The sequence below is a fragment of the Streptomyces herbicida genome (genome assembly GCF_032656585.1).
GTDB lineage: Bacteria > Actinomycetota > Actinomycetes > Streptomycetales > Streptomycetaceae > Streptomyces > Streptomyces herbicida.
The window spans coordinates 1-56368 of the sequence record NZ_JAUYWJ010000041.1; the positions used below are offsets into that span (position 1 = coordinate 1).

Here is a 56368-nt window from a genome sequence, read left to right on the forward strand (position 1 = left end):
GGCTGGCCGCTCAAACGCGCCGCCCACCGCGTCGCAGACCGCCCATGTGTTCCGGCCGTCACCATCGTTGGCGCCACCAAACCCAAACGGGTCAAGCGGACACCAAAGCCCTAAGTTACCGGTATTGAGGTTAACTTGCGCGTAAACACGGTGGCATCGCGCGGACCTGGCCGTATGCAGGCGTCAGTACAGCAGGGCTTCCGCAGACGTGGCGTACCAGGTGCTTACCTGGGGATCATTGATGACCAGCGGGTTGCCTGCGATCTGAACCGCGGTCGGCTGCGCGTCGGCAGTCAGGGCAATGTTGACGTTCTGGACGGTCTTGCCGCCCTCCTGGTCGGCCCGGGACAGCATCAACGCGGCATAGGCGGACTTGCCGACCTCCAACGCGGTCTCGGAACTCGTTGCCTTGCCCATGAGGTCGGCCTGTCCGTCAAGTTCGTCGAACGTGACCACCGGCTGATTGCGCGGGATACGGCATGCGGAGTGGCTGGCGTTGGTGGCGGTGATCAATGCGTGATTGACCGGGCGTGAGACCGGGGTGACGGTGAGCTTCAGCTGGTTCGAACGACACGTCGGGACGTCGCCCTCGGAAGGGGCCTGTCCGCCTGTGGAGCCCTCCCCCGAGCCCTCCGAGGTCGAAGAACGGGTCGGGGTTGCCGAGGCGGTCCCGCCGGTGGACGCCGAGCCGCTCTGCTTCGGCGCCGACGCGCCTACCGTGGTCGTCTTTTCCGGGGCGGCGGCGTCGGCACTGCCGGGGTCGCATGCGGTGAGCGCGAGCATACTCAGCGAGAAGGAGGTCAGCGCCGTCGCAGCGCGGCGGATGGTGGTGCTCATAGCAGTGTCCCCCAGTTAAGGATCGGTGATGGCGCAGACGGGCCGCAGATCGCAACGGCCCGGCCGTGAGCCACCATCGTGAGACTCTCGGGCCTCGTGGACCATCGTGGTCGGCCACGAGATCCACGAGCAGAACTGTGACGAAAACAGGAGAACCGTCCGGCAGGTCGGTGTGCTCACATGGTCGACGACACTCAAGGAGGGACGGCACATGCCACGGATCGGCCTGCGCGGGCGCGAGCAGATGCTTGTACGCATCCGGGAACTACTGCAGCGGGCCACTACGGGGTGCGGACGACTGCTGGTACTGCGCGGGCCCACCGGATCGGGGCGTAGCACGGTGCTGCGGGCCGTCGCCGACGAAGCACGCCTCCGTGGGATGTGTGTACGGCAAGCCCGTTGTTCCGCCGAGGAATCACAAACTCCGCTGGGCGTAGTGCGACAACTGATCGGCGACGGAGGGGGCTCGGGCTTCGGGGGCCAGGCTTTGCCGGTGGGCGCCTGGGACGAGTTGCGCGCTGCGGTGGGTCAAGGGCCTCTGCTGGTCGCGGTCGACGACGTCGATCTGGCCGACGAGGCCTCGCGGCGCTGGCTCGCCCACCTCGGCCGGCGGGTGGACCTGCTGCCGGTGCTGCTGGTGGTGACCGAGCGGCACCACTACGACGTGGAAGGCCCCATGCCGCCGGGAGCGGCTAGGGGGCTGGCGCCGGAGCTGGTCGTGACCGAGTGGCTGGAGCCGCTGCCGCCTGAGGCGGTGGCTGCGCTGGTCCAGGACCGATTGGGGGCAGTGGAGGCGGTTTCGGACGTAACCCCGGAGGCGGCCATGGAGCTCTGTACGAGCGCCGGATGCGGAAACCCCATGCTGGTGCACGCTCTGCTGGACGATCTGTGCGGGCCTGCGGCCCGTGAGAGCTTCACCGAGGCTGTGGACTGGTGGCTGGAGGCTGCTGGAGCGCTGACCGCGCACGTGGCGCGTGTGGTCGCCGAACTGGACGGCGAGGACTACGTCACGGCCGAGCTCCTGGCCGAGGTGGCCCAGGCCGACACGACCCGGGTCAGCGGATGGCTGGCCGCTATGCGCAAGGAGGGGTTCCTCGCCAAGGCATGCGAGCCGAGCGGCCATCCCGCACCGCGCTTCGCCGATCCCCTGCTGCGCGAGGCAGTACTGGCGAGGTGGCCCGCGCGGCGCCGAGCCCTGGTGCACCTGCGGACCGCCGAGGTGCTGTTTCGCCAGAACGCACCCGTGGACGTGGTCGCTCGCCACCTGCTGAGGGCTCCGGCGGCCGGCGAGGAGTGGGCGGTGGAGACACTCGTCGATGCCTCAAGCCAGGCCTCGCGCGAGGGCCGCCAGCCCGAGGCGATTGCGCTGCTACGCAGGTCGCTCGCCGAGAATCTCACCGATTCCCGGCGGGGTGAGGTACTCACCTCGCTCGGCTGTCTGGAGGTCAGGACGGACCGCAACTCCGGCGTACGGCATCTGACCGAGGCCTTGCGGCTCCAAAGCGGTGCTCACGGAAGGCTTCGGGTGGCCAACGCACTCGGCGCCGCGCTCGCCGCGCACGGCGAGGTCCCCGCCGCCCTCGACGTGCTGCGCCGGCTGGCGGAGGGTTTCGGTGAACGCGAGGACCTCGCCGACGTCGTTCATGCCGCCCAGGCCGCCACGGCGCTCATCGCCAGCCACGAGCTGTCGGGCTGGCGCAACCTGCTGCCGCACGTCAAGCACCGCGCCCGGCAGGCACCGCCGTGCACCGACCCGATGGCACACTCACTGCTCACCGAACACGAGGCCACTGCTGGTCTGATCAGTGCGGAAGAGACCATGCAGCGCGTCCGCTCGATCCTGGCCGCGCCGACCGACCCAGGTCTGCAGCTGTATCTGCTGGCCTCGCTGGCGACCCTGGCACAGTGGGCCGACGAGCTGGACTACGCCGATGTACTGGTCGAGCGCGGACTGCTTCTGCACCAAGACCATCCGCTGCACCCTGCTCAGCAGTGCCTGCTGAGCGTACGGACGGAAACCGCTGTCATGCGCGGCCGCTATACGCAAGTCGCCGAGGCGGCGACCGGTCCCGACGGCCACAGCGCCAACACCCACGTACGCGCACAGGGTGTGATCGCTCTCGTTGAGCTCGACCGGCTGGCCGATGCCAGGCGGCTCGCGTCGATGATCGAGGCACAGGGGAGCCGCGACTCGTGGGAGTGGATCGAATTCCGTTACGCGCAAGGCCTGCTGCATTGGGCCGAAGACGACCCCTCGGGCGCACTACGGCACCTGACCGCGTGCGGCGACCTCCAACAGGCGCGGCAGACCCAAAGTCCGGTGGCCACGCCTTGGCGTTCCGCGGCCGCCCACTGCCTGCTTCGCCTGGGTCGTGCGGCCGAGGCGCTCCCCCTCGCAGAAGAGGAACTGCGCCTGGCCCGCATCTGGGGCACCTCCCGCCTCGTCGGACGGGCCCTGCGCGCCGTCGGAGAGGCCCGAGGCGGGCAACACGGGCTCGCCCTGCTGCAGGACGCGGTCACGCTGCACCGCCAAAGCCCCGCTCCCCCGGAACTGGCAGCGACCATGCTAGTGCACGGCCGCGCCCTCTTCGCAGCTGGCCAACCCGGCCGCGCCCGCGAGGTGCTGCGCGAGGCCGCAGCCCTGGCCGAACGCCTGGGCACGATCCGCCTGAAGCGCTTGGCCGATACTGCCGTGCGCACCGTCGGCGGACGCCAACTCCGAATCCACCACACGGGCGTTGCCTCCCTCACCACCAGCGAACGCCATGTTGCCTCACTGGCGGCAGCGGGCAACGGCAACGCGGAGATCGCCGCCTTGCTCCATCTCGCCCGCCGCACCGTTGAAACGCACCTGACGAACACCTACCGCAAGCTCGGCATCCGAGGCCGCCCCCAACTCAGCTCCGCACTCAATGAGGCAAGCCATCCGGAAAGGCATCCGTGATGTCAGCGGTAGTACGGCTGTGCTGATGGTCCAGCGCCGGTATGTTGGTGGTGGGAGTTATTCCAGCGGGAGACGCCCACGGCGACCGTGACCGTACCGGTCGGCAAGTCAACAGCCTCAGACAGTCCCGAAACGTCGCGGCTGGGCCTCGGTAGGGGACGCGGAAGGTGCCGCCGGCTCCTTGGTAGGCCTTGTCGGCCCAGCAGCGGATGCCCGCCCGGGTCAAGGCGGCGGGGATGTCGTGGGTGCGGGCGGCCTTGATGTCGTGGGACGGCTCCGGGCAGCGCCGGAGACGCCCAGAGCAGGTGGCCGAAGGGGTCGGTGATGACCTGGATGTTCATGCCGTGCCTCTTGTGCTTGCCGGAGTAGAAGGCGCGGTCGGCGGCGATGCGGTCGATCGGCAGCAGTGTGCCGTTCAGGACCACGTACGCCTTCTGGGCAGCGGTGCTGACGGCCTCTTCGAGGGTGGGTGCCAGGGCGGCCAGGACGTCGACGGCCTCGCGGATGTAGCGGTAGACGGTGGCGATGCCGATGTTGAACGCCGCGGCGAGCCGGCCGTAGGTGCCGCCGCACCGCAGGTGCCCGAGCGTGAGCCGGGCCCGGCGGCCTACGGACAGGCGTCGCCATCGACTGCCGATCTCACGACGTCGCCGGCCCAGGTGACGCGCGAGGAGCCGCAGAGTCGAACTGGACAGGTCGATCCCGGACGGGTAGACAAGCACGGAAGCTCCTGGTGGACAACGGGTGATCCTGGTTGTGAACCCGTCTACCAGGAGCTTCACTTCGTTGTACCGCCCTCCGCGACCAACCCGGCGCCCACATCACGAGGTTGGAAAAGGCTCACGGTCTACTTCAGCCCCCTCTCGTTCGAGCGAATTGTTTCGAATCACCCGTCGCTGACAAACGGAACTCTCAACATGCCGCGGTAGTACGTCAACCTCAAGTCGAAGGCGGGTCATTGAAACGGCGGGTCAATGAGCGGCAGCTCTCGGTGTTGCAGTGGGTGGGAGCCGGGTGCCCTGCCGGCGTCTGGGAGACCAGCTCCTACAAGACCACTTGCCAGGCACTGCAGAACCGGGGCCTGGTCACGATCTCCCGGAAGGGCGGGCAGTGGAGTGTCGCCCTGACAAGCGTCGGCCATCACTATCTGGCGCACGGCACGTATCCTCCCCGCGGTTCACGCTCGCAGAAGACCCAGGCCGCCACTCCGCAACCCCCGTCTAACCGCGCGCAGGAACTCCGGCCTCCGTGCGAAAGCCAAGCTCTCCCCCGCAGCCTCGCGTGACGTTCACGGAGCAGCTGCTGCAAGAGCTCGCGGAGGCGAGCGGCCGGATCGTGAAGAACGGAAGCGGACCGGATTCCGCAAACTGGCCGTCCCGTATCGCCGCTGCACGCAGGTCCGGAAGGATCCCAGACGAAGGAGCTGTACGGGGGCTGGTGCTGTGGCGGGTACGAGATCAAGCTCGTCGACATCCCCGCCTGGCGTCTTGCCGTCCTCGAACCGCGGGGACAGACCGTGGGGTTCCTCGTCCTCCAGGAGCAGGACCGGACGGAGCACGTCGCCACCGAGAAGGAACTCACCGAGGCGAAGAAGTACTCCTGGGTCAGGATCCCCCGCTTCGACTACACCCCGTCCGAGCGTCTCTGCTTCGTCCTTTGCGGTGGCCAACCGCACCGGGCGAGCGAATGGGCAGACACTCTCGGACGCTCCCTCGAAGAGCAGCTCGCCGCGATCGCGCAGGAGGTCGCCCTCCGCGGCGAAGCCGCAGAACGCAGACGTCTCGACGAGATCGAAGCGGCGCGCCAGAAGCGCGTCCGCTGGGAAGCTGCCATGGAGGGGGCTCGCGTCCGGTACGCGGAGGCGTACCGCGTAAGGCACCTCGAAGCCCAGGAAGCGGCATGGCGCCACGCCACCCGACTGACCGAATATGTGAGCGCCGTGCGCACGCGAATCGAGGCCATGCCGCCGGGGAAGGCGAGAACCGAAGCCGAAGCATGGATCAGCTGGGCAGCGGACACCGTGGAGCGTCTCGACCCCCTGGAAGCTCCGCCCCAGTTGTCCTCGGGCACTGGAGCCCCTACGGCCCCTGACACGCCACCCGCCCGACGGCCCGCCCAGCGTCACAGCCAATTGCAGCGCGAGGCGTTCAGCAACGGCTACTTCACATCACCGTGAGACCAGGCACATAGCTGGACCCACGGTGACCGCACCACAGTTCATCAGGGCCGGCAGGACGGCCGGACGCTGAGCAGCTCGGTCCGCAGCACGGGCATGCCGTCGACAGGCGCCGGGTCCTGCGAAGTTGGCTCGATACCGCCAGCAGCGATCTTGTCGAGCGTCTTCAGGCCGGCGGCACCGACAGTGCCGAACACCGTGTAGTCCGGTCGCAGCGCGGAGTTGCCGTAGACGACGAAGAACTGCGAACCGTTCGTGTTCGGCCCGGCGTTGGCCATCGCCAGCAAACCGCGCCCGTAAAGGCGACGGACGCCGGTCGGATCGCTCGGTGCCGGCGGCAGGTCCACCGGCAGCTCGTCCTTGTACTCGTACCCCGGCCCACCCTCGCCAGTGCCGGTCGGGTCGCCACACTGCAGGACCTTCAGCGTCGGATACGCCGTCAGCCGATGGCACACCGTACGGTCGTAGAACCGGTGCCGCGCCAGGTGCACGAAGCTCTGGACCGTGCACGGCGCCTTCGCCCGGTCCAGACTCAGCGGGAGCGGGCCCTGGCTGGTCCGGACAGCCATACCGACCGTGCCGTGACTGGGGGTGTGCCGCGGGTCGGGCGGCAGGGGAACCCGCCGCGCCGCCGGCTCGTCCGGGGTCTGGGTGTACTGGCAAGGACCGTGTGTGGTTCGAGGCGGGGCATCGTAAGCGGAGGCGGTGGTGCTGCCCCCGGACACGACCAACGCTGCTGCCGCCAATACGGTCATGAGAGCTCGGTTCATCCTGCACACCCTCCAAAAGATCGCCAGATTTCGGAGCGGTCGCAGCCTAAAGCGCGGCCCGGCGGGCGAGAAGCCGCCCGCAAGCCACATCCGCCTCCCAGCATTCGGCCCGCGGCCGCAGGCCACTTCGTTCGGATGCGGCACAGTGTCGCTGGCCGATCAGGGCGTCCACCCGGTGCACGACGGATGCTCCCCGAACCCGGTCGAGCGGCCTCCCCAGTCCACGCAGAGGCCCCCACCGAACGCTGCCGTGCGCATGAGGTGATCTCACCGGGGTGCCGCTGTGGAGACTGACGGTGCCGCTGCCGTCATCTCGGGTCACTCCGCGGGAAGTCGCCGGTCGGCCAGCGTTCCGGCAGACCGAGAGCGGTGTGGACGGAGCGAATCGTGGGCTGGCGCTCGACCTGGATCCCAGCCAGTTGCGCTGTTGCCCAGGTAGGGAAGATGGGGGCAGGAAGCGAGGCGGGATCCGGGCTTTGCCAGAGAACGGGAGTGTTTTTCGTCCAGGTCCAGGGTGCTGGGTTGTTCACGACGAGCACGCCGCTGACACGGCTGTGGGCATGGTCGTAGGTGGCAGTCCAGTAGCCATCGGGCTTTCGGCTGAAGGTCGATCCGCTGTCGTAGGCGTACTCAACCGTACTCCCGTACAGCGCTCTCTCGATGTCCTCATCTTCGGGGAAGTCGGCTGCATGGCCTACCGCCACGATGAATGGCAGCTCCAGGTCACCATACTTCCCACCCTTGTGTGTGACGGCGTCGAGCACTCGCTCCGACCCGTCCTCGACCGCCCATGCCGAGGGGTAGACGCCGATTGTCCTGCTGGATGGATTGCCACGTTTGCCTGGGCTCCGGCGGCCCACTCGCTAGCACCACGTACCACTCATCAAGATCCGGACCAGGTGCGGACCGACTCAGCCTGGCACTCGACGTTTCCACTCTTTGTCGCAGGTCAGGAGCGAGGTCAGGCGTGTACCACCAGCAGACGAAGAACATTCTTTGTTCCTACAGCCCTCAGAAACTTGGCTTCTTCTAGAGCCTGAAGTCGGTTGCCTGGCGGCATTGTTGCGTTCCAGCCAACCCGACACGGTAGCCACGTTCCGCGATCACCCCGACACCTTGCGCCACTTTACGGACTCCAAGTGAATCCCTCCCGGGCCAACCGCGGGTCAAACGGCGTTCCTGTGTGTCCGGCGCAGTCCCGGAAGAAGTCTCGAACCCACTCGCAGCGGATTCCCCTTCCAACGCACTCTCGGCCGGGGAAAGACGTTCCGGCCGCGCGAAGCCGACACCGAAAAATTCGGCCCCGATCGTCCCCGCCGCCTCGCCTTCCTGAGACCGCCTCCAGGTCCAGTGGCTGCTCGCCCCCCCCTCCCCCGACCGTCGCGTCGTCAACTGCTCCCACAGACGACCCGCTGCGAGCCGGCGGACCCCACCCACTCCCACCCCATCAGGCGACAACAGGACCGGTCGAATACGCACCAAAAGCGGCCTCAATCCTGTAGAGGCAGGCCTGGTAGGGCGTCATGAGCCCACGGGGCGAGATTGGTCGGCAGCCTGGCGATGAGGGCGGTGAGCCGTCCGATCGCACGGACAGCATCGAGGTCGTAATCGGCCGACTGATCCCCGGTTCCGCCGTCCTGTGTGTCGGTCGGCTGATCCCTGAGCACGGTGAGGACGTCCCGTCCCTGGATCGACCACTCCATCGTCTCCGCGGCCAGCATCGCCTCAATGGTCTCCTCGGTGACCAGTGCCTCGGCGAAGTCAGGCCGCAGGGTTTCGACTTCAAGGGTGTAACGAGTGCGTCGGCCGCGCAGCGCGACCCGAATGGACGGGAAGGCGGTGTCCAGGTGCACGGCACAGACGGTCACATGGTGCTGCTGCCACGCCCGGAAGGGCGCGAAAGGTTCGGGCTCGAAGGCGTCCGCGATCGTGAATCTCACGCCTCCGTGAGTGCCGGACATCACGGCGAAGGGGTCGCGGAGTCCGGCCTGGGGCGGGCTGTTCAAGACCTCAGCCGGGGTTGCGGACAATCGTTGCAGCGGGCCGGGCTTCCAGCGCCCGGCGAGAGCCGGCAGGCGGTCTCGGAAGGCCCAGACACGGGCTCGCGCGAACGTGCCGCGCTCGGCGACGGTGATGGCTTTGGCCGGCCGTCGCCGGAACTCCGGCAGGGCGAAGTAGACGGCGGTCAGAGCGCCGTACTCCGCCACGGCGACCAGCCAGTGCACCCATTGCAGCGTCCAGCCGGCGCAGAAGAGACCGGCCGCCGCCAAGAAGTACGGTGAGAAGCACTGCAGAGGTGTTCCGCCTGCCCGATGCCGCGAGGTCCACACGGTGTCGTCGCCTCCCGGCAATTGGCCCGGAGCCGGTGCGCGGTTGAGGGACACGGCCACCGCCAGGTTGACCAGACCGAGCACCAGGGCGATCGGAACGGCGGCGAGGCAGGCGGTCGCCCAGTCGCCCCCTCGCGCGTCGATGATGCGGAACCAGATGACCAACAAGGCGCCCAGCAGCACGATGGGCAGACACCCCAGACGCGAGTACGCAAGCATCGTCTTCCCCCCCTCAGGCCGGATGTGCGGGACACGGGCGTGGTGATCGACCGGAATCGCCCGCTCGGTTCTCCGCTACGGCTGTTGCTCGCTACGACCGCTGTTTGCGCCGTGCCGACATCAGACCGATCACTCCGGTGATCGCGAGAGGTGCCGCTACGAGGGTGATGACCGGTGCCCCGCCGATGAGGCCGACGGCGTTACCGAGGGCCCCGATGAGGACCAGTGCCCTCCATCCGGCGAGGTTGCCGCCTGTCTGTTCCTGCGCCATGTCGCTGCCTCCGTCTTAGCGGATCCGATGGAGCGGCAACGTACTTCGCCACCGATCCGTCGCTCTGCGCTCAGACCTCCCACAGGTGACATCAGGGCAGGTCGGACCGGGCGGGAGAACGGTACGAGAAGTCCCCGGACCGGGCCGGACCGGGGGCACGGAACCGGTTCCCCAAATCCGGGCGTTCCGCCTAGAGTTCCTGAGATGGAAGAACCGGAGCCACAGGAGTCGCCGAGAGCGGCGTTCGCTGCTGCGCTGACGCGACTTCGGCGCCAAGTGCCGGATCTGTCGGACGAGGTGCTGGCCCGGCGAGCGAGCCGGACGGCGCTGCCGTCCGGGCACCGCGTCAGCGTCAACGCCCGCCGCCTCGGTGAGTGGCTGAGCGGGCGGTCGGCGCCCCGTGACTTCCATGCCGTGGTCGCCCTCGTGCGCGCCGTCGAGTCGCTGGCAGGCCCCGCTGATCCGCGGTCATCGATCGCCGGTTGGGAGCGGCTGTGGCGCGCGGCGTACGAGGATCGCGCCCCTGCGGTGCCCGCGCCCCGGATTGCCGCCGACCGGGCCGGAGGCACTGCGGACGAGGTGGTCATCGGTCGGCCGCCGAGCGACGCGGCCTCGTTGCGGGAGCGGGCGGCCCTGTCGGATGCGATCGACGTGGCGCTGCGGGACGACGCAGTCCGGGAGGTCGTCCTCACGGGAGCGGGCGGAGTGGGGAAGTCTCAACTCGCCGCAGCCGCCTTCCACCGGTTCCGCCAGCCCGGCGGGGTACGGGTGTGGGTGCCCGCCTCGTCCCGCCAGTCCGTGTTCACGGCGTACGCACGTGCGTGGCGGGTGGTCGCGGGCGGGGAAGGCGGAAGCGGGTGGGACGACGAGACCCAGGCCGACCTCTTCGTGGCCTGGCTGCGTACGACGACGCGGCCATGGCTTGTAGTACTGGACGACGTCGACGAACCGGCGGACCTGCGGGGCATCCGGCCGGTCGGGGAACACGGCAAGAGCATGGTGACGACCCGGCGGCGGGACGCGGCGGTGATTCGTTCGTCCTCCCGGATCGTGCAGGTCGGAACCTTCGCGCCCAAGGAGGCCGTCGATTACCTCCGCTCACGGCTCGCGGCCGACGAAGGCGGGGACGACGACGGGGAGCTGCACGCGCTGGCTGACACGCTCGGCCACTTCCCGCTCGCGCTGTCCCAGGCTGCGGCGTTCCTCATCGACACCGGCATGCCCCTGACCACGTACCGTCAACTCCTGGAGGACCAACGGCAGACGCTCTCCGATCTGCTGCCGGCAACCTCCCCGGCCGATGAACACGGCGACACCGTGGCCACCGCCTGGCAGCTCGCCCTGGACCGGGCGGAGATTCTCGCGCCCGCCGGAAGCGCCAGGGCCACCCTGGGACTCCTGTCGATGCTCGCACCGGACGGCATCACGGAGGCGGTGTTGCACACGACGGCGGCCCGCCGGTGGATCGTGCAAGGCGCGGACGACCACAGCGACACAGGCCGCGGCCCGGCACAGCCCGGCGAACGGGCCGTGCTCCTCTCGCTGCGCGCCCTGCACCGGCTCAGCCTCGTGACGCACGACCCGTCCCGCACGCCTGCCTCGGTCGAGGTACACGCCCTCGTGCAGCGCGCGGCGCGCGAGAGCGTGCCGGAGCAGGTCCGGCCGCGCCTCGCCGTGGCAGCCGCCGACGCGGTCGAGGAGCTCTGGTCGTCCACGGCGGAGTGCGCATACGAGCCTGAGACGGAGGCAGCCCTGTACAGCAGCGTCGAAGTCCTGCGCCGGACGACGGGCGGTGACCTGCTGTGGGACGGGCGCATGCACCCTGTCCTGCGCCGGATAGGCCCCTATCTGGCCGGCCTCGGCCGCGACGCGGCGGCACGGGGCGTCTGCCAGGAGCTGCTGGAGCTGGCGCGGACCCGCCTCGGGGACGAGCACCGCGATGTCCTGTACCTGCGCTGCCAGGTCGCCCTGGCCGCCGGCGAGCTGGGGGACGCAGCGTCGGCACGCATATCGCTGGAGCACATCCGGCGGGAAGCCGAGCGGATCCTGGGCCCGAGGGACCCGGACACTCTGACGATACGGCAGCACGAGGCCCGCTTCCGAATGGAAGAGGGTGCGGTCGCCGCCGCCCTGCGCGACTTCACCGAACTCGCCGACCAGGCAGCCGACGGACTCGGCACGAGCCATGCCCTGGTGATCGACGCGCGAAGCCACGCCGCTCTCTGCCGTGGTCTGGCCGGCGACGCCGTCGGCGCGCGGGACGCCTGCGCCGCCCTTGTCGAGATGCTGGAACAGCAGCACGGCCCCGGACATCGGCTCACACTGAGCGTCCTCGCCGATCTGGGCAGGTGGACAGGCGAGGCGGGCGACTCGCATGCGGCGGTCGACATCTACCTCCGGGCGGTGACACAACTGGAGTCCGCCGTCGGCCGCCTCCATCGGGACACCCTCATCGCCCGGCACAACCTCGCGTACTGGCGAGGACTGGCGGGCGAACGTGAGCTCGCGGTCGAGGAGTTCACCGCCGCGGCCGAGGACGCGGAGCTCGCGCTCGGCGCCGACCATCCGACCACTCTCACCTACCGCGTCAACCTGAGCTTCTGGCGCGGCCTCGCCGGCGAGCCGGCCACGGCGCTCGCGGAGTTGGCCGAACTCCAGCCCGCCGTCGACAGCGTGCTCGGTGCCGACCACCCACGTGCGCTGCGGACCCGTCAGCAACGCGCCGAGCTCCTGGAACTCTCGGGCGACAGCGGCAGGGCAGCCGCCCTGCTCACCTCGCTGCTGGCCGACATGATCCGTGTCCAGGGCAGCGACCACCCGCGTACACGCGAGGCCGCGGAGGCGCTGGTCCGCTGCGGCAAGCGCGAGGCCCGGTGAGGTTCGTCGGTCTCCGTCAAGTCCTCGCATCCGCCCCGCGGAGGCGGCCGCCGGGCCGCACACGAAGCCTGTGACCGGCGAGCTCTGCTGGTGCCGTCCCCCGCCGGCCTCCGAAACCAGATCGAGGGACCACCTTGCACCCCGGCTGACCGCTCTGGAGACCGTTCAGTCAACGGCGCCGCGCGGCAGATCCCGCATTTCCAGTGCCGCCGACAGAGGGGCAGCAGGCAGCGCCACATGGACGGTCCGGCGCAGGGCCGAGTCGGTGAGGCGGCACAGGACGAGTTCGTCGGGGACGGCCCGTGCGGCCAGCGAGGGAACCAGTGCCACTCCCAACCCGGCGGCCGCGTAGCCGAACTTCGCCGTCCACTCCGCGATCCGGATGATCTTCCTGGGCGTGAAGCCCGCCCGCGCGCAGGCGTCGGCGAGCACATCGCCGGCCTCGGAGCCTCGTCGGATGCCGACGGCGGCCCCCACTCCGTTCTGGGCCTCGCGACCGTCACGCCCACCCTGCTGTCGGCCGGCACTGTCCGCAGCACGGTGCCCGCGCTGGCACGAGTGTCGGTGGACGTGCGCGTGCCGACGACGGCGGCGCAGGACCGGGTCGACGAGCTCATGCGGGGGCTCACCGCCTGGACGCCCGGAGCCCGGCTCGAGCTGGGCGGCAGCAACGGTCACCCATGACACCGGAATCGTCCGCCGAACTGTTCGCCCTCGTCTCCCGGCTCGCCACGGAGTCGGGCCAGGAACCGCTGCGGGGGATCGCCGTCGGCGGCGCCTCGGACGGCAACTACACCGCGGCGGTGGGCTGTCCGACGCTGGACGGCCTGGGTGGCGTGGGCGCAGGCGCGCACGCGGACAGCGAGTACGTCGAGGTTGCGCGGATGGTCCCCCGCGCCCGTCTGCTCGCTCGACTCATCGAGCACACGGCCAATTCAACACACGACCAGCTGAAGCGGCCTCGACGAGGTCGCTCCGATACGAAACCGAGAGCCCTCATATGAGCGAGCCGGATTCCCCGTCCCCTGAAGTCGCCAGACTGGCTTCCCGCAAGAACTTCGGCCGACTCGAACGCACCTACCTGCCGAGGAAGGAGGTCGACGTGCAGGAGAAGCACAGCGGACTGTTCATCGCCGCTTCCCTGGCCGCCATCGCCTGCCTGGCGACCGGGGGCATCCTGTGGTGGGTCTTCGTGGACCGGGTGCTCCCGCTTGTTCCCCCTGCTCGTCGCCGTAGGCAGCGGTGCCCTGTACGACGGCCCGCACTTCCGTAAGAAACCGGGCGGCCAGTGCCTGTACCTCTTCGAAAAGGGTCTGCTCGTGGACCTGGGCGCCGGGCAGGGCGCCGAAACTCCGCGGCAGCTCCGGTGTCGACAGGATCGGAACGAGCACATCCGGCGGTGTCTTGAGGAGGTCGAAGCCGAGGAAGCCGCGCGCGGGCAGGATGAGCAGTCGATCGCAGCCCGAGCCCGGGCCCGGGTGGAACGGGCGAGGCAGGGCCGCAGCGGAGGTGGTCCGCTACCGGCCGGGGCGGATCGGGTGACCGTGGCCACCGCCCGAGTTGAGGCTGCCCGGCAGCATCTGCACGAGGCACAGGCCCGTAAGCGGGAGCGGATCGCGGAGGTCCGCGAGCAGGTCCGGCTGGCCGAGTCCGGCCGGGGTCCCAAGCCGAACCTCGGCCTGTTCAGCTTCGACGAGACCGAGGGCGAAGAGGTCTCGCGCGCCCGGCAGCGACTGGCCAGGGCGGATCAGGCCCTGACCGCCGCAGAGGCCGCGGCCTGTGAGAAAGACCTGCCGACGAAACGAGGCCGTGGCGGCAGCAAGGAACCGTGCAGCGTCCGTCGTCAGGTGCGACGCAACGTGACTGACCCGGACAGCAGGCTGATGTCCACAGCCGACGGCGGGGCAGTCCAGGGATACAACGCCCAGCTCGTGGTCGCGAGCGACGGACTGGTCCTGGTTCCGGAACTGGTGCAGGACGCTCACGACCTGCACCAGGTCCAGCCGATGAGTGGTCCAAGCGGCCCTTCTGGTCCACCAGGCTCGTTGCGATGAACAATGCCCCTCCCCAGGAGGCTGCTGCATCACATCCGCCGCCTCGCCCGCAGAAGGCCGCGGCGAAAAGGCACCTACCCGTGGTTGCGGGCAGTCCGCATGTCCCTGCGTGCAGGACTGGATCGGCGTACTGCTGCTCGACAACGGCTACTGCACCAACGAGAACCTCACCGCACCCGGTCCGGACCGGCTCATCGCAACCGGCGACTGCCGTGACCTGCCGCGGCTGGGGGAAGACCTGGGTATGCTGCCTTCGGACGCAGGCGCCCGCACCCGCATGACCCATCGCCTGGTCGCGGCTCGGCCGGAACCGCCAGTGCGTCTGTGACAACGCCTCCGGTACCAACACGCCGGAGTCGCCCTTCCGGGCAGCTGCACGTGAGAGTGAGCCGATCCACGATCCGTGCTGCTGCGGCTGGTGTGGCTCGCGCTCTTCCCGAGCATCGCATCAACTACGGTCCGCCCGGTCGAACAGGCCCAAGGCATCCTCGCCGAGCGCTGGCAGGCTTCACCGAGCCCCATCCGGCAGCGAGTGACGCAGGACGCGGCCCCACATGGACGCGTACTGGCGCCACAGCGGCCCGCTCTCATACGTGATCCCGTGCCGGGCGCAGATCTCGCGCACCCGTGGCGCGAGTTCGGCGTAGCGGTTGCTGGGCAGGTCGGGGAAGACGTGGTGTTCGATCTGGTGGCTCAGGTTGCCGGTGAGGACGTGGAGGAGGAAACCGCCCTCGATGTTCGCCGAACCCTGGATCTGGCGCAGGTACCACTGGCCGCGGGTCTCGCCGTCCAGCTGCTCCTCCTCGTACGAGAAGGTCTGGACGTCGCCGGGGAAGTGGCCGCAGAAGATCACGGTGTGCGCCCAGATGTTGCGAAGCCCGTTCGCGGTGGCGTTGCCGACCAGGCAGGGCAGCGCGGACGCGCCTGCGAGCAGGGGGAAAAGGACGTAGTCCTTGGCCGCCTGACGCGCGGCCTTCCGGGCCAGGCTGGCCAGGTCGCCCAGGAAAGCCCGCACGCTCTTGCGGCCGGACGGCACGGAGTCCGCCTCCAGGTCGTAGAGAGCGATTCCCCACTCGAACACGGGGGCGAGCAGAGCGGTGTACAGCGGCTGGAGGAGGTGGCCCGGATGCCAGCGCTGGTCCGGGCTCATGCGCAGGATCGTGTACCCGAGATCCCGGTCGAGGCCGACGACGTTGGTGTAGGTGTGGTGCAGGTGGTTGTGGGTGTGTTTCCAGGCGTCGGCGGGGGTGACGAAGTCCCACTCCCAGGTGCTCGAGTGGATCGCCGGGTCTCCCATCCAGTCCCACTGGCCGTGCAGGATGTTGTGGCCCAGCTCCATGTTCTCCAGGATCTTGGCAGTGGTCAGCATCGCGGTGCCCGCGAACCAGGCGGGCGGAAAGAGAGATACGGCGAGGACGGCGCGGCCGCAGGTCTCCAGGCCGCGCTGGGCGGCGATCACCGTGCGAATGTAGCGGGCGTCTTGGGCTCCGCGCGACGCGACGACCTCGGCGCGGATCCGATCAAGCTCCTCGCCGAGCAGCTCCGTGTGGTCTGCGAGCGACTCAAAGGGTGTTACAGGTACGACAGTTGCGGACATCGCAGGCTCCTTGAGGGGGCCTAGAGAGCGAGGGCGAGCGGGCCTGCGGCACCATTGACGCAGGTCTGGATCAACTCGCCTGGTTCACCGTGCAGTTCACCGGTTCGCAGATCGCGGACACGGCCGTGGACCAGTGGGACGAGGCAGCCGAAGCAGATCCCCCGGCGGCAGCCGTACGGCAGCGCCAAATCCGCCGCTTCGCCGGTCTCCAAGAGGGGGACGCCCGCGGCCGAGTCGGCCTCGACGCCACTGGGCTCGAACCGGACCCGGCCGCCGGCCGTGCCGGCGGCCGGCGACAGCATGGGGACTGGCCGGAAACGCTCCACGCGCAGCCGCTCACCGACGCCGGCCGCCGCCCAGTGCCGCTCCATCGCGTCGAGCATCCCGTCCGGACCGCAGGCCCAGGTCTCCCGGTCGTACCAGTCCCGGCAGAGCACGCCCATGTACTCCGGGACCAGTCGGCCTGCGGTACGGGTGTACTGCGCGTGGACGCTCAGCCAGGGCAACCGGGCTGCCAGGCCCGCCAGTTCGGCACGGAAGAGGAACTCGTCCGGGCCGGGTGCACTGTGCAGGAGGACGACGTCGGGGGCGGGCCCGGAGAAGCGGCGACCCGCAAGAGCGCGCAGCATCCCCGCCACCGGGGTGATGCCGCTGCCCGCTGTCACCATCAGTATCCGTGGCGGCAGCGGATCCGCTGGCAGCGTGAACTCGCCCTGTGCCGGACGGAGTCGGAGCACCGCACCGGGACGCGTCCGGTGCACGAGGTGCGGGGAGACCTGGCCGCCGGGATCCTCCTTGACCGTGATCGTCAGTGTCCGGCCTGGTGCCTCGGGGGGTGAGGTGATCGAGTACGTACGCCAGTGCCGTACGCCGTCGATCTCCACCCCCAGCGGCAGGTACTGCCCGGCACGGTGCCCCGCCCAGCCGCGCCCGGGACGGATCTCCAGCGTGGCGGCCCCGGCGCACTCCTGCCGCACGGCGACCACCCGGCCCGCGGGATAACGGGCGGACAACAGCGGGTCGATCAGGGCCAGGTAGTCGTCCGGGGCGAGGGGACTTACCAGAGCGCCCACGAGAGTACTGGTGATCCGGCCCGCTACCGTCGGCACACGGCCGCCGCCCCACTCGGCGAGCCTGTCGGCAAGACCAACAAGAGCGGCGAACAGGCCGGCCGACGTACCGGAGACGGCCGACGGCATCGACGGGGTCGGTGTACGCGGAACTGGCATGGGATGAAACCCCTCTCTCACCACAGGGCACACGCAGGGCCGGGCGCGTCAGGCACGTCATCTCGCCGGCTCGTCGGCTCGTCGGCTCGTCGGGCGCATCACCGCATCACGTACTCGGGACCGTCTCGGCCACGTGCATCGGCCCCCGGGGGTGGCGGGCAGCCGGCATGCCGCCAGAAAACCACAACGACACGACGCTCGGCGGACACGGAACCAGATTCCGCCACCCCTCACGCCCCTCCACCCACTCCTGTCGGCAGCGAGCTACCAGGGGCCCATGACCCCGCCCAGCCGGCACCCAAGTGGCTGGCTGGGGCGGTCCGTGCGCCGTCGCGGGCGCCGTTACCAGCTGCCCGCCCTGGTCACCGCAGCCGCCGCGAGTGTGCTGGCCGGCGCCCGGTCGCTCACCGCGATCACCGAGTGGATCAGCGACGCCCCTGCCTGGGCCGGCAGGGTCCTCGGCTTCCCCCTGGACCCGCTGAGCGGGACGGGGTCCGTCCCACACCCCCATACCCTGCGCCGTCTCCTCGTTCAGTTGGACGGCGACGCCCTGGACCAGGCAATCGGAGCCTTCCTGGCCGCCCGTACCACGCCGACTGGCCCCGGACTGCGGGCGATCGCCGTGGACGGCAAGGCACTGCGCGGCTCGCGCACCACCGCCGCCCCATATATGTCACCCTGCTCGCCGCGATGGACCACGCCTGTCACGTCCTGGCCCAGCGCCAGGTCGCCGACAAGAGCAACGAGATCCCCGCCTTCCAGCCCCTGCTGGACAGCATCGACCTGACCGGCGCGGTCGTCACCACCGACGCCCTGCACACCCAGCACGCCCACGGCACCTACCTCCGCGCCCGTGGCGCCCACTACATCGCCCAGGTCAAGGCGAACCATCCCGGCCTGTTCGACCGCGCCCGCCGCCTGCCCTGGCGCGAGATCACGCTCGACCACCACGACCGCACCCGAGCTCACCACCGCCTGGAGATCCGGCGGCTGAAGACCGTCGCCTTCGCCCACCTCGACTACCCCGACGCACGCCAGGTTCTACAAGTCGTGCGCTGGAGGAAGGACTTCACCAGCGGCAAGCTCACCATCGAGCGCGTCTACCTGATCACCGGCCTGCCGCCCGGCACGGCGACCGGCCCCCAGCTCGCAGCCTGGATCTGAGGAAACTGGCACATCGAAAATCTCCTGCACCACGTCCGCGACCGCACTTTCCGCGAGGACGACTTCAAGATCCGTGTCGGCCGCCTCCCGCGCGTCATGGCCGGCCTGCGCAACCTCGCCATCGGCGTCCACCGTCAGGACGGTCGCACCAACATCGCCGCCGCCCTCCGCTACACCGCCCGCGACTGCCGCAGACCCCTGACCGCCCTCGGCCTCACCGGATGAATCCGAACAGACCTCGATCACGCAAGGGACCTGCCTCCAGACCGGCTGATCTCCGTCACCGAACGTGTTGAGGTACCGAGATGCGAGCATCTGACTACGGGCCGACGTGGTGCAGCAGTGAATGCAGGAGCCCCTTCATCCCTTCCTGGGAGACGAACCGCAAGGTCGGGTCCTGGCCGTCCGGTTCCTGCGCCCACCACCGGGGCAACTCGACGTCGAGCAGGTTGTCGGCGTACCAACGACCATAATCGTCACCGTCGAGCAGAAGAGTGGCCCAGGGCAGCAGCCGATAGCCGAGCGAGGTTTCCGCCTCTGGATGTGCGGGCCGGCTCGGATGCCGGAGACTGTCTTGCAGCGCGAGGAGACGTCGTTGCTCGGCGGCACCGGCCTTGCTGATATGAACCTTCCGGAGCGACCACGTGCCCAGCAAGGCCGCTGCCACGCACAGCAGGAGAGCCGTGGAAGTGTTCCCCCTCCACATCAGGAACCCACCGGACAGTACGGCAATCACCATGCTGAACAGCACGTAATACGGTCGGGCCAGGTAACCGCGCTCACGGGCAGCCTTGGTAACGCTCTCCTGAATCTGCGCGAGGCTGATCCTGGTACCGCGGAGTGAGGCCGGCGGACCGGGTTCGCGCCGGAGCCGCAGCTCACCTTCCCTGCCAAGAATCGCGTCCAGCAGGGCGGCCCGGTCCGGGGGAAGCCCGGCCGCGGACCGGGTGCCGGGAAGTATCACGTAGCCGTCTTCGTACGCCGTCACTCGCAGATAGCCGTCCTCGGCAAGTGCCACAGTTTCGCTCATCACGACCTGCATCGGATTCTTGCGCCCGACCAGCCAGCTGCCGACCAGACAGCTCGACTCAGGCATCCCCGCCTCCGTGGCTGCACCTTTCACCCGTCCCCCTCATGATCGCACCGACGTTGGGACGGTACCGAAACCCCGCGGAGCGCCAACTCGGAACGCTGAAAGACGGGCCGACCTGTCCGGGCAGTGGCACCCTTCGGCGTGGGTGGAACGGATGGTGGCGGCGCCACGGCACCGAATGCCCCAAGATCCACGTCGGCCGCCTCCCGCGCGTCATGGCCGGCCTGCGTAACCTCGCCATCGGCGTCCACCGTCAGGACGGTCGCACCAACATCGCCGCTGCCCTCCGCTACACCGCCCGCGACTGCCGCAGATCCCTGACCGCCCTCGGCCTCACCGGATGAATCCGGGCAGGCTTTGTTCACGAGTTGCGTCGTCAGATGTTCACGGGTTTGGGAGGCACCCAGATCCACGGTCGGGTGATGTTCACGAGTTTTGACGGCACTTGGGTCCTTGCCACGGGAGCATCGGGGTGTTCCTGGTGAAAGGCCCTGGTCATGCCGCAGAAGGCCGGCCAGGCCGACGTCATCCGAGCGGGACAGGCCCTGCAACCCGGGGACCAGCGTTCAGATGAGCTGCGATGCGCGTAATCGTCCGGGCGTTGTCCTGGAACAGATGCGCCTGCATGCCCGCCGCCTGGGCAGCCTCAACATTTACTGGGAAATCGTCGATGAACAGACAGCTCTCCGGCCGCACCTCCAGGCTGGCGCATGCGGCCTCGAAGGCACGCGGGTCCGGCTTCTCGATGCCGATCTCGTGCGAGTACACGATTTGCTCGACCAGTTCGTCGAAGTGGTACAGCGCCGTCTCCCGCTCCCGGGCGCCAACGAAGCTGTTGCTCAGGATGCCCAGCCTGCAGCTTCCTCGCAGCCCTTGCACATAAGCGATGAGTTCCTCGTTCGGCTTTCCCAGGTATTCCGCCCAGAGATCAGCCATGAAGCCTTCAACCTGGGGCGCGTCGAGCCCCAAGCGTGCTGCCACCTGCTCGTGAACCTCTCGTTCACTGATACTCCCGACGCTCCCGGCTTGCCACACGTCGCGCATCCGCTCATGCACAGTGCCGAACGGCAACCCCAGCCGCTCTTCCCACCGCTGCACACACCCCGTTTCCGGCGTGATCTCCAGCACGCCACCGATATCGAGAATGACGCAGGTCGCCGTCACTCGAACTCCCCCTCTTCGTCCTGCCCTGCTGGCGAGCGCACACCGCTCGCTCGTGTGATCTACGGAGACACTGTCGCCCTTCACTCTGGGGCAAGGTCAAGCGATCTTGAAACCTTGTGGCAGCCCTGTTGCGAGCCGCCGACACGACTCGGCTACATCGGCAGGTGCCTTCAAAACTCGTGACGAACCGCGGAGTCCTCGACCGGACGATGACGTCAGAACTCGTCAACAAACGCTGCCGCAAGAAGTGATCGAAGCCACCGGGCAGACCTCGATCATGCAAGGGACCCTGCCGGACGCGCCGATCGGGAACGGACGAGGTCCCGTAGGACTGAAGGGTTACGACACGGCCGGAACCGCAGCGGCTGGCCCCATGGCCAGGCCGCACGCCTTCGCCGAGCAGACGGGCTCTAGCAGCATTTACCCTGCCCCGTGGGGTGGGGTCTCTGCTGTCTCTCTGTCCCCCTAGGCGGGTTGACCTGCGTGAACACGTTGGCGATGTCCACCGTCCCACCGCGCCTGCCTGAGAGGTGCCCAGCGGCAGCAGCGGCACTCTCGTGGAAGTGCTCTTCCTTCCCTACCGCAACCTCGACGCGGCCCGGCTACGTTGCCGGATCCTCCTACGCGCGCCGAACCGCCTTTTTCTCGGCCTGCGCTGAGAGGCGAAATCGCGAACTCGGCCTTGAGCATTGAGCGAGCAGCAAACAGAACCAGAGCCACGATGAGGCGCCGTTAGTGCAGGATGCTGACAGCGCGCGCGATCACGAGGAGCGAGGTCACCAGCGCGGAGACACTCTGGATGCTCATCATGATCTTGGCACGGGTAGACAGCGGCATGGTGTCAGTCGGGCTGAAAGCAGTGGAATTGGTGACGGACACATACAGGTAGTCCATCAGCGTGGGGACCCAGTCGGAGCTGCCGCTGGCGCCATCGGCGACCTCCTGGACGGCGTCGTCGTTCTCGTCCTGCGAGAATCGAAAGTCCGCCAGAGGCAACGCGGCACGGGACGCCTGGGTGCGGGTTACGGGGCCGCCCCTGTCCAGCTCCCAGTACGCCAGACCGAAGACGATGATGTTGGTGAGCCAGACCTGCAATGCGGCCACCAGCAGCGAACGGCCGTCCTTCACCCCGGCGTACACCAGCTCATGGACCAGAATTCCGAGGGCCACGAGATTGCTTGCCGCGATGACGGCAACGAGCGTCAGGGACAGTACACGGAAGACTCTGGTCTGTCGGGTGAGGCGCTTCGGGTTGATCGCAACGATCGGTACGAGCAGAAGACATTCCAGGGCCGGCAGCACATACCGGGGAGCGATCAGCAGCCGCTGCGGCAGACCCAGATACAAGATGATCGCGGCAAGTGTCGCGATCACCCCGGGCAGCCGCGCTTCCCCTCTCCGTTCATGACGAGGATGCCTGGTGCGGGCCTCTTCGCGCGGACGCGCCATGTCCCCCCTCCACTCACACCTGCCGATCATCCGGGGCACCGGAGTGTACCCACGGCAGCTTCACACCAGGCTTGTAGCCACGCCTGGCAGAGCCGACGAGTGTTCTACCGCGTGGACGCCGGATACTCCTGGGTGACCGTGCCGCTACACCACACGATCGGCGCCGCCCTCGGCGCCTCGCCCTCAACGTGGCCCACCCCGCCGCTTCCCACGCGGTCATCGACTGCTTCCAGTACAAGTACGGCGACCCGCTCCACCGGAGTCCGGACAGCTGGAAGACCCGGACGCCCAGACGTGCATCAACATCCCCGAGATCGAGGGCAAGCTGCCGGGCCAGCGGTGAGTGCTTGGGCAGCCAGATGAAGGAGAGCGGCGGAACAGAGGAGTGGGCCCGAACTCGTCGAGTCCGGGCCCACACACCCACGGAGGTCAGACGGAGCGGCCGTCGAAGGGGGCGTCCGGGCCGTAATAGGTGCCCAGTTCCTCGCGGTAGCCGGCGTCACCGAGGTGCTTGTCGCGGTGGAACTCGGGGGCGTTCTTGATCTGTTCCTTGGTGCGGTCGACCAAGATCTTCTTGTCCTCCGGGTCGATCCGGATCACGGTGCTCGCCGGAAGGAGGACCTCCTTGCCGAAGATCCAGACCCCGGTGTCCACGACCAGGTAGGCGTCACCGACCTCGTCGGAGTGCTTGTCGACCTTGCCGATGCTGCCATCGGCCGCCTCGACCTTGTAGCCGGTCAGATCGGCACCGGCCAGGTGGCCCGAGGTCGACCTGTAACTCCACACATGCTCAGTCACGCGAAAGCAACTCCTCCGGTAAACAGAAGACAGCGAGAATTTTCCTGCCTTTTTCCGCATGTGGTGCGGGGCGGTTTTCGTCTTCTGGCCCACTCCGATTGCCCCGCGTCGGCCGCTTCATTCGTCCGGCGCACGATCGGAATTCAGCCAGAACCGGATCCGCTACCAGCGGTACCAGCGGCCGCTACCGGACTTGGGCCGGGCGACGAAGCCGATCAGCCACAGCAGCAGTACGGCGATCGCGACCCACCAAAGGATCTTCAGCGCAAAACCCGCACCGAAGAGAATCAGAACCAGCAGAAGAACAAGCAGCAGGGGGACCATGATCATCAACCTCCGAAAAGTCGCGTGCCCAGACTTTTCCCGCTCACACATGCGGATCTTAAAACCGCCTGCATGCCGACGCTGAAATTGCCGGTCAGCGCATAGCCATGAAAAGGCCTCCGCCGCCGCAGATCCCCACCCACGGAACACCTGTCCGCCAGCGAAACGGACTTCCTGCAGTCTGCCGCTGCCGCCCGTGGCGGCCAGGGGTGCAGCAACGCTGGCTGTGCCCAGACAGCCGGGCTCAAGAGTGAAGCGGGACTGAGGAACTCATGACCGAGACACGGTCCGCGTCGGCCTCATCTTCTTCTCGACCCGCGGCTGTCGTCACCGTCTCCCCCGCGTTTGGATTCGCCCGCTGTATCGCGGGGCCGTCGCCCTGCTGCCGCCGTGGCAGGCCCTCTGGTGCCGGGTGCGCGGCGCCGACTCGCCAAATCTGCTCAGGGCCTCACGCGCCGCTTGGGAGGCGATCTTCGCGACGACTCGATCGGCAACGCGGGTCGCACCGCGAGCTCTCAAGCCTCCCCGGCTCCGGGACTCGCGGCAGCGGCCCAGGAGGCGGTAGCCCTCACCCCCAGACCCCGACCGGCCGCGGTGGTCTCAACAGGCTGTCCACAGCCTCGTGCGATGGCAGGGATGGCGCGAGGCCGGCCAAGCCTGCCGCCCGGTCCACCGCGGCGGCGCCAAACGGCCGGAGCTGACGCGGAAGGTTGACGCCGCCGTGACCATGCTCAGCGATGGCCGTTGTGCCGGGTGACACGCGTGCACCGGTGCCCGACCGCCCCTCGGTTCCCTTCCGGCGTTGGGAGACCACGCTCCGATGAGCGCCCTGTCATGACCGGCGGCCCCTGGCCTCCGCCTTCGGGGACCAGGGGCTGTCCAGGTCAAGCCGCCAGCCTTGGGACGAAGGCCGCCCGTGCGGGCGAGCCGGAACGGCGTGTCATCAAGGTGGGCGAGGTCCAGGTGACTAGGGTCTCCCCGTGCTGGATGAGCCGTTCCCAACAGCAGGCATGCCAGCGGGCGTTCATCATCCACGCCAGGGATCGTCCAACGACCCAGCGAGGCAAAGGACGGCGAATCCGGAGGCGTCCTTCGGCCAGCCGACGGTCTTGATCGTGAGGTTCAGATGTCATTTGGCCCAGGACACGAGCATGCCCGCGCGGGCGCGGCCGAACTATACGAAGGCGGTCTCACGGAACCTCAGGAGACGGCGGAACAGGACTCCGCCGGCCCCCGCGGTCGAGCCGGCCGTCCGGGTGGACATGACCAGCAGGGACAGGCCTCAGGTGCCGACCACGAGGTGGCGTTCGCGGCCATCGATGTTCTCCCCTGGGCCGTCACCGCAGGGGGCTGAGACCGAGCCGCCACCATGCCGGAACTGTGCCCTCAGCCGCTTTCGGGGCAAGTACCTGTAGTCCAGGCAGAAGTCCGGTCACGCCCAAGGAGCTCCGCGCCGTACCAGGCCGGATGCCGGGCCACCTGGCCTGGTGAAAGAAGACGGCCGGATCCCTGTACGCGGCCGCGGGCCGGACATTCAACGCCCACTGGCGGCAGCTCCGGCACTCCGGCGTGCAATTCAGCGTCCGCCGCACGTCCCCCGATGCCCGAAGCCTCGTCGGCCGGCCCGCCCCGTTTCCCATGTCTTTCCCTCCACCAAGAGAGAGGCTTACAGCCCGTAACCATCGGCCCGAACACGATCGGCGCCAGCGGACGAGACCGGCTTACGAGGCAGCCGAACCTCGAGCCGGCGTTCACGTGAGCCAGGTACGGCAAGTCGGGTGCAAGTGCCGGGCAATCGGGCTCCGAAGACTGGGGAGCATGACCACGAGCAATGCTTCAGACTCCGCCGTTCACCCCTACACCCGCGAGATGGCGATGATCCACCAGGTGTTCCGTCGCGAGTCGCGCCTGCTGGCCGACCTCGTCCAGGACGTTCGGCCCGCAGACACCGCCCGCGCCCGGATCCTCGCCGAGCACTGGCGGCTTTACTCAATCGGCCTGCACGCCCACCACACCGGGGAGGACGAGATGCTCTGGCCGGTCCTGCTGCCCCATCTGGACCTCGATGCCGAGCAGGTGCTGGCCATGGAGGCGCAGCACCGGGAGCTCTCCGAAGGGATCAGCGAGGTCCAGGTGCTCATGGACCGGTGGCAGGCGAAGGCCCTGTCCGAGGACCGTGACGAGCTGGCCGAGGCGCTGCGCCGGCATCACCGGCAACTGTGCGCCCATCTTGACGAGGAGGAACGGCAGGTCATGCCTCTTGTCGCCCTCCACGTGAACGAGAAGGACTGGCATGCGGTCGGGGAGCGGGGCCTCGCCGAGACGCCCCGCAACCGGCTGATGATCGCGCTCGGCGCCATCCTGGAAGACGCCTCTCCCGAGGAGCGCAGGGAGTTCCTCGCCCGGCTGCCCGTTCCGGCGCGGGTGCTGTGGAAGTTGCTCGGGCAGCGGCAGTACCGCCGCGAGACCGACCGGATCCGGGGCCGGCGTACAACCGCGTGAGCGTCGTCCCCGCCGGCTGGGCTGGATGCGCGCCAGTGCGTCCGGCCCCGTTGTCCATCCCTCACCGATCGAGGAACCTCACCGATGCGCATCGGATTCTCCGTACCCCAGTTCGGTCCGTTCGCCGACCCCCGCCTCTCCGTCGGCATGTGCACGGCGTTGGAAGCGCTGGGCTGCCACAGCCTCTGGGTGGCCGACCGCCTCTTGGCCCCGCTCATCCCGCCCGACGGGTACCCGGGCGGGAAGATGCCCGCCCGGTACGGCACCCACCTCGACCCGCTGCTCGCGCTGGGCGTGGCAGCCATGGCGACCGAACGGGTACGTCTGGGCAGCAGTACGCTCAACGCCCTGTGGCAGCCGCCCCTCGTGCTCGCCCGGGCGCTGACGACACTCGACCTGCTCAGCCGCGGGCGCCTGGATGTGGGCATCGGGCTGGGCTGGATGCGGGAGGAGTACGAGGCCTCCGGAGTGCCCTGGGAAGGCCGGGGCGCCCGGCTGGAGGAGACTCTTGACGTCCTCGACGCCGTATGGCGGCCCGGGTCGGTGGTCCACACCGGCCCGCTGTGGACGATCCGCGAGTCGACCATCCTGCCCAAGCCCCTCCAGAAGCCGAGGCCACCGGTGCTGCTGGGCGGATTCACCCCACTTGCCCTGGAGCGGGTGGGCCGGCGTGCCGACGGCTGGCTCGCGGCCTCGATGCCGCTTGAGTACTTCCGCGGTCTGTGGGCCGTGGCCTTCGAGGCGGCCGAACGGGCGGGGCGGGACCCGGCAGGACTGCGGCGGGTGCTGCGTGTGAACCCTGACGTCACCAAGTCCGCGGCCGACCTGTCGGAGGGCCACCACCGTGGGACCGTGCGCCAGATCTGCGACCATCTGCGCACGATGTGCGCGGCGGAGACCGACGAGGTGCTCGTGGACCTCCAGTTGACGACGGACTCGCCCGGTCGGTTCCTCGAGCTGGCGGCGGAGTTCATGGCCGAGCTGGCCTAGCGTTGCGCGATCCGGACCGGCCCCACCCCCGTGACCGCCTCCCGTTCTACTCGCCCGACTGCGGAAGCCGGGCCAGGGCCGCCTGGGCGGCATCCGACCAGTGCGGGGAGTCCCATGCGGCTGCTACCCGGTCGGCCTCCCGGTAGTGGCGCTGCGCTTCCTGCGCATGGCCCAGGAATTGGGCGAGTTCGCCCAGGGTCTGCGCGACGGGCCGGAAGACGAGGCTGAGGCTGCTCGCTCCGCCTGCCAGCCCTTGAAGGGGAAGGAGATCGCGGTAGACCTCGGCGGCCGCTTGCCGGTCGCCGAAGGCGATGGCGGCGATGCCGCGCAGGCCGGCCAGGATGGAGTAGGCGAAGTCGCGGCGGATCGGCGCCCTGCGGGCGAAGACCTCACGGGCCTCTTCGGCGCGGTCCGCGGCCAGCAGGGCGAGGGCGGTGAGGGATTCGTTGTGCGGCTGGTACTGCTCCCACACCGCGAGCAGCACCGGCAGGACCTCGGCGAGCCGGTCCTGCTGCAGGCGGATGCATCCGGCCGCCAGGCCCGCCAGTCCGCTGAGGTCCACCGCCCCACGCGCTCGCAGTTCCGCCACCGCAGACGCCAGGTCCTGCTCCGCCTCGCCGAATCGGCCCTGGGCCATGGCGACCATGGGGCGGCGCAGCCTGGCGATGGCGAAGGCACCGCGCAGCTCGTAGGTGCGGGCGATCTCGTCGGCGCGTACGAGGCACCGCTCCATCTGCGCCGGGTCGTTGCCGGCGGCGGCGATCCGGGCGGCGGTGTAGGAACTCATCCAGGAGTACTCGGGGCTGTCCTGGGAGGCGGCGACCTCGGCAAGTTCTTCGTGGAGTTCGAGATAGGCGGCGGGTTCCAGTTCGCAGTCGATGCGGCGCAGCAAGGAGGTGAGGGTCAGGCCCTGGAGCCGGGGATCGCCCACGGTCCTGGCGAGCTCCACGGCCTGGCGTGCCACGGTCACGGCGCGGGGGTCGGTGTCGTCTAGTGCGTCGGCGAGCTGGTCGAGGAGCAGGCACCGCTGCCGGTCGTCCGGGTGGTGATTCTCCAGCAGGTTCGTGAGCTCCTCGACGGCCTCGGGATCACAGGCCGCGTACGGGCGGACGCGCCAGGGCGTCGGTTCGGTCCATGTCGTGTAGGCGGCGGTCAGCAGGTCTGCCCGGCCCTCGGCACGGGCCACCCGGACGGCCTGCTGCTGTGCGTCGCGGGCCGGTACGACGGCCCCCATCCGGATCCGGCAGTCGACGAGCTGGCCCAGCAGCATCACACGCAGCAGGGCGGCGTCCTGGTCTGCGAAGGCTGCCGGATGGTCGGCCAGAAGGCCGAGGGCCGTGTTCAGCAGGGCTTCGGCGTTCTGCGGGGCATAGCGGCGCACGGCCTGCTCGCACGCCAGCCGGGCATGGTGGACCGCGGGGCCGGCGTCGGCGGTCACGACCGCGGCCGCCCGCAGGAGGTGGTGGGCGGTGGCGGCGACGTCGTCCGAGCCGAGGGCGATCAGGCTCCTGCCCAGTCGGGAATGCATCCGGGCCAACCGCAGGCGCGTGAGGTCCGCCTCCAGGGCGTCTCGTACGAGGGCGTGGCTGAAGCGGACCGTACCCGCCCGCGGCTCGGTGAGGAGCCCGGCGGTCACGCCGGCGTCCAGGGCGTCGAGGAGTTGCTCGGGATCGCAGTCCGCGGCCTGCACCAGGAGGGCGATCGGGGCCTCGCGTCCGGCGACGGCTGCGAGCCGCAGTCCGGCCGTGACGGTCGGTGCGAGCAGGGCGAGCCTGCGCCGCAGTACGTCCTGGACCCCTTGCGGGATCCGGGCCAGGGCTTGCTGCTCGCCCTCGCCGGCCAGCAGGAGGGAACTTTCACGGAGGTAGAAGGGGTTGCCCCCGGCCCGTTCGGCCAGGGCCGCCGCGGCCTGCTCGCTGATGTCGGCCGTCGACCGCCGCAGCAGTTCCTTCGCCTGGGTGTCCGACAGGCCCGAGAGCTTGATTCGTACGGGCGAGCAGGCAGCCAGGCGTGCCAGTGCGCCGGTCAGGTCGCCCTCGCCGGTGCGGTACGAGCCGACCAGGACCAGTGGTGCGTCGCGCAACTGCTCGGCGCAGAGCAGGAACAGCTCGATGCTCTCCTGGTCGCCCCGGTGCAGGTCGTCCAGCACGATCGCCAGCGGCTGCCGCGCGGCTGCGTCGCGGAGCCAGCCGAGCAGCGCCCGGTGCAGCCGAAAGCGCCGGGCCGGGCTGCCGTCCGGCTGCTCGGAGCCGCTCGAGGTGCCCGGGGCCAGCAGGGGGGCCAGCTCGTCGGCGTACGGTCCTGGTGGCGCGTCTTCGGCGAGGCCGGGGAGGAGATCGAACCAGGCCCGGCCGGGCGGGGCGCCGTCGGTCTCCGGGCACTGCCCAGATCCGACCAGCCAGCCCTGTGGGGGCAGTTGGCGCAGTGCGGCCTGCAGAAGGCTCGACTTGCCGATTCCGGCCTCGCCGGAGACCAGGACCACCTGCGCGCGGCCGCCGCGTGCCCGCTCCGCCGCGTCGGCGATTGCCGTCAGCTCTTCGTCACGGCCCAGGAGCCGGCCTGCCATGAGGACCGTCGGCGCAGTCGGCGTCCCCGGTCCGGCAGCCGTGACGGAGCTGCGGAGCGTCACGGTGGCGGCCATCCCGGTTCGCGCGGTGGTCGCGGTGGGCGCCCCGGTCTCTCGGTGAAGGACGTCCAGACGCTGGTGCAGCAGGGCCTGCTCCAGCTCCAGCAGGGCCGGACCGGGTTCGACGCCGAGTTCTTCTCCGAGGACGTGCCGGGCCTGCCTCAGTGCCGCCAGGGCGTCCCCCTGTCGGTCGCGGGCCCACAGCGCCAGCGCCAGCAGCCGCCATCCCTCCTCGTGCAACGGCTGCTCCCGGGTCAGCGCGCCCGCGTCGGTGAGGGCCTGCGCAGCCTGCCCGTGACTCAGCCGCGTGGCGACGAGCCGTTCGCGGGCAGCGCGGTGCAGTTCCTCCAGGCGGGTGCGTTCACCGGCCGTCCAGGGCTCGTCCGCGAACTCCGCGTACGGCTGCCCGCCCCACGAGGCGAGCGCTTCGGCCAAGCCCTCGGCCGCGGCGTGGGCGGGCAGACCCGCAACCGAGCAGGCTGCGACCCGGTCCTCGAACACCCAGGCGTCCAGCGCGTCCCGTTCCAGGGCGAGGGCGTAGCCGTACGGCGCACTGAGCAGGAGCCGAGCGGCGGTCCTCGGTGCTCGTTCCGGTTCGAGAAGGCGCCGCAGACGCGCGATGTAGGCGTGCAGCGACGCCTGCGCACTCGACGGGACACGCGTGGGCCACAACCTCTCGATGATCCGCTCCGTGGAGACGACCTCTCCACGGGCGAGCAGGAGTTGGACCAGAACCATCCGCGCGAGCCGACCCGGTGTGGCAACCGGGCGGCCGTCGACCTCGACCCGGAGCGCGCCGAGCACCTTCATTGTGACCATGACAACCACATCGTAAACGGCGCGGCACCGTGGACGATCTCCGGCGACCGTGCCGAGAACCCAAAGAACCTCGCCTGATCCCCTCCCCCGCCGCGCCGTCAGTCCGCGTGCCCTGAACGAGCCGGAGTGGTGATCAATGGTGCGGGGACTTCATGACGGCCGCCAGGCGGTCCCCGTCCGACGGTGCGGGGAACGCTGGGCGGGCAGAGCGACGCCCGAGACGGGCGAGTGCTGCGGCGAGGTGGCCGATCAGGGCTCGCACGGAGACTCCTCACGCACGGAGCGGGAGTTCAGCACGGTCGGCTCCGTCCTGTATGCGACGGCGCCGCCAGGGAACGGAACTGATCCCACTGCACTTTCGGGCGGGGCAGACCGCGCCGCGCGAGATAGCGGTCGGTCGACCGCTTGGTCTGGCGCAGGACCCGCAGGGTATCGCTGACCCGGCCCGAACCCATGGGTTCGATCACGCTGGACGGCACCAGGAGCCAGCCCGAACCGGTCTGCCTCAGGTCTCCGCGTACGAGCGCGTTGTACATGTGGTTCAGCAGTTCGTCGTGCCGGTGCACCAGCAGGCTGGCCGGCCCCGGCTCGACACGGCAGTCCGGTGGGACCTCGACCAGATAGCCCGACGGTGTCGGCTGCGGGCGGGTACGGGCGAGCAGCGGTGCCCCCGAGGCGTCCCGGCCGGCCAGTACCGCCGTCGGCATACGGCCGAGTTGCGCGGCCCCGGGCAGCGTTTGCGTCGCGGCGGCGGGAGCCGGCGCCTCGAGCCCTGGCAGCTCCTCCAGGCTCGGCCTTATGCTCACCCGTTCGGGTTCGACGGTGATGAGGAGGCGCAGGTAGTACCAGGACATCACCGGCCTCATGGGGCGCTTGAGGTAGGCGCGGCTGTGCGGCTGGCGTTCGAAGAGCCTGCGCCAGTACTCCTCGGCCCCTTCCGGACCCGTCATGATCGCGTCGGGGCAGTGGGCGCGGCCGCTGACGAACACTTGCGGAGCCCGGTCCAGTTCGCTGCCCGTGGGGTCGGAGAAGAGCAGCGCGACCCGGCCGTCGCGGCGTACGTTCAGCGCCTTTTGGGCGAAGGCGAGGGACGTGGTCAGCAGGAGGGTTCCGTCTTCGCGCCGAGCCACGGCCGTCGGCCAGGCCAACGGCGTTCCGTTCTTGCCGAGGGTGACGAACTCGCAGGTACGGTAGGCGTCCAGGACGTCGTGGGGAGCGCAGTCGAGTACCGTCATCGCGCCGCTCCGCGGACGAGTACGGCCGGCGTCCGCTGCGCGGTGCGTTCGCCGAGCGATGGCCGGACGGACTCGTCCTCACCGTTGCGGTGGCGGTGCAGCCCGTATTCGGTGAAGCGGTGGGCGACCGAGGCGGCCCGGCCCGTTGCACCGTGCGGGGCTGCGGGGAGCAGGGGCGACAGCGGTTTCCGCTCGCGGTGGTCCGCGATCGTCTCGTAGGGGCGGGGCTGTTCGGAGGTACTGCTGGGTGACACGCTCGGTTGCTCCAGGATCGAATGCCGACGGCGGATACGACACGGTGCTCACCGGGCCTTGGCGTGGACTTGGTGCCGACTTGCCGTTCCTGGACACCGAAGGCATATGAGGCCCATGACGGCCCTTAAATGTGGCCGCCTACCGCAGCCTGCGCCGGCTCAACGGCGCTGTCAGCCCGTGCCTGGAGCTCAGCGCGCTCAGCAGCGGCGTGGCGCCCTGCGCCGACGAGCTCGCTCTCCCCGTGCTGGAGGAACTCACGGCCCTGGCCATCGACCACCTCGGTGACGCCAACGACCTGTGGTCGTACCACAAGGAATTCCAAGAGCCCGGGGCCATCCCGACCCTGCTGCCCCACGTGCTGATGGCCGAGCGCGACATCAGCCTGCCCGAGGCGGTCACCGCCACCGCCAACCTGTGCGATGACCTGATCAGAGCATTCCAAAACAAGGCCAGCACCATCGAGCCCACCGCCCCGGTCCAGATCCTGCGCTACCTCGACGTCCTCCGCGCCTGGGTCCGCGGGAACCTGGAATGGTCCGCCCACTGCCACCGCTACCACCTGGAGGGCTGAGCGCTCGGCGGGGTGCGGAATACCACCACGGCTCACTGCCCGGACTCGTGCCACGGCAACCACCCGAGCCGCGTCCCTGTCCCCAGAGCGGATCGAGGAGCTGCCTGCCATCGGCATGCGGTGGACGTAGACGGACAGGCGGCCGTCCCGGAGAGTTGTGACACCGTCAACCGTTGAACCATCACCCAACTGGCCTTGTGGGAACAGGAGGTCTGGTCACGCCAGGGCAGCCCCTTTCCGACGAGGGCAACACCGTATTGCGTGACGCATCCATTTTTCGGGAATTGACAATATGTGAGTGCTTTGCGCTCGCATGGGACTCCGGCCGCCGCCAGGGGAAGGCTGTCGGCGGCGGCCGGAGACAGACGGCCAGGGCCGCCTGCATGGACACCTCTCACGCGCCAACGCCACGACGCACGAGCCCTGTCGGCCCATGCCACGCCATGCCCGGCATCCCGGACGGAACCGCTGACCACGACCCTCGGCACTCCGCCTCACAGCCCGGAAGGCAAAACCGGACCCAGCAGCGGCCGAGCAGGCGACCCCGGTCCCGTGCGATGTCAGAGCCGCGATCCGCGCACGTCCCGCCGCCGGGGGCGCCGGAACAGGCCCTGTGGTCGTCATCAGTGAGCGGGTGCGGGTCGGATCCGAGGCGGCGGCGCCGGCGGTGGGCGGCCGCTGCCGCGTACACATGTGTGCAAGCCTGGCAGCCGACGGCGGCCGACGACACGACTGGACGGTGAGGACGCGATGCGGAAGGCCTATCACGCGGAGCTGGATGCGATCAGTGATGGCCTGGTGGAGATGGCGAACCTGGTCGGCTCTGCCATCGGCCTCGCCACCACCGCGCTCCTGGACGCCGATCTGCAGCTGGCAGAGAGCGTGATCTCCGCCGACGAGAAGGTCGACGACCTTCAGCGCGACCTGGAGAACCGGGCAATCGCGGTACTGGCGCGGCAGCAGCCTGTTGCCACGGACCTGCGCATCGTGGTCACCTCGCTGCGCATGAGCGCCGACCTGGAACGCTCGGGGGACCTGGCCCAGCACGTGGCCAAGCTGGCCCGGATGCGTTACCCCCGGCGGGTCGTGCCGCGCGACCTGCGCCGCACGATCTTGGAGATGGGCCAGCTCGCGCAGCGCCTGATGGCACAGGCCGCCGAGGTGGTCCTCACCCAGGACGTCACGGCGGCATTTCAGCTGGAACAGGACGACGACCGCATGGACGAGCTGCACCGCCTGATCTTCCAGCACCTGATGGACGAGAAATGGCAGCACGGCGTGGAGACCGCTGTCGACGTCACGCTGGTCGGCCGCTACTACGAGCGGTTCGCCGACCATGCCGTGTCGGTGGCCCAGCACGTGGTCTACATGGTCACCGGCGAGCACGCGGACGAGCTCCCCACGGACGGGCCGGCATGACCTCTGTCCGGCACGGTGCCCGCTTGTTGTCGTTCCTCGATCGCACGACCGGCAGCAGTGGGTAGCCGGCCGGGCTGTCCCCGCTCCGGGGGCGGAGCCTGCGGCGGGGCTTTCCGGGGATCGAGCGGTGAGACCCCGATGACGGGGTGGGTCACGTCGTCGAGTTCCGGCGGTGGTCGCCGCTGTGTGGGCGGAGACGGTCGGTGTCGCGGACGAGGTCATCGATGCGCGCCGCGAGATCGGGGTGGTCGGACGCCAGATACGGCTGCGTGAGCGTCAGGGGGCCGACGAGGGCGGCCGCGTCGTTGCCGGCGAGGGCGGCGGTGAGCTCGGCAATAGGACCGCGGGCGGCTGCGGGAAGGCCGGTGGCCGCGGTGATCTGGCCGGCGAGCTGACGCAGGTTGGCGGCGTTGGCGCGGGCCCAGGCGGTGACGGTGCGGTCGGCGGCACGGCGGTCGCGGGTGGCCCGTACCCGCTGCTCGCCCGTGGACCCCGGGGTTCCGGGGCGTATACGCAGGTAGCGGCGTTCGGCGGCCTGGCGGCTGGCAACGCCGAGGGGGCGGGCGAGGTCGGCCCAGCTGGCTCCCGCGTTGCGGGCCGTTTCGATCAGGCCGGTTTCCCATCCGGCGAGCTGCTCGCGTACCTGCCGCAGCAGCAGAAGGGAGGCCAGGGCCTGCTCCGAACCTACGTGGGCCTCGGAAGTGCTGGTGACCTCGTGCCGGGCGGCATGCAGGGCTTCGTCTATGGCTTGAAGGGCTGTGGCGGCGGCGAGGAACGACGCCGGGCCCTGTGCATCGGCGCTGGCTGAGGCCGGCTGGTCGGCCGGGGTCATGGGCACCTCCCTCGGTGTGTCATCCTTCGGACGACACCGTGTTTGTCATCCATTGGATGACATGTTACAACGGTTTCAGTGAGGCGCATTGGCAGCAACTGCCCGAACCTGCTGGAGGTGTTTTCCGATGTTGATGCGCACCGACCCCTTCCGTGAGCTTGACCGGCTCACTCAGCAGCTCCTGAATACCACCGGCACCTGGTCGCGGCCCTCCCCGATGCCGATGGACGCCTACCGCGAGGGCGACCAGTACGTGGTGGCCTTCGACCTTCCCGGCGTCAGCGCGGACGCGATCGACATCGACGTCGAACGGAACATGCTGACCGTCAAGGCCGAGCGCAGGCCCGTGGCGAAGGCCGACGACGTGCAGATGGAACTGTCGGAACGGCCGCTGGGGGTCTTCTCCCGCCAGATCGTGCTCGCCGACACGCTGGACACCGAACACATCCAGGCCGACTACGACGCGGGCGTGCTCACCCTGCGCATCCCGATCACGGAGCGCGCCAAGCCCCGCAAGATCGCCATCGGCGTCGGATCCGGCCGCAAGGAGATCTCCGGCTGAGCCCCCTCCCCCGGCGACGCGCCCGGAGGACGGGGGGACGGCCTCCCCTTGGGCCCCCGTCCTCCGCTCGCCGCCACACGCGCACGGGAGCAGCGATGACCATGCGATGGCAGGCGTTCCTGGACAAGGTCAAGGAACGCGGCAAGTACGAGACCACCGAGGAAGCCGAGCGGGCGGCCCGCACGGTGCTGGCACTGCTGGGCGCACACCTGGTGGGCGAGGTACGGGCGGAACTGGCCGCCCGGCTGCCAGAGAATCTGGCACTGGTCCTGCTCAATCCGCTCCAGGCGCACGAGCCGCTGTCCCCCGAGCGGTTCGTGAGAGCCACCTCGGCATGGATCGAGGGAGCAACCGAACAGACCGCCGCCTGGGACGTGGGCGCTGTGCTCAGTGTGGCCGCGGACGCTGCGGGCGAAGAGCTCACCGGCCGCATCCTGCTCCAGCTCCCGGCGGGCTACGACCTGCTGTTCGGCCACCCCCAGCCCGTCTAGCCCACAGGCAGCGACACCCTTCCCCTCACCGCGAACAACACCGGTGGCCGGCGGCGAGCCCCGGCCACCGCCTCACACGAGAAAGGCGACCGCGTCACCGATGATTCCCCAGCAGGAGCCGTACCGGTCCACCGTGGGGATGACGTTCGAGCAGATGCTGGAAGAAGTGCGGTACGAGGGTGCGTACCCCACCCGCGCCCAGGCCGAAACGGCCGTGCACGCCGTACTGGCCGCCCTCGGACGACAGCTCACGGGCGATGAACGCGTGGAGCTGGCCGCCACGCTGCCCCACGAGGCCGCCGTCACCTTCACCTCCCAGATCCCCGCCACCGTCCCCCTCACCGGCTGGGGCTTCGTCCACGACCTGGCATCCCACACCCGCAGCACGCCAGCCACCGCCCGCTGGGACGCCGGAACCGTCCTGCGCATCGTGGCCCAAGTGGCCGGCGAGGAACTCCTCAGCCGAATCCTCACCCAACTCCCCTCCGGCTACGCACTGCTGTTCGGCCGCGCCGAACTCACCAGGCGGCCTGACACGCGGGCAGACGGTGCACGGCTGTGCAACGAGGCCGACACACCGGGCCGCTGGCGCTACTACTTCACGGGCACGAGCACCGCGCCCGCCGCCAGGGCCACGGGCGACTTCGTCGACGTGAAGTGACGAAGGGTCACGGCGCCGCCTTTAAGCGACGCACAAGGGCGCGCTGCCGTGAGGCAGCGCGCCCTTGTGCCCCAATGGCCGCTGACAGCAGTCGTCGTGCCCTGGACCGTCAGTGCCAACACAAGGAAGTAGGACGTGGTGCGAGGTCGAACGACGAGCGCGCTGTGCGCCGCGGCAGTCGCCCTGCTGTCCGGCGCCTGCGGTAATGCCCCGAAGGCGCTGCCGCACGAACGTCGTGGGTCACTGGACAGGCGACTGTAGATCGACGCTCACGGTCGAACCGGACCGCACCTTCAGGTCCGTGCGTTTGTCCGCGCATCAGGTTTGCCGCGGCCTGCTCGCCCTCCTCTTCCTCAACCCGACACTTTCCCTGGCTCCCATCCCGTACGCCCTCGACCCACACACCGTGGAGCGGGCGTGGGTCCTGGCGTCCAGGTGGAGCGCGCCACTGTACGAGCGACCTGGACTTCGAAGCTTGACCACTCAGTCGGAACTCCTCGAAACAGCAGGTCAATGCGGCATTCGAGAGCATCCCGGCACGCAGGCTACTTCCCTGCTGTGCCTGAGCGGTTCAGGTGGCGGGTTCGCCATCTGTGGCGCTCAGGTGGCGGCGCGCGGTCAGAGACGAAGGACGAGCAGGGCGATGTCGTCGCGGGCGCCGCTGCTGACGCCGAGGTGCGCGAGCAGGGCGTCGGCGAGGCGTTCGGGGCCGTGGCGGGCATGGCGGGCGAGCGCGTCGGTGAGGCGTTGCAGGCCGGCGTCAATGTCCTCGCCACGGCGTTCGATGAGGCCGTCGGTGTAGAGCACGAAGGTGTCGCCGGGGGTGTAGGGCAGGTCGGCCTGGGGGCGGGGCACGTGTTCGGGGCGGGCCCCCAGCGGAGGGTCGGTGGCCTGGTCGAGCAAGTCGCAGCTGCCGTCCTGGTGAAGCAGGACGGGAGGCGGATGGCCGGCACTGCTGTACGTGATGCGGCGAGCACGGGTGTCGACGACCGCCTGGACGACGGTGGTGGCCAGCGCACCCTCCACATAGCGTGCGTACAGGCCCAGGACGTCCAAGGCGCTGGCGGGCTCTTCCAGGGCCAGGACGGAGGCGGAGAGCGCGCTGCGGAGCATGCCCATGACGGCGGCGGCCTCCAGGCCGTGGCCGACGACGTCGCCGACGGCGACGGCGTATCTGTTCTCGGGCAGGTCGACCACCTCGTACCAGTCGCCGCACACGTTCAGTGACCCGGTGGCGGGCAGGTAGCGCACCGCGGTGTCCCGGTGCCGTGCCAGATGGGGCGAGCGGAGCATGGCCTCCTGCAGGGTGAGGGCGACCTGGCGCTCCCGGGCGTGGGCCTGGCCCAGTTCCTCGTTCAGCCGCCTCAGCTCCCGTGCCCGCGCGTACAGCTCGACCTCCATCGCCTCCGCGTCACTGAGCGCTGTATCTTCTCGCGGGCGGCGGGACCGGATGAACGAGGTCACATCCTCCCCCCGGTGGATGATCCACACCACCTGCCCATCCGGCCCCAGCACCGGGGTATTGATCGCGGACCACCACCGCTCCTCGAACACGCCCGGCTGGCCGGCCACCGGAATGTCGTACTTCTGCGGCGCCATCGTGTCCGGCTGCCTCGAACGCAGGACCCGCTGCAGCGAGGCGTGCAGATTCCGCACCCCCTCAGCATCCGGGTCCGCCGGATTTTCAGGGAACGCATCAAAGAGGTACCGCCCGAGCAGATCCTCCCGGCTACGGCCGGTCACCCGGCAAGCCGCCTCGTTGACGTCGGCGATCACCAGGTCCGGGCCGAGCACCATATAGGGGCTGGGGGTAACCGCGAACAACGCCTCGTAGTCAATCCCCGACCCCGCCACGCAGTGCCGCCATGCACCCTCACCAGGAATGTTCCCGTCGCTCACCCCTACGTTCTACCGTGCATCAGGGCCTTCGACACCCGGGCAAACGCCTACCTGCAGCCCGTCTGTGCCGGGCCGGTGGGGGTGGGGGCGGCAGTTTTGAAGCCTCGGAAAGCTCTCCGTCAGCGCATCCCAGACAGGTGCGTGGAGGGTTGCCTACCCCGCTCGGCTCAGGCCATGGATCAGCCCGGTGGCCGCGGCGGCTGGACGAGAGCGGGCGATGGTGCGATTCCCGGACCGGCGCATGACCGGCGAGGTGTTCACCGGCTGATGCGCACACCACCGTTGCCGCCGACGCCATCAGGGTCACCGCCGACGGCCACGCCGGCGGGCGGGTTGCCGGCCAGGCGCCGGGGCCGGACTGGTCGGATGTCGTGCGTCCTCAGCCAGCAGCTCCGCCCAGTCCGCGTGCATAGCATCTGCGGGCTGTTCCGCCAGTTCCTCGTTCGCGAATCGGAGCGTGCGAACGAATCGCTCCGTTCTGCGCCGCAGAACGCCGCCCGCCACCTGGACGGAGTCGAGTCCCAGGAGCGCCAGGCCAGCGCGGTGCGCAGCTGTGGGCAGGGCAGCAAACGGCCCCGGTGCCGGGTGGTACCGGGCAGCACCGGGGCCACGACCGGCGCGAGTCCCGTCGTAAGGCGCCCGGACTCGCACACGCGTCACGGGATAAACGCGCCCTGACGGCGCAGGTCACGGGCCCGGTCAAGCGTCCGTATCAGCTCGCCAGGCATCCACCACCCGCTCGGCCGGGTCACGTCTCCGGTCAGGCGCCCGTCGCTCCAGAGCAGTCCGCCGCCACCCACTCCCCCACCGCAGCACCTTCCTGGAACAGGGCAGCTGCTCCCGTCTCCGGGCGACACAACAGCCGCCCGGAACACGCCTGCTGGTCCGGCCACTGAGGCGCATGCCCTCCCAACGACCCAGACCATACTGAGCCCATGGGTCACGCTGAACGCAACGGCGACACCGAAGAACAGGGATCACCACCTCTGGTCATCCAGTACAAGCAGGACAACGCCTGGGTCATCGCCGTCCCCGGCAACTGGGACTTCAGCTCCATCGCCCCGCTCGCCGATGCCATGGAGAACGCCGCACGGGAACACGCCCTCCTCGTCGTGGACGCCTCCGCCGTCGCCTTCGCGGACTCTGCGTTCCTGAACCTGCTGCTGCACATCCACCATTCCGGCACCACCACACTCCGCCTGGCCGGCCCCCCGCCGCAGCTGCAACGCGTCCTGCAGCTCACCGGAGCCGACACCGTCCTCGACATCCGCCCCACCGTCCACGACGCCACCCTCACCTAGCCAGGCGGGTTCGTTTGGATCAGTCGGTCGTTGGTCTGGGTGTGCCGTTGCCTGACGTGCAGTGGGCACGGATCGATCTGTCCCGCCGGGTTGGACGCCGAACGGGTGGCCGGTGACGCGGCATGCGGTGCAGGCGGGAGCGTTACCGGAGCGGGTGTTCGCGGTGACACACGCGATCGTGACCTTGGTGGTGAGAGCAGGCCCTGTACTGGGAGAACGCGGAGATCTGGCCGTACCGCCTGCACCGGCCGGCGGGAGCCAGCGTGTCACATGGCGCCGACGCCACCCCCGGGGCATCCTGTGGGCACTTGCGATCGCGGGAACAGCCGACGAGAAGGGTCCAGCCATGCCGGTGTCGTCGCAGGACGTTACGGTCGTGGCGCTCCTCGCGGACCCGGACGCGCCGACGGAGATCGCTCAGCGCATGGCCCAGACACTTCCTGATCGGCTCGCCGACAAGTCAGGCCAGGGGCGACGGTTCGACGTCGAGGTGGTCAGTGAGCCCTTCACCTCAGGGACCGAGGACCCGCCCACCTTGATGCGTCGGATCATGGACCGTGGGAGTGCGGAGGACTGGGACATCGTCGTGGCCCTCACCGACCTTCCGCTGCACTTGCACGGGCGCAAGCTCGCTGTGAATCTGAATCACGAACACGGCTTGGCGCTGCTCTCTCTTCCTTCACTGGGGGGCCTGCGGCTGCAGACGAGGGCCCGGCGGGCCGTCGAAGAAGTTGTGCTTGGCTTGGCGGGTCCGCACACCACTGGGGCTGAAGGACCTCCGCGAAGTCAGCCGCTTCTGGGGCCCTTCGTCGATCGTCTCGCGCCTATTCATCCGGCCCAAACCGGTGAGAAGGAGACCGACGATCTTCGGTACGTCGTCAGCGGGCCGCGCGGTTACCTGCGGGTGCTCGCCGGTATGGTCCGCGCCAACCGGCCGTGGCGGTTGGTGCCGGGCTTGTCGAAAGCCCTGGCGGCCGCACTCGCCACGGGAGCAGTCGCCACCGTGAACTCCACCGTCTGGAGCCTGGCCGCGTCCCTGAGCACGCCACGCCTCGTGATCGCCACGGTCGGGTCTGTCGCGATCATGATCGGCTGGCTGATCGTGGACGCGAACCTGTGGCATCGATCACCAGAGAGCTCGCCGGAGGCGAGGCAGAGGGCGGCTCTCTACAACGCCTCGACCGTCGTGACCGTGGGGATCGGGGTGCTCGTCTGCTACGTGGGTTTGATGGTCATCAACTTGGTGTGGGCGCTGTTCATCCTCAACGACCGAGTGTTCGCTTCCACGACGCGAACCCCGCTTCACGCCACGGGGTACTGGACGTTGTCCTGGTTCGTCGCTTCGGTCGCCACCGTGGGCGGCGCCCTTGGATCGGGTTTGGAGAGCGACGCGGCGATCCGGGCAGCCGCCTACTCCAAGCGCGAACAGGAACGTCGCAGAGTACTGGACGACGATCACGGTGACTAGGCACTTTGTGTTTGGATCATCGGGCTGGCCAAAGGAAGATGCCCGCGATGTGGAGTCCGGCCAGGTAGATGGTCGCGGTCATTTCGTAGCGGGTGGCGTTCCCGCGCCACTGCTTCAGACGGTTGAAGCACCGTTCACGGGCCATCAACAGGCTCAAGAACTCCCGTGCCGTTGCGACGCGGTATGACAAGCGCGGCTACGTCTTCCTCGGCACGGTGACCGCAGCGTCGCTGGCTATCTGGCTGAGGTCATGACCGCTCGACAGCCGCTACTGGTCGGCGCGGCCGTGGAGCCACGCGCGGGACCAGGAGCGAAGCGCTTGACCCTCACGTGGCGTCATGCCGCATGGTCGGTCGCATGGAGGAACACCTGACCGTGGGACGCGTGGCCGAGCTGGCCGGCGTGAGCGTCCGCACGCTGCATCACTACGACGACATTGGCCTCGTGCGACCGTCCGCGCGGACCGCGGTCGGGTACCGGGCGTACTCCGCGGGCGACGTGGAGCGGCTGCGGGAGGTGCTCGGCTACAGGCGGCTGGGCTTCGGATTGCGCGAGATCGCAGATCTGGTGGACGACCCGGCCACCGACGCGGTCGCGCACCTGCGCCGGCTGCGCGGCCTGCTGCAGGAACAGCGCGACCGCGCTGCCGCCATGGTGATGGCCATCGACAAGGAACTGGAGGCACGAGCAATGGGGATCAAGACGACGCCGGAGGATCAACTGAAAGTGTTCGGGGCGCAATTGTACGAATCCATCGGGTCCGCCTACCCGGCGACGCGGCGCACCGAGCCGCGGATCGCCGCGAGGATCTGGGATGCGCTCGGGGACGCCCGGACAGTACTGAACATCGGGGCCGGCACCGGCTCCTACGAGCCCCCGGACCGCGCGGTCACGGCAGTGGAACCGTCAGCGGTGATGCGGGCGCAGCGTCCCGCGGGTGCGGCGCCGTGCGTGGCCGCCAGTGCGGAGCGCCTGCCGTTCGCTGACCAGTCCTTCGACGCTGCGATGGCGGTCAGCACCGTTCATCACTGGCCGGACCCGGTTGCTGGGCTGCGCGAGATGCGGCGGGTGGCCCGCCGCGTGGTGGTGTTCACGTACGACGCCAGTTCGACGGGCTGGCTTCAGCGGTTCTGGCTCACCCGCGACTACCTGCCTGAGTTCGCTGACCTTCTCGTCGACTGGCCTTCACTGGCTGACATGACACGCGCGATCGGGGGCCGCGCGGAGCCGGTGCTCATCCCGTGGGACTGCGCTGACGGCTTCTTCGAGGCCTACTGGCGCCGGCCAGAGGCGTACCTGGACGAAGGTGTGCGCCGCGCGGTATCGGTGTGGACCAGAGTCGGCACGCAGGCCGAGCAGCGGGCAGTGGACAGCCTCCGCGACGACCTTTCCTCGGGCCGGTGGGCCGAACGCAACCGGGACCTCGTCGCCCTCGACGCGGCAGAGCTGGGGCTGCGCCTGCTCGTGGCCTGAACGATCCCACGACGCGAGGCGATTGACGCTTGCCCAGTCCCCGATGTTCGTGGTCACCGCCTTCGCCGAGCAGCTGTCCTGGGCGCTCTACCGTCAGGCCGCACGCGTCGGCGTCGAGGCCGTCGTCTCAGCTTGGCCGGGCACAGCTTGTCGAGCAGGCTGGAGGCGTTGGAGACGAGTTCCCTCAGGAAAACGTCCGGCGGTCGACGGCAACATCCGCATGCATTCAATCAATACCGGTCAGGAACGCTCCTGTACGGCACCGGGGCGTTCCTGTTCGTAACGCGCTCGCACAACCACAGAAAGGGGCCCTCGCGCGTGGAAGTTGGTCGGTAGGGTCACGACTCGCGTTCGGACCTGTCGGGGGATATCGGATGAGTCATGACGACACGGCATCGTGTGCGGGGCTGGGGTGTCTTGGGCTGGTGCTGCTCAATGTCTGGGTCCCAGTGGGGTACCTGCTCGCCGCGCCGGTGACCGTGCCTGCGCTGCTCGCCGCTCAGTCGCCCGCGGTCCGCACGCCGTTCGCCGCTCCCTGGCTGCTGGTCGCTCTGGCCCTGCTCGTGGCGGCCCTCGTGACGTGGCGCGCCGGCCACCGTGGGCGGGTGCGGCCGTGGGTGCTGCTCGCCCAGTCCGCGGGGTTGGTCTCCCTGTCCGTCGTGGTGGCCCTGTGGGTGAGGTCGCGGATCGAGCCGCCCGCGCTGCGCATGGCCAAGGGGGACACCGACGGTGTCTGGACCTTGGTGTCGGAGGCTCAAACGCTGGCGGTCATGCTGGTGGCGGTGGTGTTCTTCCTCGTCGTCCGCAAGGTGAGCCCGGCGCCGCCGCCCCGGTGGGCCGCTGGGATGCACCCCGTCGGGCGGCGCTTCCCAAGTCCTGGCGAGATCTGGTTGTTCGAGCAGACCGCGAAGAGCGGTGAACGCAGACGCCGGCCCTGTCTGGTGATCGACCGCGATGAGGAACAGGCTCGCGTCCTGTGGTTCGACTGGCGGCCGAGCGAGACTCCCGGCGCCTCCGTGGCCGTGCTGGACGGCGCCTGGAACGCGGGGTGGAGCGGGGACACCAGGTGGGTGAACGTGCGCCGGCCGAGAGACGTGCCCCTGACCGACTGCAGCAGAATGCTGGGCCATTGCCCCTTCAAGACCTGGCGCCAGGTCCACAAGGCGGTCCGCGCCACGTCCGGGGGCCTTCGGCACCGGACTCCGGTGTCGTACCGGAACTCCGGGCGCCGACGGCCGCTGCGCCGGCCGGGTCGTGCCGCTCCCCGTCCTGCGATGGGGGACGGGCCCGGACCGTGGGCCCCGGAAGGCGCGGGCGCGGCCCAGGATCCGTCGGCGTACACCGCATCGCAGTGCCCGGGGCCCATGGCGGACGCTCCGGTACGGCGGATCCGGCGGCGTTTCCCGTGGATCGGCCGTCCGCCCGGGCGGCCCTGAAGGTGAGGGTCACGTGTCCGCGCGGCCTCACCCTCATCCCCTGTCCCCCACTCCGGACTGGCGTAGGTACCTGACATGCACGCTGTTGTCGACGTCTCGAACGTCTGCTGGTCCCAGGAGATCGGACCGGTCTCGAAACTTCCCTTCCTGCCTCGGCTGGACCGCGTCACCGAGGCGTGGCGCACGCTGCACGGGGACGGGACCGTGCTCGTGGCGGTCGCCGACCAGTCCCTGTTCCACCAGATACCCGAGGAACAGCGCGACGAGTTCGAGCGCCGACGCCGCCGCGGGGTCCTGCGGGTCGTACGCCAGGCCGATCCGGTGCTGCTCTCCCTCGCGCGGGAGCGCGACCTCCATGTCATCAGCCGGGATCGGTTCGTGGATCTGCGGCGGGCCCACCGCTGGATCGAGGAGCGGCCCGAGCGCTTCCACAGCTGGCGCCGGGACGGGGACGGACTGCGCTTCGTCCCCAGCGGCATCGTGCCGGTGTCGGGCCAGGCCAAGTCGCGGGCGGAGGAGGACAAGGAGCTGGTCCGCATCGGGCTGACGCGCCGCAAGGACATTCTGCGCTCGGTGTGGCGGTGCGACTCCCGCTGCCCGATCGCCCAGTTGTGGCCCGACGGCATCCGGCTGTGGCCGCAGCTGGACGTGCGGACGGGGCAGCCCGTGTGCCCCGAGGAACGCTGCGGTCGTCCGCTGGTGAGGGTGGGCGACCGCCGGCCCACACGTGAGGTGCTGATCGAGCGTCTCGACCGCGCCGAGGAGGACGCGGTGATCCTGCGTTTCCCGCTGGAGGCCGACAGTTGCCTGGAGATCGGTCGCGGGGCCCTCGCCCAGGGGATCAACCTCGACGGCATCGGCGCCGAGCACCGCGCCTCGGTGGCCCGGGTCAGCCGCAAGCACCTTCTGATCGAGGCGGATGCCGCTCTGGCGGTGTCGGTCAGGGATCTGGGGTCCTCGCACGGCACGGTGGTACGGCGGTGGGAGCACGACGCGCTGGGGCGTCCCCGTCCGCTGGCACCGGGCGAGCCGGTGCGCCTCGAGGGCCTGGACCAGGTGGTCCTCGCCGAAACGGTGGCTCTCAGGCTGTCCGGCCGTCGGCACACCCACCATCTGGTGACACCCGTCTTCGGTGAGGAGGGCGGCGCGAGGACCGTACTGGAGTGACGCCCACACCCGGCCGGAGCATATCCCTATTCAGGAGATTAATTCTGAAATATGCAGACTTCGTCCCTCACATCCGCTTCCGTGGCTAGGGTGCTGTGCGTGTTGGTGAGTCTGACGAGGGTGGGAGCGGCACGGCAGGCGCTGGCCAAGGGACTGGCGGTGCAGGGTGCCGATCGGGACGCGGTGGTGGCGGCCGTCGAGCGCGGCGGGCTCCCCGAACTGGGGTCCGGCAGGCTGCGGTTGCTGCCCGGCCGCCGTCATCCGGCGTTGCTTCAGCTGGTGACGCCGCCCGCGTGGTGGGGCACCCGGGGCGCGCGTGCCGACGGATTCGGCGTGCTGGCGGGCGCGATCGACGTCGTGGCCGACGCGGCGCGCAGGGCCGGCGGTGTCCTGACCGTGCCGGGCGTCTCGCTGGACGGGGCCGCGGTGCCCTCGGACGGCGACCTGTACTGGCTGGAGACGATCGATCCGGTGGAACGGGAGCTGCTGTACGGGCTGTTGCGCCGGCACTCCCCCGCGTTGATCGCGCTCGCCGGCCGCGGTTCCTTCTCCCGCGGCGGGCGCAGGGACCGCGTCGGCTCCCGGTGGCTCGCGGACTCCGGAGAGCATCTGGCGGCCCGGAACATCGGTCCGGTGACGGAACGCCATCTGGAGCGGGTGCGCGCCGAGTTGCGCCGACGGGACGGCATCGGCGACCTGGACCGCATGGACGTGGCGCCGGTCAAGGACGACGGCACCGTGCTGGTCCGCTGCCTCGACGCGCAGACCACGCTCGCCGAGGTCCGCGCGCACGTGCTGCTGCTCGACGCACTCGCCCTGCGGGCCCGCAGGCAGGCCAGGAAGGGCCACCGGTCCGAGTTCGTCCGGCAGGACCTGCTGGACGACAACCGCGCCCGCGCGGTCACCGAGGGACTGCGTGCCGCTTTCGTCGAGGACCGCGGTCCGAAGCCGGGCGCGGGCCGGAACGAGCAACGGCGGAGCGGTCAGCCGAGAGATCGCTCCGAGCGGCGCCGCCCCGCCCGGCAGGCCGCTCGGGCCCTCCTCGCCGACCTGGTGCCGGAGTTCGCCAAACTGGACGCGACCGCCGAAGAGCTCGCGCCGCTGCTGAGTCTGGTCGACCTGCCGGGCCGCACCCGGCCGCCGAGCGGGCAGGACCTGCTGCGGTGTGACACCGGCGGCCGTCCGCTGTCCGACACTCTCCGCGCGGGCCTCACGGACACCCGGCCGGGAGGCCCGCTGCTGCCGATGATCGTCGGCAGCCACCCCGGAAGCGCCGCCCTCATGCTCCAGGCCTGGGGCCAGGCCCTCAGCACAGGCGAACCGCTACGGGAACGCCGTGGGCCGGACGAGCCGGGCCGGGCCGGACCGCGCCGCGGGAACGGGCCGCACTCGAACCGGCGCCGACGGCCGGCCGACAGGACGCCGGACGCGGCACCGGACGGCCGCCGCGACCAGAGACCGACACGGGGAGGGAAGCAGCAGTGACCATCGCACCGCCCCGGATCCCCACGGGGGACGTGGAGGTCGTCCTCGACCTGCGGGAGGCCGATCTCGGCCTGACCAGCGCCCAGGCCCACGGCGAGTTGTGGCGGCAGCTGGAGCCGACCCTGCTGGGGCGCCCGCTGCGGACCGGCGTCCCCTTCCGGTGGGAGTCGCCCACCGGGGACATCGTCCTGGAGGTCCTGCGCTGCGCCGCGGGCGTCACGCTCGTCCGCGAGGACACCTGCTTCGACATCGTCGCCGTACGCGAACGCCCGGATCTCACCCGCACGGCCTGCGCGGTCTGCGCCGGAGGCGGGCACGCCGCGTACGGGGCCTTCACCTGCGAGCCGTGCGAGAAGCAGCAAGCGCCCTCGCGCCTGTGCGACGACCATGTGGTCCTCCTGGACGGGGCCCTGACCGCCACCTGCACGGCCCATCACCCGTCCTGCGCGGAGTGCCGGCGACCGGCGTCATTCCGCTGCGCGGGGCCCGGCTGCGCAGCGGCGACGGCCTGGTGCGACGCGCACCGCCATCCCCATCCCGCCGACCCGGACCTGGACTACTGCCCGGCCTGTCACCGGCGCCAGTTCCCCGTCTGTGAGCAGGCGGGCTGCCGTGGCGCGGGCCAGGTCCGGTGCGACTGGGCGGACCCCGCGGGCAAGCCCTGCGGCCGGCAGGTCTGCTCCCGGCACGTCCACCGCTGGCAGGTCTTCGGCCACGAGAAGGTCGGTCTGGGCCTGTGCCAGGACCACCACCGGACCCCGCGCACCGCCCCCGCGCCCGAACTGGTACGGCAGATCGTGGCCACTGCCGTACGGCGGCGGGGCGGCGCCCGGGTGTCGCTGGCGCTGCTGGGACACAACCTGCGCAACACCGGCCACCGCGAACTCGCCGTGGACTATCGCGGGATACACGCCCTGCTGCGGCGGCTCGCCGACGACTCAGGTCGCGGCAACACCGCCCGCCGGCTGGCGGAGCAGGTGCGCCGGGCGGAGCCCGACTGGCAGCGCGAGCTCGCCCGGCTCGGCGACACCGCGTCGGAGGGCCGCCGATTGTTCGAACGGCTGCGCGCACTGGTGCGCGAACAGGAGGCGGGCCGAGCGGAGATCGCGGACGCCCTGCGGTTCGTGGAGTACAAGGCCCCGCGCACACGCGACGGCGTGACGGAGCGTCAGGGCCTGCTCTTCGTCGATCTGCCACAACACCTGCGCGGGCGGTTCATCGGCGGCAAAGGCGCGCATGTGGCCCGATACCGGCAGGCACTGGGCGTGGACGTGAGGTTCGAGGGCGATCGGAGCCGACGATGAGGGGGACGACGACGGATCCGCGACTCACCCGGGGCGTGGTAGTACCGGCGGGCGGAGTCCTCACCGGGACCCGGGTCGGGGTGTGCGGGGCGGAGTGGGAGCGTGCCGTCGGGCCGTCCGCAGGAGAGCGGTACCGGGTCCTGAGCGTGGGTGCCGGGTACGACGCCACGGCCGTGGCCGTCGAGGTCGTACCCCTGGCTGACGTGCCGTCGGGGCTGCTCGCGGTGCCCGAGGACCTGGCCAGGGCGACGGACTTCGACGCCGTCGATCCCGGCGCGTGGCGGATGGAGGCCGCACCGGTGGTGGCGGCGCGCTCGGTGCAGCTGGAGTCGCCCACCGAGCGTTCCCTGGAGGAAGCCGGCCGGGAGCTGGCGTCGGCCGGGCTGGCGGGCCGGGCGTTGTGGGTGCCCGCCGACGACCAGGAGATGTGGCTCCGGACGGACTCGGTGCCGTATCGCGTACGGCAGTTCGACGCCGGCGGACGGCGCGAGGTGATCGTCACCATCGAGGAACGCACCGCGGTCGACCTGTTCGTGCCCGGCGCCCGCAGCGGTGTCGACATCGTGGTCCTGGCGGACTGCAGTGGCTCGATGAAGTGCGAGGACATCGTCCCGTTCGCCGAGTACGCGGCCGCGACCGCCACTACCTCGCGCTGGCGCGGTCTGATCGGCTCGCGCACCCGCGCGTCACGGGGCGGTCTGAGCCGGATGCGCGCGTTGCAGGAGGCGTTGCGCCATCTGCTGGAGGTGCGTCTCCAGGCGGGAGGCCGGGTGTCGCGGATCGCACTGCTGGAGTTCACCCACCACACCCGCCAGATCTTCCCGCCGGGCGGCGGCATGGCCCAGATCGACGCGGGCACCCCCGCGGAGGCCGACCTGTTCCGCAACGCCCTCGGCGTGCTCAAGGCCCAGAACGCGGGCACCGACATCGGCAACGCGCTGCACGAGGCCGCCAACCTGCTCTACCACCACCACAAGCCGGGCAACGAGAAGCTGATCGTGCTGGTCAGCGACGGCGCGCACTGGACGCCCAAGGGCGAGCAGGGCTCGGGCGAGGTACTGATGGCCACCGAGGAGCCGGTCAGCCTCATGGAGCACCTGCACGCCGACACAGGCATCCGGCTGCACGCCATCGGCATCAGCACCCCGCAGCTGTACCAGGACTGGCTGACCGGCGCCCAGGTGCAGGACCACGTCTCGCTGCGTCCCGACCACGCGCTGCTCGCCGAACTGGTCAAGGTCGGAGGAGGCGACCCGGCGGCCGTCGGCGGCTCCGAGGTGCTCGACGAGTACTTCTCCGGCCTCGGCGCCGGCATGACCCGGCGCGTCCAGGTGACCCGGGCCCGGAGCGCCGGACTGCCCGCCGCGACCGCGGAGGCGCTCAAGGAGTGGCGGGACCGGCTCGCGCACACCACCGGACACCCGCCGCCCCCGGACGAGGGTCCCGGCCGGGAGGCGGCCCGCGAGCGGCTGTCCCTGGCCGCCAGTCGCTGCGCGGAGGCGGCGCAGACCGCGCTGCGCACCCCGCTGCTGGACCTGATGCGGGTGCGGGACGCCATCGACCGCGGCCTGGAGGGCGAGCACGGCGTGCCCGACCCGCGCGCGTTCGTCCGCACCGTCGGACGGGCGCTGCCGAGCCAACGGCCCGACGGCGCCGCCGTGCCCGTAGCGGTGCGGCCTCATCTGCACGAGACGGAGCGATTCCTGACCGGGCTCGCGCAGGAGTTCGACCGTGTCACGGCCACCGGTCCGGGACCGGACACGGCCTGGGTGGTGGGCCGCTGCGACCTGCTCGCGGAGCTACTGGAGTCCCTGACCGCGGCGTTGGAGGCCGTTCCGGCGGCCGTCCCGGACCCGGTGCCGGCCGGTGGCGGACTGCCGAACCGGCAGGTGCCCGTCGACGAGGACCCGTACGACGTGCAGGCGGCGCTCGGCACCGCGGGCGTGGGGGCGGGGGCGGGGGCGGGAGGGATGTCCGTCTCGACCGGGCTCACCTTCCGTCTGAGGGAGTGAGACGTGCACGTGCAGAGGACGCCCAACGAGCCCGGCATGCGCGTGGGGAGCCGGGAGAACCCCGATCAGTACACGTTGGAGCACCGCATCGGGGTGGCGAGCGCGGAAGGCGAGTGCTGGCGGGCCCGTCGCGTCGACCGGAACGGCCAGGTGTCGTGGTGGATGGTGAAGGTTCTCACCGCGCACAAGGACGACGACGACCTGCGGCGCTGGCAGTCCCGCTGGGAGGACTGCGTCCATGACGCGAACCGTCTGGCGATCGGCGGCCTGATCGCGCCCCTCGTCCTGGTGGGACCAGCGCCGCACCCGCCCGGCGCCGCCACGAAGACCCTCTGCTCCTACCTGGTGTCCCGCTGGTTCGACGGCTGCGAACTGCGCGAATGGGCGGCCCGCGGCCCCGATCCCCTGGCAGCCGCGGACGTTCTTGTGCAGCTGTGCTCCATCGTGGACCGGATACACGACAGCGGCTGGGTGCACGGGGACGTCTCGGCACGCAATGTCATGGTGGGCCAGGACGGCTCGATCCAGCTGATCGACCTCACCTTCCTGCACCAGGCGGGACGGCGGCGGCAGACCCTCGTCTACTCCCCCGGACACGTCGCACCGGAACGGGAGCTGGACATGTACCTCCTCACCGTCGAGGGCGAACGCTACGCGATCGGCGCGGTGGCCCGGACCGCGCTGCTCGGCAGGCCGACCGCACTGCCAAGCGCAGGAGGCGGGGCCGACGCGCAGTTCCGGAACGAGCTGCTGCAGGCGGGTTTCTCGGTGGAGGTCGCCGCCCACGCTGCCCGGCCACTCTCAGACCACCCGGCTGACCGGCCGCGCCTGCTGCCGTGGGCGAGGAGACTCGCGGAGTTGCTGCAAGCGGGCGGGCGTCCCGCACGGCACTGCTGCGTGGACGTGCTCGCCGACGGCGGCGACGGTCTGGTCGTCGTCGCGGGCGGCGTGGCGGGCTTGGAGTACCTGCGGGTGCCCGGTCCCGGCCGGGGCACCCCGGACACGCTCCTGCCGCCCTTCGCCGACGCTCCCCGTTCACTGCGTGAGGTGGCCACCCGCCGCACGGGTACGGGACAGCCGGTGATCGCCGCCCTGGATGTGGTCGGGACCCTGCACATCGGCACGGCCACCGGCTGGAGCAAGGCCTGCGACGATGCTGAAGGAATCGCCGTCACCCGCTCCGCGTCGGGGGATGTCGTCGTGTGGACCGCGCACGACAGGGCGTTGTACGCGGTGCACTGCCCGGCGGAGGGCGGTGAGCTGGACATCCGCCCGGTGACCGGCTCCTCGGCGAGTCGGGTGCTCGCGGCGGCCCATGACATCGACGGCAGCGTCGGAGTGCTGGTCGAGGACAGTGGTGCCCTGGTGTGTCTGCGACTGCACCCTGGCCTGGATCCCGTACGGGAGACCGTCCCGGTCGGCCTGACGAACCGGGGCTCACTCGCACTGAACCGGTGGGGGCATCTGGAGGCCGTGCTCACCCGCCGGGACGGACAGCCCGTGCGCGCCGAACAGGACACCGGGATCTGGGAGCTCGAAACGCTCCCGGACATGAACGGCGTCCAGGACGTGACGGCCGTCGGCCACCGCGGCGGACCGACGCTGGCCCTCGCCGGCCCTGCAGGCATTCGAGTGCTCACCCATGGCGCCGGAGGTTCGGAATGGCACCTCCTGAAGGACTCCGCCTCCGCGACACGGGTGCGCGTCGCGGAGGGGCCCGGCTGGCGGTTGTGTGTTGCGGCCGTGGTGGACGGTACGGCACGTCTGTGGTTCGAGAAGGTCACGCGCAACGGCTGGGACCGTCACGCAGTTCTCGTGTGATCTGTCCAGACCGACAGCCCGTCACAGCAGTGCGATCCGGTAGGCAAGGTGGGCCGTCTCGGGGCAGGCGTCGGTGAACCGGGCCAGGAGGTCTCGGCGCTCGGTTCTGTCGCCCGACACGGCACGGACCTGTACCAGGGCATGGCGATGGCGTGCCTCGTCGCGGCGGACCGGTACCACCACCTGGCGCAGGAGATACGGCCGGCGTTGCAGCGCGGCAACGTCGTCGTGTGCGACCGGTACATCGCCTCGTCGCTGGTACTCCAGGTCATCGACGGTCTCCCCGTGACGCGGTGTGGGAGCTCAATCGGCACGCCGGACTGCCGGACCTTTCGGTGTTCCTCACTGCACACCCGGACGTCATCGCGGACCGGCTTGCCCGGCGCGGCCCGCACAGCCGCTACGAGCGGCTACCCGGCGGCAGCTTGACCGAGTTCGCACTTTTCGCCGAAGCCGCTACGTTCCTCACTGACCGCGGCGCCCGCGTCCTCGACCTGGACACGACCGCCACCGATTCGGAAAGCCTCGCGCGCACCATCGCGAGTGAGATCATCACAATGCAGACCAGGGGCCGCCTCGATGGAAGTGCTTCGAGGCGGTCGCCGTCGGCGTCGAGAAGCGGCACCAGGTCCTCGGCTCCAAAGAACAGGAAGACATCGGACTCGTCGCCGTCGTGGTAGCGCGGCAGACCGAGGTCGGTCTTGCGGGTGATCGAAGGGGCCGTTGCCGATGCCGGAGTCGTACGACAGTTCCAGCCGGGGACCGAAGTCGGACCGCCCCGGGCTGGTGACGACTGGGACGGACAACGTCCCCGTGCCGTTGGCGGAGTTGGCGGCGAACTTCTCCCCGATGCCGCGCACCGCACCGCCACCCTTGGGCAGTGTCACCGCCGGCGGAACCGAGAGACCGGCCAGGCCCCCGGCACCCTCACCACCGGAGCCAGTCCCGCGCACGCCAACATCGCCCCTGTCCCCCGATATGACCCAAGGCAGGGCCAGTATGGCGGCCAGCTGCTGATCAATTCCGCCCTTATCAGAAAATTCCTCGACCTCATGAGTCTGTCCCGAACGCCCCGCCCCACCACGCCAGACCACAGGTGCTCCAGCAGTAACGGCACAAGCAGCCCAGACGCTCGTTCGACAGGCCCAATTCCCGATGGACCCAGGGGTCAGCCCTGGTGGGAACGGTCGGCAGCGGGAGGCAGGACGCCTCGCGTGTGCGTTCCAGGACCCGGTACACCGTCCCCCGGCTGACGGGGTACAGCTCGGCGAGGTCGGCGACGGTGTAGTCACCGGTGGCGTGCTCTTTGAGGAGGTGAGCCCTCGTCGGCAGCGGCCCGGTAGGGAGCGTAGGCTGAGATCATGAGCACGTGTGAGCGGGTGATCGTGTCCCCTCAAGGCGATTTCACCTGGGTCACCATGAATCATCCCGAGCGCAGGAACGCCCTGAGCTGGGAGATGCTGCGAGAGCTGCACAAATCCCTGACCGAGGTGGCCGGCTCCCGAGCCACGGGGATCGTGCTGGCGGCCACGGGACCGGTGTTCAGTTCCGGGCACGACTTCGCTGACGTGCTGGCAATGGACGTTAAGGGCGCCCGCGAGCTGCTGCAGTTGTGCACCAACGTGATGCAGCTGGTCGAGTCCGTCCCCCAGGTCGTGGTGGCCCGCGTGCAGGGGCTGGCCACGGCCGCCGGGTGTCAGCTCGTGGCGTCCTGCGACCTGGCCGTGGCAGGTGACCGTGCCGGGTTCGCCCTGCCCGGCGGCAAGGGGGGCTGGTTCTGCCACACCCCTGCCGTGCCGGTGGCCCGCTCCATCGGACGCAAACGGCTCATGGAGATGGCCCTGACCGGTGACGTGATCGACGCCCGCACCGCCCTGGACTGGGGACTGATCAACCAAGTCGTACCCGACAGCGAGCTGGACACAGCGGTCGAGGAACTCCTCACCCGCGCCACCCGCGGCAGCGCGGCCAGCAAGGCACTGGGCAAACGCACCCTGTATGCGCAACTGGACCGCCCTGAAGCAGACGCCTACGACATCGCTTGCCAGGTCATGGCCGATTCCTCCCAGACCCCGGCAGCCCGTGAAGGCATCGCCTCCTTCCTCGATAAACGCCCACCCCACTGGCCCGAATAGCACCAATGTCGGCCGACGACACGCAGTTCGGCTGCCGGAGAGGTGCTCTGGACACGGGCAGGAAGGGACGCGGACACCGCAGATGCCATGCTCGGCATGCCCAGCGGATACGCCGGCACGTGCCGGCTGCCAGTCCGGGGAGAAGGTGCACCCTGCTGCCGGCGGGCCGCGATGCCGGGCGCGGCCGACGGGGCAATCGACCGGCGCACCCCGTCCGGGTCGGAAAAAAAGGGACGCGCGGCTGCGCCTGTCAGTGGCCGGTTGGACGCCACCGCCAGCGGCCACTGCTGCCCTGCGGCACGCTGCGCCGCCCGCTCATGCCGCCGAAGCCGGGGGCGGTCGTGGGCGCCGGCGGCTGGGGCACCGCGGAGCGCTCTTGAGCGGGTCGGGTCTTCTCGTCAGGCCCAGCGGGCCTGCAAGTGCCGCAGGAGGATGGCCGCCGCAGCCGGCGCGGCTTTGACGAAACCCAGAAACGGGCCAAAGTCCTGTGCGGCTGCGAAGCCGGTGAGATAGAGGCCGGGAACGGTGGTCTGGAAGTTCTCGTCCAATACCGGGAACCCGTTGCGGGTGGCGATCTGCTCCAGCAGACCGGCCAGGTAGGGGACCCGCGCCAGATCGGGTGCATACCCGGTGGCGAACACCACCTGATCAGCTGTCAGAGTGTCTGAGTTGGACAGCGTGACATGCACGGTGTCACCGGTCGCACCTCCGCCGACGCGGACGACATCGGTGTCCGGCCACACCTGCACCACCGCGGGGTCCAGCCGGGCAGGCAGCCACGGTTCCAGAGTCGCCCGTCCGGCCCGCCAGCACCGCATGACGATCGCCTCCCGCTCCGTGGCCGCCAGCCGACGCCACCACCCGGTGACCTGCAGGGTGCTGTCGATGTAGTCGTCGAAGAACGCCCAGCTCACCGGCTCGAAACGCGGAACGGGATGGCGGTGGACGATGTCGACGTGTTCGGCATCGTGCTCGGCCAGCAAGGCCGCCCACTCGTATGCGCTCTGCCGACCTCCGACGATCAGCACACGTCGGCCCGCCAGGTCGTCGAAACGGACCAGGTCACAGCTATGGGCCGCTCGACGGGCCGGCACACCGGCCGCCCACGCAGGCAACTGCCGGAAATAGCAGACACCAGGAGCGGCGACCACGACCTCGGCACGCACCCGTCCGCCATCGGCGAGTTCCGCTTCGAACCCCGTCTCCCGGCGCGCGATGTGTTGCACCAGTCCGGGCCGTACCGGCACCTGCTTGACGCGGCGGAACCACTCGCCGTACTCACGAAACAGTTCCACGGGGACGGGGAGGACCTCGTCACCGGTCAGCCCCTGCTCTTCCAGGTAGGCCCGAAGTGTGTGCACTCCCGCGGCGTCCAGATGCCAGTCGACCCCCGAGCGCAACAGCATCCCGTCAGGCATGTGCTCATGCCAAAAACCCATCGGCCGCCCGACCACCTGCGCGTCAATGCCGTAATCGCGGGCGAGGGCGGCCGCTGAGAGTCCGAACGGTCCCGCACCAACGACGAGCACATTGGTGGAGAGAGTTTCGTCCATGTCAGCTCCCTTCCGGCCTGCACATCCGCGAACACCGGCGGGTGCGTGTGACGCGGCCGACCCAGGACACCTCATGGCCCTCAGCCCCGGGCCTGTCCTCTGCAGACCCGGCAGGGTCCGCCCCGGCCGAGACACTCCGTTCCCTCCCGCCATTGCACCGCACACGGCGCGCGCGAGCATCACGGCCGTCGCGGACCGGCATCCGACGAGACCGTGACGGGCTGATCAGCAGCCCGGTGTCCCGTACCACCCGGGAATGTGCTCCATCCCGCGCGTTTCTCTGAGCCGCGCTGAGTCACTGGCCCCGTGGCCAGGGGGTTCTCCCTCTTTGGTGAGCACAACGACTGTGTCACCGGGTGCCGGGTTCGCATCCGATGCCGTTGATCGGCGGCGCGATCTCGATCGCGATCTGCCGGGCCGTCTCCGCCGTCAGGCAGCGGCGGCGAGCGTGGCGGTTCTCCTCCTCGCTGTGTCCGTGGTCGCCGCCCGCCACCACCTTGGTCCCCGCGTTCGTCCCATGCACGTAGACGGCTGGCATCAGCCGCTCAGCCAGTACCTCGGGCGTCAGGTCCTGCCGTCCGCCAGTCACCGAGGCGACCGCCTTCAGGCAGCCGGCGCGCAGCGCGGCCTCCTTGAGCATGTCGATCAGCGGCACCCTGTTCCGGCGGTGGGCGACCTCGGCTTTGACCCGGCGCAGGTTGCGCGGCTCCTCCTGGGCCTCCGGGGCGGTGGACTTGATCACATCGGCCTTTGCGCTTTTGATCTCCACCCAGTCCAGTTCCGGCAGGACCGCATCGAGCTCGGCCAAGGCCTCGCTCAGCTGCGCTCGCAGCGAGCCGGTATAGACCATGAGACCAACCGTCGTTGGATCTTGGGTGTGCAGCTCCGCTACAACTACCGGGCCTACCCGGACGCCTCCCAGCGCCGCGCGCTGGCCAGTGCGTTCGGCTGTGCCCGCGTGGTGTGGAACGACTGCCTGCGCGACCGCAAAGAAGCCCACGCTGCAGGCCTGCCGTACGTGAAATCGGCAGAGCTGTCCCGGCTTCGCATCACCC

The 56368-nt window shown here is 69.9% G+C and carries 50 protein-coding genes and 4 pseudogenes; 31 read left to right on the top strand and 23 right to left on the bottom strand.

The genetic code is table 11. The features are described from left to right. Window positions 1–183 precede the first annotated feature (183 nt). A complete protein-coding gene (locus tag Q8A52_RS46030) occupies window positions 184–837 on the bottom strand; it encodes a DUF4232 domain-containing protein (RefSeq protein ID WP_316764087.1) in 654 nt (217 codons plus the stop codon). Window positions 838–1048: 211 nt separating this feature from the next. Between Q8A52_RS46030 and Q8A52_RS46035 the strand changes: the two genes are divergently transcribed. Then, window positions 1049–3781 carry a LuxR C-terminal-related transcriptional regulator gene (locus Q8A52_RS46035; protein ID WP_316764090.1) on the top strand — a complete coding sequence of 911 codons (2733 nt, stop codon included), beginning with the start codon at window positions 1049–1051 and terminating at the stop codon, window positions 3779–3781. A gap of 145 nt (window positions 3782–3926) precedes the next feature. Here the strand turns inward: Q8A52_RS46035 and Q8A52_RS46040 are convergent. Then, window positions 3927–4503 (bottom strand): annotated as a pseudogene (locus Q8A52_RS46040) (transposase family protein); the annotation flags it as partial. A gap of 794 nt (window positions 4504–5297) precedes the next feature. Here Q8A52_RS46040 and Q8A52_RS46045 point away from each other — a divergent pair. Beyond that, a complete protein-coding gene (locus Q8A52_RS46045) occupies window positions 5298–5957 on the top strand; it encodes a hypothetical protein (RefSeq protein ID WP_316764093.1) in 660 nt (219 codons plus the stop codon). Window positions 5958–6001: 44 nt separating this feature from the next. On the opposite strand, the gene Q8A52_RS46050 is transcribed toward Q8A52_RS46045, so the two are convergent. From Q8A52_RS46050 to Q8A52_RS46065, 4 genes are all read right to left on the bottom strand, one after another. Continuing rightward, on the bottom strand, window positions 6002–6526 hold the full coding sequence (locus Q8A52_RS46050) for a peptidylprolyl isomerase (protein ID WP_316764095.1): 525 nt from the start codon (window positions 6524–6526) through the stop codon (window positions 6002–6004). A 509-nt stretch (window positions 6527–7035) separates the two neighbouring features. Beyond that, complete coding sequence (locus Q8A52_RS46055) at window positions 7036–7491, bottom strand: hypothetical protein (protein WP_316764098.1); 456 nt, start codon at window positions 7489–7491, stop codon at window positions 7036–7038. Between the two features lie 726 nt (window positions 7492–8217). Next, complete coding sequence (locus Q8A52_RS46060) at window positions 8218–9276, bottom strand: hypothetical protein (RefSeq protein ID WP_316764101.1); 1059 nt, start codon at window positions 9274–9276, stop codon at window positions 8218–8220. Window positions 9277–9367: 91 nt separating this feature from the next. Then, a complete protein-coding gene (locus Q8A52_RS46065) occupies window positions 9368–9547 on the bottom strand; it encodes a hypothetical protein (protein ID WP_316764102.1) in 180 nt (59 codons plus the stop codon). A gap of 204 nt (window positions 9548–9751) precedes the next feature. Here Q8A52_RS46065 and Q8A52_RS46070 point away from each other — a divergent pair, with 204 nt between their 5' ends. Further along, the gene (locus Q8A52_RS46070; RefSeq protein WP_316764105.1) at window positions 9752–12424 is read left to right on the top strand and encodes an NB-ARC domain-containing protein; all 2673 of its coding nucleotides are present in this window, start codon (window positions 9752–9754) and stop codon (window positions 12422–12424) included. A gap of 165 nt (window positions 12425–12589) precedes the next feature. Here Q8A52_RS46070 and Q8A52_RS46075 read toward each other — a convergent pair whose 3' ends face one another. After that, complete coding sequence (locus Q8A52_RS46075) at window positions 12590–12901, bottom strand: LysR substrate-binding domain-containing protein (RefSeq protein WP_408649377.1); 312 nt, start codon at window positions 12899–12901, stop codon at window positions 12590–12592. 203 nt (window positions 12902–13104) lie between these two features. Between Q8A52_RS46075 and Q8A52_RS46080 the strand changes: the two genes are divergently transcribed. The 4 genes from Q8A52_RS46080 to Q8A52_RS46095 all read left to right on the top strand — a co-directional run bounded on the left by Q8A52_RS46080 (window position 13105) and on the right by Q8A52_RS46095 (window position 14806). Next, window positions 13105–13428 carry a M20/M25/M40 family metallo-hydrolase gene (locus tag Q8A52_RS46080; RefSeq protein ID WP_316764107.1) on the top strand — a complete coding sequence of 108 codons (324 nt, stop codon included), beginning with the start codon at window positions 13105–13107 and terminating at the stop codon, window positions 13426–13428. Next, complete coding sequence (locus tag Q8A52_RS46085) at window positions 13425–13697, top strand: hypothetical protein (RefSeq protein WP_316764109.1); 273 nt, start codon at window positions 13425–13427, stop codon at window positions 13695–13697. Before Q8A52_RS46080 ends, Q8A52_RS46085 begins: the two co-directional genes overlap by 4 nt. Before the next feature lie 271 nt (window positions 13698–13968). Next, window positions 13969–14478, top strand: coding sequence for a hypothetical protein (locus Q8A52_RS46090; RefSeq protein WP_316764112.1), 510 nt, complete (start codon window positions 13969–13971; stop codon window positions 14476–14478). Between the two features lie 109 nt (window positions 14479–14587). After that, the gene (locus Q8A52_RS46095) at window positions 14588–14806 is read left to right on the top strand and encodes a hypothetical protein (RefSeq protein WP_316764116.1); all 219 of its coding nucleotides are present in this window, start codon (window positions 14588–14590) and stop codon (window positions 14804–14806) included. A 180-nt stretch (window positions 14807–14986) separates the two neighbouring features. On the opposite strand, the gene Q8A52_RS46100 is transcribed toward Q8A52_RS46095, so the two are convergent. Together Q8A52_RS46100 and Q8A52_RS46105 are read right to left on the bottom strand one after the other, a co-directional pair. Further along, window positions 14987–16075, bottom strand: a complete 1089-nt coding sequence (locus Q8A52_RS46100) for a fatty acid desaturase family protein (protein ID WP_316764118.1) — start codon at window positions 16073–16075, stop codon at window positions 14987–14989. A 20-nt stretch (window positions 16076–16095) separates the two neighbouring features. After that, entirely contained in the window at window positions 16096–17304 is a 1209-nt protein-coding gene (locus tag Q8A52_RS46105; RefSeq protein WP_316764121.1) for a ferredoxin reductase, read from the bottom strand. A gap of 277 nt (window positions 17305–17581) precedes the next feature. On the opposite strand from Q8A52_RS46105, the gene Q8A52_RS46110 reads away from it, so the two are divergent. The 3 genes from Q8A52_RS46110 to Q8A52_RS46120 all read left to right on the top strand — a co-directional run bounded on the left by Q8A52_RS46110 (window position 17582) and on the right by Q8A52_RS46120 (window position 18693). Next, window positions 17582–18091: a transposase family protein gene (locus Q8A52_RS46110; RefSeq protein WP_316764123.1), complete on the top strand. Its 510-nt coding sequence runs from the start codon at window positions 17582–17584 to the stop codon at window positions 18089–18091. Then, window positions 17995–18468, top strand: a complete 474-nt coding sequence (locus tag Q8A52_RS46115) for an ISAs1 family transposase (RefSeq protein WP_316764126.1) — start codon at window positions 17995–17997, stop codon at window positions 18466–18468. Before Q8A52_RS46110 ends, Q8A52_RS46115 begins: the two co-directional genes overlap by 97 nt. Window positions 18469–18564: 96 nt before the next feature. Then, entirely contained in the window at window positions 18565–18693 is a 129-nt protein-coding gene (locus Q8A52_RS46120) for a hypothetical protein (protein WP_316764129.1), read from the top strand. 94 nt (window positions 18694–18787) lie between these two features. On the opposite strand, the gene Q8A52_RS46125 is transcribed toward Q8A52_RS46120, so the two are convergent. After that, complete coding sequence (locus Q8A52_RS46125) at window positions 18788–19564, bottom strand: DUF2207 domain-containing protein (RefSeq protein ID WP_316764132.1); 777 nt, start codon at window positions 19562–19564, stop codon at window positions 18788–18790. A 212-nt stretch (window positions 19565–19776) separates the two neighbouring features. On the opposite strand from Q8A52_RS46125, the gene Q8A52_RS46130 reads away from it, so the two are divergent. Further along, window positions 19777–19905: a hypothetical protein gene (locus Q8A52_RS46130; protein WP_408649378.1), complete on the top strand. Its 129-nt coding sequence runs from the start codon at window positions 19777–19779 to the stop codon at window positions 19903–19905. 181 nt (window positions 19906–20086) lie between these two features. Here Q8A52_RS46130 and Q8A52_RS46135 read toward each other — a convergent pair whose 3' ends face one another. The 4 genes from Q8A52_RS46135 to Q8A52_RS46150 all read right to left on the bottom strand — a co-directional run bounded on the left by Q8A52_RS46135 (window position 20087) and on the right by Q8A52_RS46150 (window position 23296). Next, window positions 20087–20725, bottom strand: a complete 639-nt coding sequence (locus Q8A52_RS46135; protein ID WP_316764135.1) for an HAD family hydrolase — start codon at window positions 20723–20725, stop codon at window positions 20087–20089. 732 nt (window positions 20726–21457) lie between these two features. Continuing rightward, window positions 21458–22174, bottom strand: a complete 717-nt coding sequence (locus Q8A52_RS46140; protein WP_316764139.1) for a hypothetical protein — start codon at window positions 22172–22174, stop codon at window positions 21458–21460. 429 nt (window positions 22175–22603) lie between these two features. Then, a complete protein-coding gene (locus Q8A52_RS46145) occupies window positions 22604–22972 on the bottom strand; it encodes a PRC-barrel domain-containing protein (protein WP_316764142.1) in 369 nt (122 codons plus the stop codon). A gap of 162 nt (window positions 22973–23134) precedes the next feature. Further along, on the bottom strand, window positions 23135–23296 hold the full coding sequence (locus Q8A52_RS46150) for a hydrophobic protein (RefSeq protein WP_316764205.1): 162 nt from the start codon (window positions 23294–23296) through the stop codon (window positions 23135–23137). Between the two features lie 1818 nt (window positions 23297–25114). Between Q8A52_RS46150 and Q8A52_RS46155 the strand changes: the two genes are divergently transcribed. Both Q8A52_RS46155 and Q8A52_RS46160 read left to right on the top strand, forming a co-directional pair. Beyond that, window positions 25115–25798, top strand: a complete 684-nt coding sequence (locus Q8A52_RS46155; protein WP_316764145.1) for a hemerythrin domain-containing protein — start codon at window positions 25115–25117, stop codon at window positions 25796–25798. A gap of 84 nt (window positions 25799–25882) precedes the next feature. Continuing rightward, window positions 25883–26788 (top strand): TIGR03619 family F420-dependent LLM class oxidoreductase, encoded by a 906-nt coding sequence (locus tag Q8A52_RS46160; protein WP_316764147.1) that lies wholly within the window; start codon window positions 25883–25885, stop codon window positions 26786–26788. A 46-nt stretch (window positions 26789–26834) separates the two neighbouring features. Here the strand turns inward: Q8A52_RS46160 and Q8A52_RS46165 are convergent, their stop codons facing one another. From Q8A52_RS46165 to Q8A52_RS46175, 3 genes are all read right to left on the bottom strand, one after another. Next, a complete protein-coding gene (locus tag Q8A52_RS46165; RefSeq protein ID WP_316764149.1) occupies window positions 26835–30233 on the bottom strand; it encodes an ATP-binding protein in 3399 nt (1132 codons plus the stop codon). 290 nt (window positions 30234–30523) lie between these two features. Next, a complete protein-coding gene (locus tag Q8A52_RS46170) occupies window positions 30524–31468 on the bottom strand; it encodes a pyridoxamine 5'-phosphate oxidase family protein (RefSeq protein ID WP_316764152.1) in 945 nt (314 codons plus the stop codon). Further along, the gene (locus Q8A52_RS46175; RefSeq protein ID WP_316764155.1) at window positions 31465–31722 is read right to left on the bottom strand and encodes a hypothetical protein; all 258 of its coding nucleotides are present in this window, start codon (window positions 31720–31722) and stop codon (window positions 31465–31467) included. Before Q8A52_RS46175 ends, Q8A52_RS46170 begins: the two co-directional genes overlap by 4 nt. A gap of 131 nt (window positions 31723–31853) precedes the next feature. Here Q8A52_RS46175 and Q8A52_RS46180 point away from each other — a divergent pair, with 131 nt between their 5' ends. After that, on the top strand, window positions 31854–32294 hold the full coding sequence (locus Q8A52_RS46180; protein ID WP_316764160.1) for a terpene synthase family protein: 441 nt from the start codon (window positions 31854–31856) through the stop codon (window positions 32292–32294). Window positions 32295–33044: 750 nt separating this feature from the next. Further along, a complete protein-coding gene (phoU, locus tag Q8A52_RS46185) occupies window positions 33045–33713 on the top strand; it encodes a phosphate signaling complex protein PhoU (RefSeq protein ID WP_316764162.1) in 669 nt (222 codons plus the stop codon). 151 nt (window positions 33714–33864) lie between these two features. Here phoU and Q8A52_RS46190 read toward each other — a convergent pair whose 3' ends face one another. Then, window positions 33865–34545 (bottom strand): type III effector protein, encoded by a 681-nt coding sequence (locus Q8A52_RS46190; protein ID WP_316764164.1) that lies wholly within the window; start codon window positions 34543–34545, stop codon window positions 33865–33867. Window positions 34546–34672: 127 nt separating this feature from the next. Between Q8A52_RS46190 and Q8A52_RS46195 the strand changes: the two genes are divergently transcribed. The 3 genes and pseudogenes from Q8A52_RS46195 to Q8A52_RS46205 form a co-directional block, all read left to right on the top strand. Beyond that, the gene (locus Q8A52_RS46195; protein WP_316764167.1) at window positions 34673–35107 is read left to right on the top strand and encodes an Hsp20/alpha crystallin family protein; all 435 of its coding nucleotides are present in this window, start codon (window positions 34673–34675) and stop codon (window positions 35105–35107) included. Between the two features lie 95 nt (window positions 35108–35202). Continuing rightward, entirely contained in the window at window positions 35203–35598 is a 396-nt protein-coding gene (locus tag Q8A52_RS46200; RefSeq protein WP_316764171.1) for a DUF2267 domain-containing protein, read from the top strand. A gap of 100 nt (window positions 35599–35698) precedes the next feature. Beyond that, window positions 35699–36124: pseudogene (locus Q8A52_RS46205) on the top strand (DUF2267 domain-containing protein); the annotation flags it as partial. 753 nt (window positions 36125–36877) lie between these two features. On the opposite strand, the gene Q8A52_RS46210 reads toward Q8A52_RS46205, so the two are convergent. Continuing rightward, entirely contained in the window at window positions 36878–38056 is a 1179-nt protein-coding gene (locus tag Q8A52_RS46210) for a PP2C family protein-serine/threonine phosphatase (RefSeq protein ID WP_408649379.1), read from the bottom strand. Between the two features lie 1037 nt (window positions 38057–39093). On the opposite strand from Q8A52_RS46210, the gene Q8A52_RS46215 reads away from it, so the two are divergent. The 10 genes and pseudogenes from Q8A52_RS46215 to Q8A52_RS46265 all read left to right on the top strand — a co-directional run bounded on the left by Q8A52_RS46215 (window position 39094) and on the right by Q8A52_RS46265 (window position 51625). Then, the gene (locus tag Q8A52_RS46215) at window positions 39094–39459 is read left to right on the top strand and encodes an STAS domain-containing protein (RefSeq protein WP_316764174.1); all 366 of its coding nucleotides are present in this window, start codon (window positions 39094–39096) and stop codon (window positions 39457–39459) included. 346 nt (window positions 39460–39805) lie between these two features. Continuing rightward, entirely contained in the window at window positions 39806–40927 is a 1122-nt protein-coding gene (locus tag Q8A52_RS46220; RefSeq protein WP_316764175.1) for a hypothetical protein, read from the top strand. 137 nt (window positions 40928–41064) lie between these two features. Continuing rightward, a pseudogene (locus tag Q8A52_RS46230) lies at window positions 41065–41181 on the top strand (IS5/IS1182 family transposase); the annotation flags it as partial. Between the two features lie 103 nt (window positions 41182–41284). Continuing rightward, on the top strand, window positions 41285–42400 hold the full coding sequence (locus Q8A52_RS46235) for a methyltransferase domain-containing protein (RefSeq protein ID WP_316764179.1): 1116 nt from the start codon (window positions 41285–41287) through the stop codon (window positions 42398–42400). A gap of 374 nt (window positions 42401–42774) precedes the next feature. Continuing rightward, a complete protein-coding gene (locus Q8A52_RS46240; protein ID WP_316764182.1) occupies window positions 42775–43836 on the top strand; it encodes a hypothetical protein in 1062 nt (353 codons plus the stop codon). A 75-nt stretch (window positions 43837–43911) separates the two neighbouring features. Next, entirely contained in the window at window positions 43912–45003 is a 1092-nt protein-coding gene (locus tag Q8A52_RS46245; protein WP_316764185.1) for an FHA domain-containing protein, read from the top strand. Between the two features lie 99 nt (window positions 45004–45102). Continuing rightward, window positions 45103–46488, top strand: coding sequence for a hypothetical protein (locus Q8A52_RS46250; RefSeq protein ID WP_316764187.1), 1386 nt, complete (start codon window positions 45103–45105; stop codon window positions 46486–46488). Continuing rightward, window positions 46485–47792 (top strand): hypothetical protein, encoded by a 1308-nt coding sequence (locus Q8A52_RS46255; RefSeq protein WP_316764190.1) that lies wholly within the window; start codon window positions 46485–46487, stop codon window positions 47790–47792. The genes Q8A52_RS46250 and Q8A52_RS46255 overlap by 4 nt, the downstream gene beginning before the upstream one ends. Beyond that, window positions 47789–49804 (top strand): vWA domain-containing protein, encoded by a 2016-nt coding sequence (locus tag Q8A52_RS46260; protein WP_316764192.1) that lies wholly within the window; start codon window positions 47789–47791, stop codon window positions 49802–49804. Before Q8A52_RS46255 ends, Q8A52_RS46260 begins: the two co-directional genes overlap by 4 nt. Before the next feature lie 3 nt (window positions 49805–49807). Continuing rightward, on the top strand, window positions 49808–51625 hold the full coding sequence (locus tag Q8A52_RS46265) for a serine/threonine-protein kinase (protein ID WP_316764195.1): 1818 nt from the start codon (window positions 49808–49810) through the stop codon (window positions 51623–51625). A 21-nt stretch (window positions 51626–51646) separates the two neighbouring features. Here Q8A52_RS46265 and Q8A52_RS46270 read toward each other — a convergent pair whose 3' ends face one another. After that, a complete protein-coding gene (locus tag Q8A52_RS46270) occupies window positions 51647–51808 on the bottom strand; it encodes a hypothetical protein (RefSeq protein ID WP_316764212.1) in 162 nt (53 codons plus the stop codon). On the opposite strand from Q8A52_RS46270, the gene Q8A52_RS46275 reads away from it, so the two are divergent. Beyond that, a complete protein-coding gene (locus tag Q8A52_RS46275; protein WP_316764209.1) occupies window positions 51773–52054 on the top strand; it encodes a dTMP kinase in 282 nt (93 codons plus the stop codon). The two genes, Q8A52_RS46270 and Q8A52_RS46275, sit on opposite strands and share 36 nt — an antisense overlap. On the opposite strand, the pseudogene Q8A52_RS49385 reads toward Q8A52_RS46275, so the two are convergent. Then, window positions 52026–53052 (bottom strand): annotated as a pseudogene (locus tag Q8A52_RS49385) (SpvB/TcaC N-terminal domain-containing protein). The gene Q8A52_RS46275 and the pseudogene Q8A52_RS49385 overlap by 29 nt on opposite strands. Here Q8A52_RS49385 and Q8A52_RS46280 point away from each other — a divergent pair. After that, a complete protein-coding gene (locus Q8A52_RS46280; protein WP_316764198.1) occupies window positions 52987–53760 on the top strand; it encodes an enoyl-CoA hydratase-related protein in 774 nt (257 codons plus the stop codon). The pseudogene Q8A52_RS49385 and the gene Q8A52_RS46280 sit on opposite strands and share 66 nt — an antisense overlap. Window positions 53761–54158: 398 nt before the next feature. Here the strand turns inward: Q8A52_RS46280 and Q8A52_RS46285 are convergent, their stop codons facing one another. Continuing rightward, the gene (locus tag Q8A52_RS46285) at window positions 54159–55313 is read right to left on the bottom strand and encodes an NAD(P)-binding domain-containing protein (RefSeq protein WP_316764200.1); all 1155 of its coding nucleotides are present in this window, start codon (window positions 55311–55313) and stop codon (window positions 54159–54161) included. Window positions 55314–55662: 349 nt separating this feature from the next. Beyond that, a complete protein-coding gene (locus tag Q8A52_RS46290) occupies window positions 55663–56163 on the bottom strand; it encodes a Tn3 family transposase (RefSeq protein ID WP_316764203.1) in 501 nt (166 codons plus the stop codon). A 27-nt stretch (window positions 56164–56190) separates the two neighbouring features. Here Q8A52_RS46290 and Q8A52_RS46295 point away from each other — a divergent pair. Then, window positions 56191–56368, top strand: a 178-nt coding sequence (locus Q8A52_RS46295) for a helix-turn-helix domain-containing protein (RefSeq protein ID WP_316764210.1), incomplete at its 3' end; no start/stop codon positions are given.

Coding starts and splice junctions, on each gene's coding strand:
- Q8A52_RS46060 (WP_316764101.1), bottom strand. CDS start 9,276: ATGCTTGCGTACTCGCGTCTGGGGTGTCTGCCCATCGTGCTGCTGGGC.
- Q8A52_RS46260 (WP_316764192.1), top strand. CDS start 47,789: ATGAGGGGGACGACGACGGATCCGCGACTCACCCGGGGCGTGGTAGTA.
- Q8A52_RS46140 (WP_316764139.1), bottom strand. CDS start 22,174: ATGGCGCGTCCGCGCGAAGAGGCCCGCACCAGGCATCCTCGTCATGAA.
- Q8A52_RS46030 (WP_316764087.1), bottom strand. CDS start 837: ATGAGCACCACCATCCGCCGCGCTGCGACGGCGCTGACCTCCTTCTCG.
- Q8A52_RS46285 (WP_316764200.1), bottom strand. CDS start 55,313: ATGGACGAAACTCTCTCCACCAATGTGCTCGTCGTTGGTGCGGGACCG.
- Q8A52_RS46190 (WP_316764164.1), bottom strand. CDS start 34,545: ATGACCCCGGCCGACCAGCCGGCCTCAGCCAGCGCCGATGCACAGGGC.
- Q8A52_RS46035 (WP_316764090.1), top strand. CDS start 1,049: ATGCCACGGATCGGCCTGCGCGGGCGCGAGCAGATGCTTGTACGCATC.
- Q8A52_RS46280 (WP_316764198.1), top strand. CDS start 52,987: ATGAGCACGTGTGAGCGGGTGATCGTGTCCCCTCAAGGCGATTTCACC.
- phoU (WP_316764162.1), top strand. CDS start 33,045: ATGCGGAAGGCCTATCACGCGGAGCTGGATGCGATCAGTGATGGCCTG.
- Q8A52_RS46215 (WP_316764174.1), top strand. CDS start 39,094: ATGGGTCACGCTGAACGCAACGGCGACACCGAAGAACAGGGATCACCA.
- Q8A52_RS46100 (WP_316764118.1), bottom strand. CDS start 16,075: ATGTCCGCAACTGTCGTACCTGTAACACCCTTTGAGTCGCTCGCAGAC.
- Q8A52_RS46085 (WP_316764109.1), top strand. CDS start 13,425: ATGAGCGAGCCGGATTCCCCGTCCCCTGAAGTCGCCAGACTGGCTTCC.
- Q8A52_RS46120 (WP_316764129.1), top strand. CDS start 18,565: ATGGCCGGCCTGCGCAACCTCGCCATCGGCGTCCACCGTCAGGACGGT.
- Q8A52_RS46290 (WP_316764203.1), bottom strand. CDS start 56,163: ATGGTCTATACCGGCTCGCTGCGAGCGCAGCTGAGCGAGGCCTTGGCC.
- Q8A52_RS46050 (WP_316764095.1), bottom strand. CDS start 6,526: ATGGCTGTCCGGACCAGCCAGGGCCCGCTCCCGCTGAGTCTGGACCGG.
- Q8A52_RS46070 (WP_316764105.1), top strand. CDS start 9,752: ATGGAAGAACCGGAGCCACAGGAGTCGCCGAGAGCGGCGTTCGCTGCT.
- Q8A52_RS46195 (WP_316764167.1), top strand. CDS start 34,673: ATGTTGATGCGCACCGACCCCTTCCGTGAGCTTGACCGGCTCACTCAG.
- Q8A52_RS46245 (WP_316764185.1), top strand. CDS start 43,912: ATGCACGCTGTTGTCGACGTCTCGAACGTCTGCTGGTCCCAGGAGATC.
- Q8A52_RS46210 (WP_408649379.1), bottom strand. CDS start 38,056: ATGGTGCTCGGCCCGGACCTGGTGATCGCCGACGTCAACGAGGCGGCT.
- Q8A52_RS46150 (WP_316764205.1), bottom strand. CDS start 23,296: ATGGTCCCCCTGCTGCTTGTTCTTCTGCTGGTTCTGATTCTCTTCGGT.
- Q8A52_RS46170 (WP_316764152.1), bottom strand. CDS start 31,468: ATGACGGTACTCGACTGCGCTCCCCACGACGTCCTGGACGCCTACCGT.
- Q8A52_RS46275 (WP_316764209.1), top strand. CDS start 51,773: ATGGCGTGCCTCGTCGCGGCGGACCGGTACCACCACCTGGCGCAGGAG.
- Q8A52_RS46220 (WP_316764175.1), top strand. CDS start 39,806: ATGCCGGTGTCGTCGCAGGACGTTACGGTCGTGGCGCTCCTCGCGGAC.
- Q8A52_RS46115 (WP_316764126.1), top strand. CDS start 17,995: ATGGACCACGCCTGTCACGTCCTGGCCCAGCGCCAGGTCGCCGACAAG.
- Q8A52_RS46160 (WP_316764147.1), top strand. CDS start 25,883: ATGCGCATCGGATTCTCCGTACCCCAGTTCGGTCCGTTCGCCGACCCC.
- Q8A52_RS46065 (WP_316764102.1), bottom strand. CDS start 9,547: ATGGCGCAGGAACAGACAGGCGGCAACCTCGCCGGATGGAGGGCACTG.
- Q8A52_RS46240 (WP_316764182.1), top strand. CDS start 42,775: ATGAGTCATGACGACACGGCATCGTGTGCGGGGCTGGGGTGTCTTGGG.
- Q8A52_RS46130 (WP_408649378.1), top strand. CDS start 19,777: ATGGCCGGCCTGCGTAACCTCGCCATCGGCGTCCACCGTCAGGACGGT.
- Q8A52_RS46155 (WP_316764145.1), top strand. CDS start 25,115: ATGACCACGAGCAATGCTTCAGACTCCGCCGTTCACCCCTACACCCGC.
- Q8A52_RS46080 (WP_316764107.1), top strand. CDS start 13,105: ATGACACCGGAATCGTCCGCCGAACTGTTCGCCCTCGTCTCCCGGCTC.
- Q8A52_RS46235 (WP_316764179.1), top strand. CDS start 41,285: ATGGAGGAACACCTGACCGTGGGACGCGTGGCCGAGCTGGCCGGCGTG.
- Q8A52_RS46110 (WP_316764123.1), top strand. CDS start 17,582: ATGACCCCGCCCAGCCGGCACCCAAGTGGCTGGCTGGGGCGGTCCGTG.
- Q8A52_RS46200 (WP_316764171.1), top strand. CDS start 35,203: ATGACCATGCGATGGCAGGCGTTCCTGGACAAGGTCAAGGAACGCGGC.
- Q8A52_RS46125 (WP_316764132.1), bottom strand. CDS start 19,564: ATGCCTGAGTCGAGCTGTCTGGTCGGCAGCTGGCTGGTCGGGCGCAAG.
- Q8A52_RS46105 (WP_316764121.1), bottom strand. CDS start 17,304: ATGCCAGTTCCGCGTACACCGACCCCGTCGATGCCGTCGGCCGTCTCC.
- Q8A52_RS46165 (WP_316764149.1), bottom strand. CDS start 30,233: ATGGTCACAATGAAGGTGCTCGGCGCGCTCCGGGTCGAGGTCGACGGC.